The sequence below is a fragment of the Paenibacillus sp. FSL R7-269 genome, assembly GCF_000517865.1.
GTDB lineage: Bacteria > Bacillota > Bacilli > Paenibacillales > Paenibacillaceae > Paenibacillus_AQ.
On record NZ_ASPS01000099.1, the window covers coordinates 1 to 57,671 of the forward strand.

The 57,671-nt window shown below is 51.9% G+C and carries 58 protein-coding genes and 1 pseudogene (1 of these 59 running past the window's edge); 43 read left to right on the forward strand and 16 right to left on the reverse strand.

Annotation, left to right across the window (positions count from 1 at the left end; translation table 11 throughout):
• The 20 genes and pseudogenes from C162_RS36445 to C162_RS30050 all read left to right on the forward strand — a co-directional run.
• A pseudogene (locus tag C162_RS36445) lies at positions 1-312 on the forward strand (hypothetical protein); the annotation flags it as partial.
• 169 nt (positions 313-481) lie between these two features.
• Positions 482-2,863: an ATP-binding protein gene (locus C162_RS29965; RefSeq protein WP_036701043.1), complete on the forward strand. Its 2,382-nt coding sequence runs from the start codon at positions 482-484 to the stop codon at positions 2,861-2,863.
• A gap of 2 nt (positions 2,864-2,865) precedes the next feature.
• Complete coding sequence (locus tag C162_RS29970) at positions 2,866-3,438, forward strand: DUF4255 domain-containing protein (RefSeq protein WP_036701045.1); 573 nt, start codon at positions 2,866-2,868, stop codon at positions 3,436-3,438.
• 216 nt (positions 3,439-3,654) lie between these two features.
• Positions 3,655-5,193 (forward strand): phage tail sheath family protein, encoded by a 1,539-nt coding sequence (locus C162_RS29975; protein ID WP_036701046.1) that lies wholly within the window; start codon positions 3,655-3,657, stop codon positions 5,191-5,193.
• 23 nt (positions 5,194-5,216) lie between these two features.
• Positions 5,217-5,660, forward strand: coding sequence for a phage tail protein (locus C162_RS29980; protein WP_019910188.1), 444 nt, complete (start codon positions 5,217-5,219; stop codon positions 5,658-5,660).
• Positions 5,661-5,807: 147 nt separating this feature from the next.
• Complete coding sequence (locus tag C162_RS29985) at positions 5,808-6,176, forward strand: hypothetical protein (protein ID WP_036701224.1); 369 nt, start codon at positions 5,808-5,810, stop codon at positions 6,174-6,176.
• Complete coding sequence (locus C162_RS37510; protein WP_076083189.1) at positions 6,173-6,358, forward strand: DUF6760 family protein; 186 nt, start codon at positions 6,173-6,175, stop codon at positions 6,356-6,358. Before C162_RS29985 ends, C162_RS37510 begins: the two co-directional genes overlap by 4 nt.
• Positions 6,359-6,369: 11 nt before the next feature.
• Positions 6,370-6,846, forward strand: a complete 477-nt coding sequence (locus tag C162_RS29990; RefSeq protein WP_036701048.1) for a phage tail protein — start codon at positions 6,370-6,372, stop codon at positions 6,844-6,846.
• Positions 6,846-8,399 carry a hypothetical protein gene (locus C162_RS29995; RefSeq protein ID WP_156949743.1) on the forward strand — a complete coding sequence of 518 codons (1,554 nt, stop codon included), beginning with the start codon at positions 6,846-6,848 and terminating at the stop codon, positions 8,397-8,399. Before C162_RS29990 ends, C162_RS29995 begins: the two co-directional genes overlap by 1 nt.
• A complete protein-coding gene (locus tag C162_RS30000; protein ID WP_036701053.1) occupies positions 8,399-9,010 on the forward strand; it encodes a CIS tube protein in 612 nt (203 codons plus the stop codon). Before C162_RS29995 ends, C162_RS30000 begins: the two co-directional genes overlap by 1 nt.
• Before the next feature lie 12 nt (positions 9,011-9,022).
• Positions 9,023-10,066, forward strand: coding sequence for a phage late control D family protein (locus C162_RS30005; RefSeq protein ID WP_036701056.1), 1,044 nt, complete (start codon positions 9,023-9,025; stop codon positions 10,064-10,066).
• Positions 10,063-10,782, forward strand: coding sequence for a phage baseplate assembly protein V (locus tag C162_RS30010; protein WP_051494044.1), 720 nt, complete (start codon positions 10,063-10,065; stop codon positions 10,780-10,782). Before C162_RS30005 ends, C162_RS30010 begins: the two co-directional genes overlap by 4 nt.
• A 16-nt stretch (positions 10,783-10,798) precedes the next feature.
• Positions 10,799-11,194 carry a PAAR domain-containing protein gene (locus C162_RS30015; protein ID WP_036701058.1) on the forward strand — a complete coding sequence of 132 codons (396 nt, stop codon included), beginning with the start codon at positions 10,799-10,801 and terminating at the stop codon, positions 11,192-11,194.
• Positions 11,195-11,197: 3 nt separating this feature from the next.
• Positions 11,198-11,593 (forward strand): GPW/gp25 family protein, encoded by a 396-nt coding sequence (locus C162_RS30020; protein WP_036701060.1) that lies wholly within the window; start codon positions 11,198-11,200, stop codon positions 11,591-11,593.
• A complete protein-coding gene (locus C162_RS30025) occupies positions 11,593-15,246 on the forward strand; it encodes a putative baseplate assembly protein (RefSeq protein ID WP_036701062.1) in 3,654 nt (1,217 codons plus the stop codon). The genes C162_RS30020 and C162_RS30025 overlap by 1 nt, the downstream gene beginning before the upstream one ends.
• Positions 15,247-15,268: 22 nt before the next feature.
• On the forward strand, positions 15,269-16,141 hold the full coding sequence (locus C162_RS30030) for a hypothetical protein (protein ID WP_036701064.1): 873 nt from the start codon (positions 15,269-15,271) through the stop codon (positions 16,139-16,141).
• Entirely contained in the window at positions 16,138-16,887 is a 750-nt protein-coding gene (locus tag C162_RS30035; protein WP_036701066.1) for a phage tail protein, read from the forward strand. The genes C162_RS30030 and C162_RS30035 overlap by 4 nt, the downstream gene beginning before the upstream one ends.
• 28 nt (positions 16,888-16,915) lie before the next feature.
• Complete coding sequence (locus C162_RS30040; protein WP_036701068.1) at positions 16,916-19,756, forward strand: tail fiber domain-containing protein; 2,841 nt, start codon at positions 16,916-16,918, stop codon at positions 19,754-19,756.
• Between the two features lie 19 nt (positions 19,757-19,775).
• Positions 19,776-19,958, forward strand: coding sequence for a hypothetical protein (locus C162_RS30045; protein ID WP_036701070.1), 183 nt, complete (start codon positions 19,776-19,778; stop codon positions 19,956-19,958).
• Positions 19,959-19,996: 38 nt separating this feature from the next.
• Positions 19,997-25,783, forward strand: a complete 5,787-nt coding sequence (locus C162_RS30050) for a tail fiber domain-containing protein (protein ID WP_036701072.1) — start codon at positions 19,997-19,999, stop codon at positions 25,781-25,783.
• Between the two features lie 185 nt (positions 25,784-25,968).
• Here the strand turns inward: C162_RS30050 and C162_RS30055 are convergent, their stop codons facing one another.
• On the reverse strand, positions 25,969-26,940 hold the full coding sequence (locus C162_RS30055; protein ID WP_036701074.1) for a helix-turn-helix transcriptional regulator: 972 nt from the start codon (positions 26,938-26,940) through the stop codon (positions 25,969-25,971).
• Between the two features lie 200 nt (positions 26,941-27,140).
• Here C162_RS30055 and C162_RS30060 point away from each other — a divergent pair, with 200 nt between their 5' ends.
• A complete protein-coding gene (locus tag C162_RS30060; protein ID WP_036701075.1) occupies positions 27,141-28,301 on the forward strand; it encodes a copper amine oxidase N-terminal domain-containing protein in 1,161 nt (386 codons plus the stop codon).
• On the opposite strand, the gene C162_RS30065 is transcribed toward C162_RS30060, so the two are convergent.
• Positions 28,279-29,220: a LysR family transcriptional regulator gene (locus C162_RS30065; RefSeq protein WP_327196400.1), complete on the reverse strand. Its 942-nt coding sequence runs from the start codon at positions 29,218-29,220 to the stop codon at positions 28,279-28,281. The two genes, C162_RS30060 and C162_RS30065, sit on opposite strands and share 23 nt — an antisense overlap.
• A 132-nt stretch (positions 29,221-29,352) precedes the next feature.
• Here C162_RS30065 and C162_RS30070 point away from each other — a divergent pair, with 132 nt between their 5' ends.
• Positions 29,353-30,522 (forward strand): MFS transporter, encoded by a 1,170-nt coding sequence (locus C162_RS30070; RefSeq protein WP_036701076.1) that lies wholly within the window; start codon positions 29,353-29,355, stop codon positions 30,520-30,522.
• A 44-nt stretch (positions 30,523-30,566) separates the two neighbouring features.
• Here the strand turns inward: C162_RS30070 and C162_RS30075 are convergent, their stop codons facing one another.
• Positions 30,567-31,424 carry an ATP-binding protein gene (locus tag C162_RS30075; RefSeq protein WP_036701078.1) on the reverse strand — a complete coding sequence of 286 codons (858 nt, stop codon included), beginning with the start codon at positions 31,422-31,424 and terminating at the stop codon, positions 30,567-30,569.
• A gap of 5 nt (positions 31,425-31,429) precedes the next feature.
• Between C162_RS30075 and C162_RS36450 the strand changes: the two genes are divergently transcribed.
• The 7 genes from C162_RS36450 to C162_RS30110 all read left to right on the forward strand — a co-directional run bounded on the left by C162_RS36450 (position 31,430) and on the right by C162_RS30110 (position 40,160).
• Positions 31,430-31,627, forward strand: coding sequence for a hypothetical protein (locus C162_RS36450; RefSeq protein ID WP_036701080.1), 198 nt, complete (start codon positions 31,430-31,432; stop codon positions 31,625-31,627).
• A 20-nt stretch (positions 31,628-31,647) separates the two neighbouring features.
• The gene (locus tag C162_RS30085; protein ID WP_036701081.1) at positions 31,648-33,189 is read left to right on the forward strand and encodes an ABC transporter ATP-binding protein; all 1,542 of its coding nucleotides are present in this window, start codon (positions 31,648-31,650) and stop codon (positions 33,187-33,189) included.
• A gap of 107 nt (positions 33,190-33,296) precedes the next feature.
• Positions 33,297-33,656 carry a BlaI/MecI/CopY family transcriptional regulator gene (locus C162_RS30090; RefSeq protein WP_036701083.1) on the forward strand — a complete coding sequence of 120 codons (360 nt, stop codon included), beginning with the start codon at positions 33,297-33,299 and terminating at the stop codon, positions 33,654-33,656.
• Between the two features lie 8 nt (positions 33,657-33,664).
• Positions 33,665-35,083 carry a M56 family metallopeptidase gene (locus C162_RS30095; protein ID WP_084649094.1) on the forward strand — a complete coding sequence of 473 codons (1,419 nt, stop codon included), beginning with the start codon at positions 33,665-33,667 and terminating at the stop codon, positions 35,081-35,083.
• 117 nt (positions 35,084-35,200) lie between these two features.
• A complete protein-coding gene (locus tag C162_RS30100) occupies positions 35,201-35,755 on the forward strand; it encodes a hypothetical protein (RefSeq protein ID WP_036701085.1) in 555 nt (184 codons plus the stop codon).
• Positions 35,756-36,117: 362 nt separating this feature from the next.
• The gene (locus tag C162_RS30105) at positions 36,118-38,697 is read left to right on the forward strand and encodes a glycosyl hydrolase (protein ID WP_036701088.1); all 2,580 of its coding nucleotides are present in this window, start codon (positions 36,118-36,120) and stop codon (positions 38,695-38,697) included.
• A gap of 236 nt (positions 38,698-38,933) precedes the next feature.
• Complete coding sequence (locus C162_RS30110) at positions 38,934-40,160, forward strand: glycoside hydrolase family 5 protein (RefSeq protein ID WP_051494046.1); 1,227 nt, start codon at positions 38,934-38,936, stop codon at positions 40,158-40,160.
• Positions 40,161-40,265: 105 nt separating this feature from the next.
• Here C162_RS30110 and C162_RS30115 read toward each other — a convergent pair whose 3' ends face one another.
• On the reverse strand, positions 40,266-40,943 hold the full coding sequence (locus C162_RS30115; protein ID WP_156949745.1) for a nitroreductase family protein: 678 nt from the start codon (positions 40,941-40,943) through the stop codon (positions 40,266-40,268).
• Complete coding sequence (locus tag C162_RS30120) at positions 40,927-41,352, reverse strand: MarR family winged helix-turn-helix transcriptional regulator (protein ID WP_036701092.1); 426 nt, start codon at positions 41,350-41,352, stop codon at positions 40,927-40,929. The genes C162_RS30115 and C162_RS30120 overlap by 17 nt, the downstream gene beginning before the upstream one ends.
• Before the next feature lie 320 nt (positions 41,353-41,672).
• Between C162_RS30120 and C162_RS30125 the strand changes: the two genes are divergently transcribed.
• The 3 genes from C162_RS30125 to C162_RS30135 are packed head-to-tail and all read left to right on the forward strand — an operon-like array spanning position 41,673 to position 43,177.
• A complete protein-coding gene (locus tag C162_RS30125) occupies positions 41,673-42,296 on the forward strand; it encodes a CPBP family intramembrane glutamic endopeptidase (RefSeq protein ID WP_036701094.1) in 624 nt (207 codons plus the stop codon).
• A complete protein-coding gene (locus C162_RS30130) occupies positions 42,289-42,699 on the forward strand; it encodes a hypothetical protein (protein ID WP_036701095.1) in 411 nt (136 codons plus the stop codon). The genes C162_RS30125 and C162_RS30130 overlap by 8 nt, the downstream gene beginning before the upstream one ends.
• Before the next feature lies 1 nt (position 42,700).
• Complete coding sequence (locus C162_RS30135) at positions 42,701-43,177, forward strand: DUF6756 family protein (protein WP_036701097.1); 477 nt, start codon at positions 42,701-42,703, stop codon at positions 43,175-43,177.
• A gap of 55 nt (positions 43,178-43,232) precedes the next feature.
• Here C162_RS30135 and C162_RS30140 read toward each other — a convergent pair whose 3' ends face one another.
• Positions 43,233-44,219 carry an NADP-dependent oxidoreductase gene (locus tag C162_RS30140; RefSeq protein ID WP_036701100.1) on the reverse strand — a complete coding sequence of 329 codons (987 nt, stop codon included), beginning with the start codon at positions 44,217-44,219 and terminating at the stop codon, positions 43,233-43,235.
• A gap of 171 nt (positions 44,220-44,390) precedes the next feature.
• Between C162_RS30140 and C162_RS30145 the strand changes: the two genes are divergently transcribed.
• The 3 genes from C162_RS30145 (at position 44,391) to C162_RS30155 (ending at position 46,219) form a co-directional block, all read left to right on the forward strand.
• Positions 44,391-44,975, forward strand: coding sequence for a TetR/AcrR family transcriptional regulator (locus C162_RS30145; protein WP_036701102.1), 585 nt, complete (start codon positions 44,391-44,393; stop codon positions 44,973-44,975).
• Between the two features lie 8 nt (positions 44,976-44,983).
• Positions 44,984-45,592 (forward strand): ankyrin repeat domain-containing protein, encoded by a 609-nt coding sequence (locus tag C162_RS30150; RefSeq protein WP_036701104.1) that lies wholly within the window; start codon positions 44,984-44,986, stop codon positions 45,590-45,592.
• Between the two features lie 258 nt (positions 45,593-45,850).
• On the forward strand, positions 45,851-46,219 hold the full coding sequence (locus tag C162_RS30155) for a hypothetical protein (RefSeq protein ID WP_036701106.1): 369 nt from the start codon (positions 45,851-45,853) through the stop codon (positions 46,217-46,219).
• Positions 46,220-46,321: 102 nt separating this feature from the next.
• On the opposite strand, the gene C162_RS30160 is transcribed toward C162_RS30155, so the two are convergent.
• Positions 46,322-47,221, reverse strand: coding sequence for a S1 family peptidase (locus C162_RS30160; RefSeq protein ID WP_036701108.1), 900 nt, complete (start codon positions 47,219-47,221; stop codon positions 46,322-46,324).
• Between the two features lie 195 nt (positions 47,222-47,416).
• Here C162_RS30160 and C162_RS30165 point away from each other — a divergent pair, with 195 nt between their 5' ends.
• Positions 47,417-48,130, forward strand: coding sequence for a response regulator transcription factor (locus C162_RS30165; RefSeq protein WP_036701110.1), 714 nt, complete (start codon positions 47,417-47,419; stop codon positions 48,128-48,130).
• Positions 48,131-48,132: 2 nt separating this feature from the next.
• Positions 48,133-49,455, forward strand: coding sequence for a sensor histidine kinase (locus tag C162_RS30170; RefSeq protein WP_036701112.1), 1,323 nt, complete (start codon positions 48,133-48,135; stop codon positions 49,453-49,455).
• Between the two features lie 152 nt (positions 49,456-49,607).
• Here C162_RS30170 and C162_RS30175 read toward each other — a convergent pair whose 3' ends face one another.
• The 5 genes from C162_RS30175 to C162_RS30195 form a co-directional block, all read right to left on the reverse strand.
• Positions 49,608-50,483, reverse strand: coding sequence for a GNAT family N-acetyltransferase (locus C162_RS30175; protein ID WP_156949746.1), 876 nt, complete (start codon positions 50,481-50,483; stop codon positions 49,608-49,610).
• Positions 50,467-51,066 (reverse strand): SMI1/KNR4 family protein, encoded by a 600-nt coding sequence (locus C162_RS30180; protein WP_235218579.1) that lies wholly within the window; start codon positions 51,064-51,066, stop codon positions 50,467-50,469. The genes C162_RS30175 and C162_RS30180 overlap by 17 nt, the downstream gene beginning before the upstream one ends.
• A gap of 26 nt (positions 51,067-51,092) precedes the next feature.
• Positions 51,093-51,446 (reverse strand): hypothetical protein, encoded by a 354-nt coding sequence (locus C162_RS30185; RefSeq protein WP_036701114.1) that lies wholly within the window; start codon positions 51,444-51,446, stop codon positions 51,093-51,095.
• Positions 51,447-51,556: 110 nt separating this feature from the next.
• On the reverse strand, positions 51,557-52,369 hold the full coding sequence (locus C162_RS30190) for an inositol monophosphatase family protein (protein ID WP_036701117.1): 813 nt from the start codon (positions 52,367-52,369) through the stop codon (positions 51,557-51,559).
• A gap of 223 nt (positions 52,370-52,592) precedes the next feature.
• Positions 52,593-52,817, reverse strand: a complete 225-nt coding sequence (locus C162_RS30195; RefSeq protein WP_036701120.1) for a helix-turn-helix domain-containing protein — start codon at positions 52,815-52,817, stop codon at positions 52,593-52,595.
• 112 nt (positions 52,818-52,929) lie between these two features.
• On the opposite strand from C162_RS30195, the gene C162_RS30200 reads away from it, so the two are divergent.
• The 4 genes from C162_RS30200 to C162_RS30215 all read left to right on the forward strand — a co-directional run bounded on the left by C162_RS30200 (position 52,930) and on the right by C162_RS30215 (position 54,618).
• On the forward strand, positions 52,930-53,169 hold the full coding sequence (locus tag C162_RS30200) for a DUF6809 family protein (RefSeq protein WP_327196401.1): 240 nt from the start codon (positions 52,930-52,932) through the stop codon (positions 53,167-53,169).
• 402 nt (positions 53,170-53,571) lie between these two features.
• Positions 53,572-53,775, forward strand: a complete 204-nt coding sequence (locus tag C162_RS30205) for a hypothetical protein (RefSeq protein WP_036701122.1) — start codon at positions 53,572-53,574, stop codon at positions 53,773-53,775.
• A 175-nt stretch (positions 53,776-53,950) separates the two neighbouring features.
• Entirely contained in the window at positions 53,951-54,184 is a 234-nt protein-coding gene (locus C162_RS30210) for a hypothetical protein (RefSeq protein WP_036701124.1), read from the forward strand.
• A gap of 41 nt (positions 54,185-54,225) precedes the next feature.
• On the forward strand, positions 54,226-54,618 hold the full coding sequence (locus C162_RS30215) for a VOC family protein (protein WP_036701126.1): 393 nt from the start codon (positions 54,226-54,228) through the stop codon (positions 54,616-54,618).
• Between the two features lie 2 nt (positions 54,619-54,620).
• Here the strand turns inward: C162_RS30215 and C162_RS30220 are convergent, their stop codons facing one another.
• From C162_RS30220 to C162_RS30230, 3 genes are read right to left on the reverse strand one after another with little or no spacing between them, the layout of a single operon-like run.
• Positions 54,621-54,917 (reverse strand): VOC family protein, encoded by a 297-nt coding sequence (locus C162_RS30220; protein WP_051494047.1) that lies wholly within the window; start codon positions 54,915-54,917, stop codon positions 54,621-54,623.
• Between the two features lie 4 nt (positions 54,918-54,921).
• Positions 54,922-55,983 carry an alpha/beta fold hydrolase gene (locus tag C162_RS30225; protein WP_235218577.1) on the reverse strand — a complete coding sequence of 354 codons (1,062 nt, stop codon included), beginning with the start codon at positions 55,981-55,983 and terminating at the stop codon, positions 54,922-54,924.
• Between the two features lie 38 nt (positions 55,984-56,021).
• Entirely contained in the window at positions 56,022-56,552 is a 531-nt protein-coding gene (locus C162_RS30230) for an AAA family ATPase (protein ID WP_036701128.1), read from the reverse strand.
• A gap of 132 nt (positions 56,553-56,684) precedes the next feature.
• Here C162_RS30230 and C162_RS35705 point away from each other — a divergent pair, with 132 nt between their 5' ends.
• On the forward strand, positions 56,685-57,068 hold the full coding sequence (locus C162_RS35705; RefSeq protein WP_327196402.1) for a VOC family protein: 384 nt from the start codon (positions 56,685-56,687) through the stop codon (positions 57,066-57,068).
• Here C162_RS35705 and C162_RS34785 read toward each other — a convergent pair.
• The gene (locus C162_RS34785; RefSeq protein WP_051494048.1) at positions 57,043-57,393 is read right to left on the reverse strand and encodes a VOC family protein; all 351 of its coding nucleotides are present in this window, start codon (positions 57,391-57,393) and stop codon (positions 57,043-57,045) included. The two genes, C162_RS35705 and C162_RS34785, sit on opposite strands and share 26 nt — an antisense overlap.
• 245 nt (positions 57,394-57,638) lie before the next feature.
• On the opposite strand from C162_RS34785, the gene C162_RS30240 reads away from it, so the two are divergent.
• Positions 57,639-57,671, forward strand: the 5' portion of a protein-coding gene (locus C162_RS30240) for a serine hydrolase domain-containing protein (RefSeq protein WP_051494049.1). The gene runs 1,449 nt beyond the window's last position; only the first 33 of its 1,482 coding nucleotides appear in the window; it begins with the start codon at positions 57,639-57,641; its stop codon lies off the right edge, out of view.

The window sequence follows — 57,671 nt, forward strand, 5'->3', positions numbered from 1 at the left end:
GACAATGAAATTGTAAATTATATTTTGGATTATGAGTTTGAGCGTGGAATAGAGCTTGCAACACAAGATGAACTGGAAGCGCTCGGTGAACTGGAGTATGAATTCTTGCCTGATAAGATCCGGGAAACGAACAGCCTATTAAAAAATAGAAATTACGGTTTATTTGTCTTCCCATCATTAGGAGATTATTATGTATTGTTCATATCCCGATTAGAGAATAAAGTGCTATTAACCGGAACAGAACTGCTGGATAATGAGTTAATTCCGTCTAAAGAAAGATATATTCAATATTATTCCAGTGCAGAGGCATAGCTCACATTTGCTTCTAAGAACAATAGAACAACTTAATCAGGACAGGTTAATCAAATGGATCAAGTATCCGGTGATTAACCTGTTTTTTATTTTCCCCCAGTTGTAATCCCCCTCCCAAAACTTACTTTATATATGAACAAGAAAATATAGAGTGAGGACAGAACTGCCGATGAAATTTATTAAATGGGCTAGAAGCTATCGAAAGGAAACAGCGGAGGCTTCTGATGATGTGGAACGGGTGGAAGCTGCCGAGCTTGGCACAGGCGCTGCTTATGTTGCTGCTCTTGCTTCCGCTCATGAACCAGCAGTTCCTGAAGCAAATTCCGAAGCAGCAGCTCCCCGAGAGGAGAGCGGCGAACCCGCTCCGCCCTACAGCTCGAACCAAGAGCATCTCGCAGAAGAGCTGCAACTGCTGGAGCTCCGGCTTAAGCTCAGGTACCTTGAAGGACCGCAGCCGCACGCAGAGCTGGAGCTTGTGGACGAGGAGATCCGCAGTCTGCTGGATGTCCAGCCGGAAGATGAGCGTTACATCAATCTCTTAACAGCGGAAATAGCTCATCTGGAACGGAAGATCGCTGCCAGACTGAGGACTAATTTCCACCCATCAGCAGAGCAGTCACCCAGTCCCGCTCCCCGGCTCATGCTCCCGGAGGTGGCTTCTGCACTTAACCTGTCAGGGCTGGAGGTAAGCATCCTGGTCGCTTGTCTGGCGCCTGAGCTGGACGGCAAGTACGGGCGAATCTATGCCTACCTGCAGAATGATATGTCGGACAAGCGCCCTTCGGTGGGGTGGGTCCTGGAGGTATTCGCCGGGGCAGAGGAGGAGCGGCAGGCGGCCCGCCTGCTGTTCGATGTCCGTGCGCCGCTGATGAAGCTGCTGCTGGAACGAAGAGGGGAGTACGGCGACAGCCGCATTCCGTTAATCGCCCGGCCGCTGAAGCTGGAGGATTGGGCGGTGAATCTGCTGCTCGGCTATGAGGTGCTGGATGAGCGTCTGACGAAGGCGGCGAAGCTTAGCACGGTGCCTCTTCCGCAGCAGATCCATTTTCCGGCTGAGCTGGAGCAGAAGCTGCTGCGGTTCGTGAAGCATTACAGCTGCTGCGGAGCCGGCAGCCCCGGTAGCTCCAGCAGCCTGCTATACGTCAGCGGTCCGGATGAGGCTCTGAAGCTGGGAGGTATCCGCGAGGTCTGCGGCACCCTGGGACTCTCTGTCCTGGTTGCCGATCTGGAGAAGCTGCTGCGCCCTGAGGCTGACTTCAGCGAAATGCTGAGACTGCTTGGCCGGCATGCGCTGCTGATGAAGACGGCCCTCTGCTTCACCGGTTTCGACAGCCTGGTGACAGAGGATGACCGATACAGTCTGCAGAGCCGGCTCCTTATGGAGATGCTGGCAGACTGTGCACCGCTGACGTTCATCCTTGGAGAAGCGCAGTGGGGAATCAGCTTCACCGGAATTCCGCTGAACTTCATGCAGATCGACTTGCCCTTTCCGGATGCGGCGGCCCGCAAGGCTGCGTGGACTGTCTTGGGTCAGGAGTATAAGCTGTCTCCGCAGATGGAACTGGATGAAGTCAGCGGCAGCTTCCGCTTCACGGCAAGCCAGATCCGGGCCGCTCTGAACGGCGGTGAGAACATCGCCGTCTGGAACGGCTTCAGGGAGAACGGGATCAGCACGAAGGATCTCTACGAAGCCTGTTACTTCCAGTCCAGCCGAAGAATCCAGGCACTGGCCTCGAAGGTCCAGGCCATGTATACCTGGGACATGCTGGTGCTTCCCGAAGAGCAGCTGAATCAGCTGGAGGAAATCTGCCGTCAGGTGAAATACCGCGCACTCGTCTATGGAGAGTGGGGCTTTGCAGGACGGCTGTCGCTCGGAAGAGGGCTGAACATCCTGTTCTCGGGGCCGCCAGGCTCCGGGAAGACGATGGCCGCTGAGGTGATTGCAACTGAGCTGAGTCTGGAACTCTACAAGATCGATGTCTCACAGATTGTGAGCAAGTACATCGGGGAGACCGAGAAGAATCTGTCGCGGATTTTTGATGAGGCGGAGACCTCGAATGCCATTCTCTTCTTCGACGAAGCGGATGCCTTGTTCGGCAAGCGCTCTGAGGTCAAGGATGCGCATGACCGGTATGCGAATGTGGAGATCAGCTACCTGCTGCAGAAGATGGAGGAGTATACGGGAATTGTGATTCTGGCGACCAACTTGAATCAGAACCTGGACGATGCCTTCGCCCGCAGGCTGCACTTCAAGCTGGAATTCCCGTTCCCGGAGCAGCAGCAGCGCGGCCGGATCTGGCGGGGAATGTTCCCGGCGGGAGCGCCGCTTGATCCTGATCTGGATTATGGCTTCATGGCGGAGAAGTTCATTCTGGCCGGAGGCAACATCAAGAACATTGCCTTGAATGCAGCCTTTTATGCGGCGCATGAAGGCTGTTCCATCGGGATGAAGCAGATCATGCTGGCAGCCAAGCGGGAGTATCTGAAGCTGGGCAGAACCTTTTTGCAATCGGATTATGCGCCCTATCACACACTGATCGAGGTGAAATAAGCATGGCCGTGGATACAGGTACGGTAATAAGAGATGTCAGCACCAGCCTGAAGGCACTATTGAAAGCACATGTACCTGAGTTGAACGATGACAGCTTCATCAGCTTCGGCTCTCCGAGTGACATTGACAGCTCAACGATGAAGCTTTCAATGTGTTTGTATTATTTGAGCCATAGCCCCAGTATGCGCAACAGTGAGAAGGAAGAGACCGGCAGCAAGAATGAGTTCATGTATCCGCCGGCTTATCTGGATTTGTACTATCTGCTCACGCCATACGCCAAGGACAGGGAGACCGAGCAGCTGATCCTGGGCCGGATCTTTCAGCTGTTCCATGAGCATCCGGTGCTTAGCGGCAGCGATCTGCGGGGGAACCTGGCCGAATGCGGCAATGAGAAGATCCGGATCTCCTATAACAACCTGACGATTCAGGATATCAAGCAGCTGTGGGAGGTGTTCCCCGGGAAGCCGGCTAAGGTGAGCCTGTCCTATCTGGTGTCGCCGGTGCGGCTGCCTGCGGATAAGACGATCCTGATCCCACGGGTTGAGGTGAAAGAGCTGGGCGTTCATCCCATGTAGACCAAGCTGGCAGAGACTGCTTCTGTGAAGGGAGTGATTCATGGAGGGAATGACATGCAAGGCACCCGTACTAGCGGATATTCCGCAGACAAAGGCAGCTGTGCCTAACCGGATTGTGTAAGCTGATCAAACTTTAGTTTATGCTTTCTCAGCCAGTTATGCCGAAGGTTTCTCTCAGAAGCAGAAGCTAATTAAACTTTTTTAGGAGGGTAAGAGATGGCAAATTATTTATCGCCAGGCGTATATGTGGAGGAAGTCTCAAGCGGGGTCAAGCCGATTGCCGGTGTGGGCACCTCAGTCGGGGCCTTCGTCGGAATCGCAGAAAAAGGGGTCATCGGCAAAGCGGTACTGGTCACCAACTGGAGCCAGTTCGTCAATGAGTTCGGTCAGTTTATCCCTAATGGCTATCTGGCTTATGCCGTGTATAACTTTTTTGCGGAAGGAGGCACCTCCTGCTACGTAGTGAGAGCGGCATCCACCGATATCCGGCCGGCTTCGCTTGCGGTTCGTGATACCGATAATCTGGATTTGTTCAAGGTAGTTGCACGTTCGGAAGGGGAGTGGGGCAACCGGATTTCGGTCAAGATCAGCCCGTCCTCCAACAAGCAGCAATTTGGCTTCAAGATGATTGTGCAGTATTTGCTGGACAGTGATTTCAATAATGAATACAGCGGAGAAGACGAAGAGGGCAAAATCGTCGAAATCTTCGACAACATGCTGCTGATCAATTTTGAAGAAAAGGTGAATCAGGTATCCGCCTTTGTCAGTGTGAAGCCGCTGGTGGACCTGACCATTCTGGAGAATATGGAGAAAACGCCGGCGTTCAATGAAGCAGCCCTGTCCCTCAGCGGCGGTGTGAACGGGATGTCCCCGATTGACTTCCTGGGGGATGCGGTCAAGCGGGCCGGTATCCACGCATTCGATACGATTGACGGCATCAACATTGTAGCGGCTCCAGACCTTGCAGATATGGCGTACAGCCGGGGCACCATCCTGGATATGCTGAATTACTGCAAGCTGAGAAAAGACTGCATCTTCATCGTAGATCCTCCGCATGGCTTAAGCCCGCTGGAGGTCAAGGATTTCAAGGAGGGGGCGGGCGATTATTCGGGCAATTCATTCAATACGTCGTACGGTGCCCTGTACTATCCTTGGGTCTACATTAATGATCCGCTGACCGGGAAGCAGAAGCTTGTGCCGCCGTCCGGGGCGATTGCCGGTACGTACGCTTATGTCGATGCTGTTCGCGGTGTCCACAAAGCACCGGCTGGCACCACCGACGGCTATCTGGATTCCGTAGTAGGGATTGAGAAGATCATCACGAAGGCGGAGCAGGAGCTGCTGAATCCCGGCGGCATCAACGTGATCCGCTCCTTGCCGGAAGGCATCTGTGTCTGGGGGGCCAGAACGTTGTCCGCCGATTCGGAGTGGAGTTACGTCAACGTCCGGCGGCTGATGATGTACATTGAAGAGTCGCTGGATGAGGGCAGCCAGTGGGTCGTGTTTGAACCGAATGATCCGAGCCTGTGGGGCAAGGTCAAACGCAATCTCACCGCCTTCCTGACCCGCGTATGGAGAGATGGTGCGCTCTACGGAACCACGCAGGAAGAGGCCTTTTTCGTCAAAGTGGACGAGGAGAACAATCCGCCTGCTGTAAGGGATGCCGGCCAGCTGATTATCGAAGTGGGCGTAGCCCCGGTCAAACCTGCTGAATTCGTAGTCATCCGGGTCAGCCAGAAGACCTTATCCAAATAAGAGATTGAGAGGAGATTTATGCTATGGCAACCGGCAAAAGATTGGATCCCTACCGCAATTACCGCTTCCGCGTTGTAATTGACGGCATTCAGACCGCAGCCTTTGCGGACGCAACGATTCCGGATACATCCACAGAGGCTGTAGATTACCGGGAGGGCATCGATGCCCCGCATGCGCGCAAGCTGTCGGGCTTGACCAAATTCGGGAACATTACCTTGAAAAAGGGACTGACAGACTCCCTGGAACTCTACAACTGGCGCAAGTCGATTGAGGACAAAGGCGCGCTGAAAAACCGCAAGAGCTTGTCCATCATCCTGGTGGATGAAGAAGGCAATGACAAGGCGCAGTGGGATATCCTCGAAGCCTGGCCGATCAAGTATGATGTCAGCGCCCTTAGCGCTAAAGGCAACGAGGTCTCTGTCGAGTCGATGGAGCTGGTGCATGAAGGGGTTCGCAGAGTGAAATAGCCTTCCCGCTTATCGTCATCGTCACTGTGGATGTGATGCAATACGCCAAAACATAAGCTGGACGGTATGGACATCATATTCACGGCCGGGGACGCCGGAAGGAAGCGAAGGCATGAGGATGGTCTTGATGAGGAAGTGAGGGAGAACATGGAACTATTACAAACTGAATTCAGCTTCACCCTGCCCAAAGGGTACGTGGATGAAGCGGGCACGCTGCATAAGCAGGGCACCATGCGTCTGGCTACCGCAGCCGATGAGATTACACCGCTCCGGGATTCCCGGGTTCAGCAGAACCCCGCGTATCTGACAGTCATTCTGCTCTCCAGAGTGGTCACCGGACTAGGTGGACTGGGCATGATTACGCCGAGAGTCATCGAAGAATTGTATACGTCGGATTTTGCTTATCTGCAGGATCTGTACAACCGGATTAACCAGAACGGGAGCAATGCGGTTCATGCGCAGTGTCCCAAGTGTGAGCAGCGCTTCGAGCTTGAACTGGAACCGCCGGGGGAATAGTCGGCTACCCCCTTGACCGCCTCTACGAGGAGGTAGCCTTTCTGACCTACTATCTGCACTGGGACTATACGGCGGTGCTGAACCTGGAGCATGCTGAACGGGACCGCTGGTGCAGTGAAGTCAGCCGGATCAACCAGAAGCTGAGTGGCGGGGAAGAGAAGAAGAACTTCTTTGAGGCTTAGGAGAGGATAACATGAAGGCAAATATGCTAAATATCGGCGCCAAAAGAAGCTGGGTGCCCGGGTACCGGGAAGATCCCTTTCTTGCTTATAACTTCATCGTGGAAATTGACGGGATCTCCGTGGCGGGATTCTCAGAGGTCTCAGGCCTTAGCGTGGAGACACAGGTGGAGCGCAAAACCTTCGGCGGTGAGAATCATAAGGAATTTGTGTTCCTGGGACCGACCAAATACTCGGATCTGACGCTGAAAAACGGGGTCACGAATGATGAGTATCTGTGGAACTGGTATCAGAATGTGGTGAACGGGGTCATCCGGCGGCGCAGCGGGTCCATCTGTCTCTTGGATCATTCCGGCACGCCCAAGGTGTGGTGGAACTTCATCGAAGCCTGCCCCATCAAGTGGGAAGGACCGGCGTTCAACGCCAGCAGCAGCGCGGTAGCCGTTGAGAGCCTGGTTCTGACTCACAACGGGCTGTACAGGTACCGGTAATGAGCCGGAGTATTCGGATGGCGGCAGCTCCTGCGAATCAGAAGCAGACTGAGTTCATTCAATCGATTCTGGCAAAATACGGCTTGACCCGCTGGCGGAGCAAGCTGAAGAGTCTGATCCTGCGGCACGATCCGCTATATGCTGCGCAGCCGGAGACATTGCAGCGTACGGACCTGGTGACCAACCATATCCATCAGACATTCTATTATAAGGTAGTGCCAGAGAAGGTACAGCCGGGACCGGCAAGCCGCATCCTGTTGGTGACTCAAAGCGGCATCAGGCCTGGACTAAGCGCTCCATCTGCTTCTCCTGGTCAAGCTGAGGATCTGCGGAGCGGGCTTCATTCAGCAGCCGGACGACTTAACTCCGTACAGGTGCTGCAAGAGAGAGTCTGGCAGCATAGAAGTAATAAACATCAGGTAACAACGGAGTATCGCATACAGAATGCAGCACTTCATCCGGCTGAACCTGTAACTGTTCAGCCTGCCGGATCAAGACCGGCGCAAGTCTCTGCACCGTCCGGGTTGTCTGTTCTGAAGCCACTGCCTTCAGGCGCTACTGGCGAAAGAAGCCAGAGAGACCGTCAGACCAGAGGCGATCTGCGGACTGCTTCTGTCCTTCCAGGGCAGCAAGACAGGATAACAGGCAGACCGGCACATGCAATTAATCATCATCATCAGCTGGTTCAGGTAATGCAGCTGCTGCGGAGCTATGGCCTTAAGCAAGAACGGGATACCGGAGCGGAAGCACAGCCCTTGAGGCAGCAGCCAGGGCATCCGGTACGGGCACAAGCATTGAAGCATGAACGGGAGACCGTCCCAGGCTCAGCCGGGACCGCTGTGGAAGCACAGCTTAAGACTCCCACGCTAAGCTTCAAGCCCGGTAATCTGTCGCTTCCGCATTCAAGCGTAAGTACCAGCCTTCAGCTCGGCTTAGGTCAGCAGCTGACGGCAACGCTTGAGCAGCTGGAGAGCAGGCAGGAGCTTCTGAGCCCGCTGCCCGCTGCCGTTAGTACGGTTCATCAGAGGCAGCCGATGAAGTCATTTCAGCTGGCGCAGCCGCAGATCCTGCTGCCGCTTGGGGGCGCGTCAGGTGCACCAGCTGCGGCCGGGCAGGCGGCTTCTGCGCGAACGGCTGGAGCCGCAGGACGGGCAGCTCCAAGAGGGCCGGGACCTGCGGCTCCGGTGGAGGCCAGCCTGATCTACGCTGCGGACCGGACAGTGCTTCCGTCCGCCCCGCAGCGAAGAAGGCCGGCCAGTCCGCTTAGGGCGGATGGCCCTGCTTATGAACCGGACCTTCAGCCTGCCGCCAGTCTTAGCCGCCTGGTATTGCGGAAGCCTGAAGCACCGCGCGCGGCTCTGCCGGAGCCCATGCAACAGCAGCTGGAGCGGGTGCTGCAGGAACATGCGGCAGAGCCTCCGGCGCAGACCTTCACCAAGGCCGTTCCGCCGCCGGTCATGAATGCAGCAGAGCTGAATCAGCTGGCTGAGCGGGTCTATCAGGTGCTGGAGAAGAGAATGGCCATACGCAAGGATCGGAGGGGGCTAAGATAATGGCGGAGAAAGCGAAGATCATTCCTCTGGATATGCCCGTCGGAGCCATTGAGGTGATGTTTAACCCCAATGAGTACACCGTTTCTTTTGAAGGCAAATATACCGGGGAGAAGAATAACAAGCAATTCCAGATTACAGAGACACCGGAGTTCAAGGTCTCCTTGTTCTACGATACCTATGAGCAGCGCAAGGATGTCCGCAAGAAGACCCGGCAGCTGACCTCGCTGCTTGATCCTAAGGTCAGCGGCAAAAGCACGAAAAAACCGCCGGTGTGCATGTTCGTCTGGGGCGGCTTCACCTACCGCGGCTTGCTGAGCAAGATCGAGCAGAAGTTCACGATGTTCATGGATAACGGCACGCCTGTCCGCTCGCTGCTGGATGTGACCTTCATTACAGATGAGCCGGATAAGTCGGTGGAGGACAGCCAGGGCTTGAATGCCTGCCGGAAGCTGTGGGTGGTCAAAAGCGGGGACCGGCTCGACCTCATTGCGAATGAGGCGCTGAAGGAGCCGCTGGCCTGGCGCAGAATTGCCGAGCTGAACAGGATCGCCAATCCGGTTGGCTTTCCTGGCAAAAATGATATCGGGAGAACTCTGGTTATCCCGGATTAAGGCGGGGATTGCATGGGCACCAGTGTAGCGAATTACAAAATTGAGCTGAACGGAAGCAAGCTGTCCGCTGAACTGACAGCGGCAGTGGAAGGCGTCACGCTGGAGGATGAGCTTAATCTGCCGGCGGTATTCTCTATCCAGATGAATATGGTGAATGCCGGAAGCGGCATGTGGCGGGGAACAGATCTGACGAGCCTGAAGCCGGGCGACCAGCTGAAGCTCTCCCTTGGACTCGACCAGCCGGAGCCGATGATCAGCGGGGAGATTACCTCGCTGGATCTGAACTTTGCGGAGCACTCGGTGCTGGATATCCGCGGATATGATCTGCTGCACCGGCTGCGTATGGGGACGAGAAGCAAAGCTTTTCTGAAGAAGAAGGATAGTGATATTGCGGGGGAAATCGCCAAGGAGCATGGATTGACCCCTGTGGTGGAGGATACCGGAACGGTGTATCCCTACCTCTACCAGAATAATCAGAGCAACTATGAATTTCTGCTGGAGCGGGCAGCCCTGCTTGATTATGAGCTGTTCGCGGCAGATAAGAAGCTGCATTTCGTCAAGTCGCGGTCCGTGAAGGCCCCGGTGCTGCCGGAGATGAGCTTCAAGAAGGATTTTGAACGGCTGAACCTGGAGCTGAGGGCCCTTACCCGGGGGAGTAAGGTGACGCTTAAGGGCTGGGATGTGAAGGAGAAGAAGGAGCTTGAGGCTATCGCTAAGAGCGGGGAAGAGACGACCAGAATGGGCGGGAAGGAAGGCGGCTTCACCATCAGCACAGCAGCGGTCGGGGAATCACCGATTGTCATTATGGCCGAGAATCTGCTGGATATGAACGAAGCCAAGGTGCTGGCCGCCGCTGCTTACAACAGCCGCCTGCGCGAGTTCATTGCCGGGGAAGGCATGTGCTGGGGGAACCCGAAGCTCCGGGCAGGACAGACGGTGAAGCTGATGGGTCTGGGCGAGCGCTTCAGCGGAATTTATTACATTGTTGCCACGGTTCACAAGATCGACAGCAAGGGCTATACCACGACGTTCAAGGTGAAGAGGACTGGCCTATGAGTGAAGGACCCGGAATTAGTAATTTTATGGACAGCATCATGAACGAGGGACGGATCTTCGGCGTAATGGTGGGGATTGTCATCAATAATGACTCTACGAACCATGCGGACAAGCCCGGCCCCGGATTGGTGAAGGTGAAGATCCCGCTGATGGGGATGCCGGAATCCAACTGGGCGCGCATGGCGTCCTGGATGGCCGGGAAGGAGCGGGGAGCGTTTTGCCTGCCGGAGGTGGAGGATGAGGTGCTGGTAGCTTTTGAGAACGGGGATGTCAACCGCCCCTATATCATTGGCTCCTTGTGGAATGGCAAAGACATACCGCCGGAGACCAACAAGGATGGCAAGAATAATATCCGCCTGTTCAAATCCCGCAGCGGGCATGTTCTGCAGTTCGCCGATACCAAGGGGGAAGAGAGCATCACGCTTACCTCCGCCAAGGGCCACGTAATCAAGCTGGATGACAAGGGCGGCGCGGAGCAGATCCATATTAGCGACAAGTCAGGCAAGAACCGGATCATCCTGGATACGAAGGCGAATAAGGTATCGGTATCCGCTGGTGCAGATATTGAAATCTCGGCGGGAGGCAAGCTGTCCCTGTCCGCCAAATCCATTGCAATGAAATCATCGGCGGGTACCGCTATCGAAGCTTCGGCCGGGATGGAGGTCAAAGCCGCCGCCAGTATGACGATCAAAGGATCTGTGGTCAACATTAATTAGAGAGGGGGTGCCCTCTATGGGCCAGCCAGCAGCGAAGCAAGGGGACCGGATTCTGGCGACCGATACGCATATCGTCATGCTTCCGGCCGGTGGAGGCCTGGTTCCCACCCCGTTGCCGCATCCCTTCACGGGGATTCTGGACGGTGCGCTGAGCACAAATGTCAAGATTATGGGGCAGCCGGCAGCCACTGTGGATTCTACGGCTACGAATACGCCGGCTCATGTTCCGCAGGGAGGCCCGTTTCAGAAGCCGCCGACCAATAAGGGGACCATCAGCGCCGGAAGCACAACAGTATTCATCAACGGGAAAAAGGCTGCCAGAAACGGTGATCCGGCGGTGACATGCAATGATCCGGCCGACCTTCCGGCAGGGAAAGTGTCTGCTGCGGGGACGGTCTTACTAGGAGGCTGAGAGATGGAAGTTGTAGATTTTTTGGGACGGGGCTGGACGTATCCGCTTGCTGTCCAGCGGGGCAGCGTCCGATCCTCCGGTGGAGAAGACTCCATCCGGGAATCCATTATTCTGATTCTGTCAACGGCCCGCGGCGAGCGGGTCATGCGGCCGGATTTCGGCTGCAGACTGAACGAGCTGGTGTTCTCACCCAATACCATGAGCACTGCAACCTTGCTGCGAAGCTTCATTGAAGAAGCCTTGCAGAACTGGGAGCCGCGCATTGAAGTGGACGACATTACGGTCACCCCGCGCTCAGACCGCTCCGAGCTTGAGGTGTCCATTGACTATTCAATCAGGGCCAGCAACAGCAAATATAATCTGGTCTATCCATTCTTCCTTGAAAGCGTGGGGAAATAATGCCAAACCAAATGCCTATTATTGATAAACGGGAACAGGAACAGCTGGTTCCCGAGCTACGACGCTTAATCTACCAATACTGCAGCCGGGAATGGACGGATGTGACGGAGCTTGAGGCAGACAAGAAGGCAGATGCCCTGGTCCATATCTTCACCGGGATGATGGGCAAAGTAATCAGCCGACTGAATCAGGCGCCTGCGAAGAATTTCACCTCCTTCCTGAATCTGATCGGCATTCATCCTACTCCGCCCCGTGCTGCCAAAGTTCCGCTGCTCTTCCGGCTGAAGCCGGATTCGGGCAGCTATAACACGGTTCCGGCCGGAACCCGGGTATCCGCCCAGCCGGAGCAGGGGGCGGAGGTAGTTTTTGAGACGGATAAGGATTTGACCGTCATTATGGCGCAGCCTGTCCGGGCGGTGAGTCTCGATCCGCAGGAGGACCAGTGGAGCAATCAGGATCATCTGCTAGCCGGGGGAGCTGCCGGCAGACCTGCCCGGCTGTTCAGGGGGGATTCGACAGTTGTCCACAGATTGTATCTGGGACATACAGAGTTGCTCGGATTCCAGGAAGCGGGCAGCAGCTTATCGGTCTATTTCAACAAGCCGGATGCAGCCGCGTTGAGCAAGGCCGCGCCGGAGCAGGATAGAACCGGAGATCTGCTGAACCATATCGACTGGTTCTGTTTCGATGATGAAGGGAATTCTGTGCAGCTGTATCCTTCCTCGATAGCCGAAGCACAAGAGGACGAAGATGCTCTGTGGAGGGCGGTGGTCCGGTTCGACCGGCTGACTGGCGTGCATACGAAGACGCTGGCCGGGTACGAACCGTCCGGGGTGCTGCGGGAATGGCCGGGCAAATGGATTTTCGCTGAGCTGAAGAGGCCCATAACTGCCGGTACGCAAATGCCGGATATCGAAGATATCCGCCTGGAGCTTAACGTGGTGAGTCCGCAGCCGCTCCCGCCGGATGTGACGGTGAATAATGGGAACCTGCTGGATATGGGCAAGGATTATTATCCGCTGGGGGACAAGCCCAGAATCAATGATACGTTCTATATCGCCTGCGGGGAGGCCTTCTCGAAGCCGGGTGCCCGAATTACGCTGAGGGTGGAGCTGTCAGAGCCGGAGATCAGCAAGCTGCCGGACACACCGTATGTGAGAATCGGCTGGGAATATTGGAACGGGCAGGAATGGCTTGCGATCACCGGTCTTGAGGAGAGAACGGACGAAGGCGGTGCAGCTTATGGCGGCGCTGCCCTCCGTGCGGTCAGCAGCCTTACTGCCAGCGGAACGCTGAGCTTCGTCTGTCCGGGTATCCAGAAGCTGACGCTGGGCGGTGAAGAGCAGTACTGGGTCCGGGCCCGCATCACCGGCGGGAATTACGGCGAGGATGCGAAATACGAATATCAGGATGAAGAGGTCAAGCTGGGAGAAGGCAGCATCAATGTAGCCAAGCTCAAGGTGACCCAGGCCACATACGCGCCGCCTTCCATCCGTAAGCTCAGTATAGCCTACAGCTACACACTGGAGGCGCACCCGCAGACCGTGCTTACAGAGAATAACTTCAGCTTCGCTGACAAGTCGGCGGCCTGCCGCAACGAAGGCGAATATTTCAAGCCCTTCTATCCGTGCACCGAGACGGAGCCGACCTTCTACCTGGGCTTTGACCGTGATATCAGCGATCTGCCCGTGTCGCTCTTCTTTCCGCTAACCGGTGAACAGCTGGGACGTCCGGTAGTGGCGTGGGAGTATTGGGACAGCAGAAGATGGCTGACGCTCAGCGTGAATGATGAGATCAGAGGCTTCACCCGCAGGGAGATTCTGCAGTTTGCCGTGCCGGGAGATATTGCGAGACGGCCGCTGTTCGGCACGGAGCAATACTGGATACGTGCCCGGCTGGATGAAGGCCGGTTCGAGATAGTCCCGCAGGTGGACGCTATTCTCGCTAACGCGGTCTGGGCCCGCAATTCCAATACCGCTGCGGGAGAGCTTCTGGGCTCCAGCAACGGTGAGGAGAATCAGACCGTTCAGTTGTCCAAAATACCCGTGCTGCCCGGCCAGCTTCTCAAGGTCCGGGAAGCCACAGGTCAGGGGACATGGATACCGTGGGAGGAAGTCAATACGTTCTCCGTATCCGGTTCAGATTCAAGGCACTATATGCTGGACAGAAGCACCGGAATGATCATGTTCGGGGATGGACGGAGCGGAATGATTCCGCCTATGGGCACAGACAACATCGTGTGTGACTACAAGCATGGCGGCGGAGCGTCCGGGAATGTAGCTGCAGGCTCGGTATCCCGGATATGGGACAGCTACAGCTGGCTGGATTCCGTAACTAATCCGGTGGCGGCGGACGGCGGCTTCGATCAGGAGGAAGCAGAGCAGGCTGAGCTTCGCGGGCCGCATACGCTGAAGAGCTGGAACAGGGGCGTAACTGCTGAGGACATGGAATGGCTGGTGCGCGAGGCGATGCCTCAGATCGCCAAGGTGAAATGTCTTAGTGCTATGAACCGGGAGCTGGATTTCACCCCGGGTAGAGCTACCCTGATCGTGGTGCCGGAGACGGATGATCCGAGGCCGGTCCCGAGCCAGGAATTGCGCAGTGAGATTGAAGCCTATCTGTGTGAACGGATCTCAGCCCCTCTAAACACCGCCGAGCCGCGGATTGAAGTCATTGGCCCGGACTATGTCCGTACTGCTGTGGAGGCAACCGTAGTCTTTACCTCTCTGGACCAGCGGAAGGTAGCTGAGGGACGGATCATTGACAACCTGAAGCAGTTTTTTCATCCGCTGAAGGGCGCAGACGGGAACAAGGGCTGGGAGCTGGGACAGAACCTGTATGTCTCCGAGGTCTATGCCGTGATTAAGAATACGCCGGGTGTTGACTATGTATCGGATGTGCTCGTCAAAGCTTCAGTGCAATGCTTCACGCTGAAGCTGGAGCCGCTTGAGAACGGGCCGTATAAGCCACAGGCCGCTTATCCGAAATACAGTCTGGTCCGTTCTGAGGACAACGCGCTTCAATTTGCTCTTGCCGAGGCGGTGGATGCCGGGGATGAAGTGAAATCGCTGGTGCTCAGAGGGTTCAAGGAGAACGGAATCATCAGGCTCCGCTACAGATCCCGGAAGCCGGTAGAGCTGATTGTCCTCACCATCGACGGTGACATGCTCGAATGCCAGACCCTTGACGAAGAACCGCTTGCAGAGAGCTATCCCGAGGGCAGCGATCTGGAATTTGATCTTACGGATGATCTGACGGTCCGGACGTATATCCTGAGTAGGCTGGATTCGGGAGCGGTAACCTTTGTTGTGAAGACCGCTGTATTCGAGGAGAAGGATATTGTCTTCCTGAGCCGGACGGATGAATACATCAACACCACACCGCTCAAGATCCGTACCCTCACCAGCGGCAATATTCATCTGGAAGAGGATGAGCTGATCTGCGGCGGGCTGCATCTGGTGAACAAGCCGGAGGAACATCCCTTTCCGTATCTTATGGATAAGCGGGCGGGCCTGCTGCATGATTTGACCGCAACCACGGCAGCGTGCGGGCTGGAGACTATCCGCAGGGAAGAGCGGAGGTATCTGACGGGGCTGTCCGGTATTCCGGACACAGTGGTGCGGTGTCCGCATTGTAATCCTTTGGAGCCGTAACTACAGAAAGGAGGAAGAACTTATGCCGCTTCCAGTATTGAAGCTGGATGATCTTAGCTTTGACCAGCTTGTGGCCGATGCCACTGCGCTGATTCCGCTCTACGATCCGGATTGGACGAACTATAATCCCTCCGATCCCGGCATTACCCTGGTGGAGCTGTTCGCCTATTTCACGGAGATGGTTCTCTACAGACTTGACCAGGTGACCGATGAGAGCAGGCAACAGTTCCTCAAGCTGCTTGGTATCACCCTGGAGGACGGGGAGGAGCTCGCCAGCGGAATATCACGCGGGGCGAAGCAGTTCTCCGAATGCTATAGGGCTGTGACGGCAGAAGATTACCAGCTGCTGGCGAGGCAGAGCCTGCTGGATATCCCGGGGATTCGGACCACGTATCCAGACCTTGCGGTCCGTACGCTCTGTCTGATTAATACGGATATGGAGAACGGCACCGGGCGGGATAAAGAAGCCTTCGGGCATGTGTCCGTAGTTCTGGTGCTCCAGACCGCGAATCAGCAGGATCTGCGCAGAGACATGACGGAGATCAAGCAACAGGTTAAAGCCATCCTGGAGCAGAGCAAGCTGCTGACGACTCGAGTCCATGTTGTTGAGCCAGATTATCGGGATGTTGTGATTGAGATGACGGTTGCCGCCGGGAATCAGAGCATCGGAAGCATCGTCCATGGCAGCATTGCACAGTTTCTGGACCCGGTTAACGGGGGGGAGCACGGACAGGGCTGGCTTCCGGGGAGGAAGCTGTACGCCTCGGATCTGTATCATCTGGTAGAGGGAATCGCCGGCATTGATCATGTGACCAGCGTGAACCTGGACTCGCCTGACCTGCTGCCGTTCCAGTTATTTAAGCTGAAGGACCTGAAGATTGAGGTGGAAGCATGAGCAAGACAGACGGATACAGTTATGTGGAGTATCTCCCCCGGGTGTTCCAGCAGAAATCGGGGGAGCCGGATGAACAGTTTTTTCTGGGACGGTTCCTGAAGGCCTTCGAAGCCATGCTCTCGGGCAATACGGGGACGGCAGGCGCGGAATCTGCGGGAATGGAGGCTTTGCTGGACAGATTGCATCAATACTTCGATCCGCAGACGGCTCCCTCGCAGTTTCTGCCCTGGCTTGCAGGCTGGGTAGGCCTCCAGTTGGCGGAAGGTGTGGAGTATGACGGTGAGGAGGATAACCAGGAGCGCACGCTTGCCCCTACGCAGATTCTTCCACTTGCGGACACCCGCAGCACCGTTAACCGCAAGCTGATCGGCAGCATCGTCCAGCTCTATAAGAAACGCGGAACCCTGGGCGGTCTGGCCGAATATTTGCAGGTTCACGCCGGTGAAGAGGCGGCCATCCATATCTATAGCTACGAGGAGCCTGTCCGTCTCGGTAATGCCCGGCGTATAGGCATCAATACTATGGTTGGGGCGGCCGAGCCGAGCTACTTCTCCGTCCATATCATTCTCCCGGCGTACAGCCGGAGCCTGCTGCAGCAGAAGGTGCGGAATCTGCAGGAGGTGATCCGGAAGGAGCGGCCCTTTTACACCAATTCCAGCTTGAATATTGAAGTTCCGTCTATGCGTCTGGGGGTCTATGGGCGTGTGGGGATGGAGACCTTAGTCGGGGGTATGACAGAGCAATAGAGATTATAGACCGGGAGGCAAGCGAATCATGGGAAAAGAATTAAGAAGAATGCGCTACTTTGACGGGCTCTTCCTGAACGCTGAGGATTACATGCTCGATCAGGAGTTTCACCTGCGCCTGCAGCGGCTGCATAACCGCTATCTGCATACCTGGGGGATTGTCTGCGGGCTCAAGGTACTGCCCTCTGCGAAGCCGGGGGAATCCATGAAGGTGAACATTGCGGAGGGGCTGGCCCTGAATCTGGTGCTGGTCAAGAATGGTGAGAAGTATGAGAGCATCAGCCAGGAAATCCTGATCTATGAGGGGCATCCGGATAATCCGGTCAACCTCTCCGAGTATAACGCCAATGAGAATATCTACATCTGGGTCAGCTATGAAGAGGTGAAGGCCGACTACAGCATCGAGCGTGGACAAGGGGAACAGATCCATATCTGGGAGCGGGGGAAAATCAGGTATGGGACCACCAAGCCTGAGGGGACGGACACGATCCTTCTGGCCCGGGTGGTTCCCCGTACCGATGGGGCGGGAGTGACCATCGACAGTACATGTATATACGATTACGACAGCGATGCGGCCCGGACGCCCTTAAGAACCTATGCCGGTGCCGCCGGCAAGAAGCTGGTCACGGAGAAGCTGGTAATCCCGGTTCAGAGTGAAGACAGCATGGACAGCGCGGGGCTGAGTGAAGCCGTTCTGGCAGCGATGCCGTCCATGTCTACACTGCAGGCTGGCAAAGTGCTGGAGATCAGAGCTCCCGAGACACGCTTCACCGGGGCTATGAGCGTAGCCGGAGCGCTAACGATTGAGGGCGAGCTGATTCTGAAGAGCAAGGACAAGGCCCAGAGCGAGATGCGGATTATGAACAGCTTCGTCGAGGTGAATAGCCCCAACACGGATGATCCGAACTATGTATTTCCCGGTGCGCGTGATGGCGGTCTGGAGGTATACCGGGGCGACGAGGGCAAGCATGATGCGCGGATTGTCTGGGTGGAGGAGGATAAATGCTTCAAGGCCGGGCTTGGCAACGATCTAAAGACCATTGCCTACGGCAACGAGTGGGACAGCCTGATCAAGTCTGAATTCGCTGATCTGCTGCACCGGCACAGTAAGCTGTCTTCGCCATCAGGCCTGAGCTTAGGCTTCACTGGAGCGGGCAAGCTGTACAGTGATGCTGATCTTGCCCTTCAGGATGACAGAATCCTGCTGCTGAAGGGGACGAACCCGGACACGGTTGACCATTCGCATGGCCTGGGCTGGTTCGGCGCCGGGAAGCCCTTCGCTGCGGCAGAGGTAGAGGGTCCGGTGTTATTCGGCGGCAGCGGCGGGGCACTCGGTACTCGGACGGTTAATGCTGATGGCTCCCGCACAGACAAGCAGGCATTATCCTGGAATAAGAACGGCTATGTCGGCATCGGCCCGCAGAAGGTACTGGAGGATTCGCTGGATGTCGAGGGCAGCGTACGCCTGCTCAGCGGCCGGAACCCGCTCCGCTTCACCTCAGCTTGGACGGGCTTTCCCGACAAACAGACGAACGGTGCGGAGATCTGTAACGATACTACAGACTACAAGGCCCTGATGATAGTCGGCAATAACTCTGCCGGGCAGAAGAGAAAGGTCGCTATCTGGGACCGGCTGGATGTGAACGGATTTCTGTATGTGAACGGGACAATGCAGGCCTCCCAGGAGATTATTCCTAGCGCGGGGAACGGGGAGCACAGCGGCATTATATTCCCGGCCAATCCGGGCGGAGGCGGGTATGATCAGGCTTGGATCAAGTACTATCCCCGTACAGGCGAGGATTGCACACTGGAGATCGGTACCTCCAATGACAGGAGTGACCATATCTCTCTGATAGCTTCCGGTAATGTGGGCATCGGCACACTGGAGCCTGCGGACAAGCTGGACGTGGCAGGGGAAATGCGTATTCTGAGCGGGCAGAATCCGGTTCGCTTCACCTCTGGATGGACAGGCTTCACGGGTCAATCACCCAAGAATGCCGAGATCAGTAACGATACCACGAACTACAATTCATTGATGATCGCGGGTAACGGGATGTCGGGAGTCCGCAGAGTCTCCATCTGGGACAATCTCGATGTCAATGGCTCCCTGCAGGTGAAGGGGGGCGCCTATATTGGCGGTGATCTTGAGATCAAAGGCAGTATCAAGACAGACGTATTTAACTTCGCCGGCAAATTCAAAAAGCTGGATGTGGCTGAGGAATTCGCCGCCACTGTACGCTGCGCTGATTTCTGCATCGGTTATCCCGGACGCCGGGGGGCTCCCGGCCGGGCGCTAGTTGATAATGGCAGCCATCTGGTGCTCAATTACGGCAACGACTGGTCTTATGCTTCTGTCCACAGTAGCCTGGAAGTGAGAAATGCCCTGATCCCGAGCGCGGGCAGCGGCAACAACGGGATTATCTTCCCGTCCGATCCCGGCGGAGGCAGCGGCGACTCGGCCTGGATCAAGTACTATCCGACCAGCGGGGAGAACTGCGTGCTGGACATCGGAGTCTCTAATGATGCCGGCGACCGCATCTATCTTCATGCCAGCGGCGGGGTCTATGCCAACGGCAGCATGTACTGGTGGTCCTCGCGCGAGCTGAAGGACAATATTGCGGATATTCCGGTCAAGGAAGCGAAGCAGCTGCTGGACGGGCTAAATCCGGTCTCTTTTAAATACAAAGGAGGCACCAAGCAAAAGACCCTCGGCTTCATTGCGGAAGAAGTACCTGCTGTTCTGGCCGATCCGGATCAGCGGGCGATCAGCGGGATGGATATCATTGCCGTTCTGACCAGCGTCATGAAGGATCAGCAGAAGGCAATTACAAGAATGCAAAAACAAATCGACACCCTGCAGGGTGCCTAAACCTTAGGAGGATGAACTTATGAAAGAACAATTGGAAGCACGTATGAATGAACTGAAGGCAGAGCTGGAATCCGGGCGGCAGATGATCCAGGAGCTGGACGAGAAGCGTACCAATCTGGGATATACCCTGACACGCATCAGCGGGGCCATACAGGTGCTGGAGGAGCTGGCTGCCGCTGAAGAGGAGTCCGTTCAGGCCTAAGCAAGCTGTAACTATGAAGAGCCGGGAGGAGTGGGATTGTGCCAAAGGATATGAAACGCATGAATTATTTCAACGGGCTGCTGCTGAAGGAAGAGGATCTGACGCTGGATCAGAATTACCATAAGCGTGTGCGGCAGCTGCATAACCGTCATTTCCATGATTGGGGAGTCGTGGATGGGCTTAAGGTCACCATGCGGGACGGGATAACCATTGAGATTGCTCCGGGCTTTGCTCTCAACCGTGTCACCGACCCGGAGCACAATGAGGAGATCAGCCAGGAAATTATGGTCAGTGACGCTCACCCTAATCGGGTGATTAACCTCTCGGGGTACAGCACTTCGGATCAGATCTATATTTACATCAGCTATCAGGAAGAGCTGACGGATAAAGATCTGCTCAAGGGAGGAAATAATCCCATCCATGTGCTGGAGCAGGCCAAAATAGAAGTAAGCTCCCGGAAGCCCGCAGATGTACACCAGAATATCCTGCTGGCCCGGGTGAATCTGAAGCATTCCCAGGACGGGTCCTTAACAATCGGCGGGATCTATGAGACGGATGTTGACGGGTCTCAGCTGGTGACGAAGGCCGCAGGCGGGACGGTGCTTAAGGCGGATCAGATCATTATCGGCAAAGAGAAGAAGCCTGAGACGCCTTTCCTCAGCAATTCGAAGGACCTCGATGGCGAGGAAGGGAGCCGGCTTAATGTTCACGCTGTGCTGACAGAGTTCACGGGTGACATCAAGGCGGGGGCCATCAGCACTTATGGATCAGTGGATATAGATGGCACGTTATCTGTAACCTCGGGCAGCGCAGCGGTGTTCAAGGTGAATGAGTCCGGCGATCTGGAGGTCTCCGGCGCATCGACCATGGAGGGGCCCTTCTCCGCGAAGCAAGGGATTGAAGTCAGCGGTGGGATGGCGATGCTGGATGTTCCCCAGGTTATCATTGGCGGCAGCAAAGTCACCCTGAATCAGAATGTGGCTGAAGATGACCGGATGGGCATCGAGATCCTGCGCAAGGATCATTCCAGCGCCAAGCTGCAATGGGATGAGAAGAATAAGAGCTGGATGATTGGAACCGAAGTGCAGGCAGGTGACGACGCCAGCGGAATGTCCAAGGTGGCTTATGGCGCAGACTGGGAGCAGCTGCATCACGGTGCGAATGCGGATAGTCTGCATAGCCACAGCCAGCTGAAGGCTGCGGATGGCAAGCCGTCACTTCGCACGGACAACGAGGGGACGGTCCTAGTTGACCGGGGGATGAGCGTATCCGGGACGCTGGTATCCCAGAAGGATGGCCTGGAGGTCTTCCGGGGAGCCACGCTGCCCAATGCCAAGATAGCCTGGAATGAAGCTGTGAAATCCTGGCAGACCGGCACCGCTAACGGGGATATGACCAATATTCCTGACGGGAAGCAGTGGGAGGAGCTGACTGGCGGCAACAGGAATGCAGATGCTCTGCATACCCACAGGCAGTTCCATAATGAAGACAAGAGCCTGCTTGCGCTGGAGATCGGTGCGGACGGCAATGTGAATATCCCCCATGAGCTGATGGTCGGCGAGACTCTGACCGTGAACAAGCTGATCGTCCGGGAAGAAGAGGTGGTCATCCGGAAGGTTGAGCAGGAGGTAGCAGACAGCTTCCTTACGGTCAATAAGGCGGAAGACCACTCAGTTCTGGGTAACAAGGGAGGGCTGGATGTCTACCGGGGCAGTCAGCTTCCGGCAGCACGCATGGAGTGGAACGAAGCAGACCGCAAGTGGAGAATCGGGCTTGAAGGCAGCATGTCCGACATTCCCTACGGGAACAAATGGGACACGCTGACCAGCGGGTCCGTGGCGGATGCTTCCCACAAGCACAGCACACTGAGTACACCGTCCGGCGGAACGATTCTCTCGGCAGACGGACAGGGACGGCTGTCGGCATCCGGGAATATGGAGCTCGGCGGTACGCTGCTGGCCAAGGGCAGTACAACGCTGAAGTCGGACCTGAGTGTCGGAGGATCGGCCACGATTGAAGGTAATCTGACGGTCAAGGGCACCACTACTTTCGTCAAAAAGGAAGATCTGGTGGTGGTCAGCAACCGGATTGAACTTAATAAATTCGAGGGGAACAGTTCCTCCCTGAAACAGAGCAGTATTGAGGTCTACCGGGGCAAGCTGAACCCGAGCGCCAAGCTGCTCTGGGACGAGACGGATGGCAGATGGAAGCTGGGACTCGGCGATGAACTGTCCAATATAGCCTACGGAAGTAATTGGGATGCGTTGACCGGAGGGGTCAGCTCGGATGCCGATGGATTGCACCGGCACAATTCCCTGAGCGATAGCGCGGGCAATACGGCTGTCCAGGTTACAGCAGATGGTGATTTTGAAATGATCAATGATGCTGAGGTACAGGGCTCCCTGACCGTCAATAACGGGGTGGAAGTCAGCGGCGGTCTGGCGGTTCAGGGTCTGGTTAAGGTAGACGGCAACCTGATCGTCAAAGGCACCACGACCACGCTTAACCGTGAGGATCTGGTCGTCACCAATAACGTCATTGAGATCAACAAATTCGCAGGGGATACCCCGCCAGCCGCCGAGAGCGGCATCGAAGTGTTCCGGGGCGAATCGCAGCCGCCTGCCCGGATGTTCTGGAACGAAAGCGAGCGGAAGTGGAAGGTGGGTATCGGAAATTCGCTGGAGAATGTCGCCAGCGGCAGCTCCTGGGACAAGCTGACACAGATGGCGAGTGCGGATGCTCTTCATCTTCATAGCCAGCTGTACAATCCGAAGAGTGACATTCTGGCACTGAGCGCCAGCGCCGAAGGGGATGTGGATATTCACCATGACTTGACGGTGGGCAGCAATCTGACGGTAGCCGGAGAGCTGGAGATCCGGGGGACCTCGGCCAAAATTGCCACGGATGAGCTAGATATCGGCAGTCCCTGGATTACCCTTAATAAGGATGCTGGAACAGTCAAGTCTCTTGCAGGCGGCGGACTGGAGATCTATCGCGGCCCGGATCAGAATCCGGTCAAGCTTGCCTGGGATGAGGTCAAGGACCAGTGGCAGCTGGCAACACCTGCGGATAGTGCGGCGGTTGTAGTCGATTCATCCGGCAATATCCAAGCCTCCGGTGCAGTGAAGGCTGCGGGTGCTGCAATTACAGGAGCAGTCACTGCCGCCAGCGCGGCAATTGCAGGAACAGTGACGGTCGGAGACGGCATTGAGGTGCTGCAAGGCACCGAGACTAACGCGCAGATCAAGTGGGCCAAGGACCGCTGGAAGCTGGGCACTGCCGGCAGAACGGTACTCAGCCTGACCCGCAGCGGCAAAATGGGTGTGGGCACGGATAATCCGACTGAAGTGCTGGATGTGGCAGGCAAGGCGGTCTTCCGGACGGAGACAGAGGTCTCTGGCGCGGCATCCTTCTCAGGTAAGCTGACTGCTCATAGTGATGCTGTATTCGAAGGCACGGCTTCTTTTAACAAAGGGATAAATGCGGCGGGTGCCGTGATTAGCAATCATGCGGTGGTGTCCGGGAATGTGACTGCCGGAGGGTTCGAAGCTCCTCGCGGTCTGAATAAAGATGGAATTCTCCTACCGAATGCCCGGATCTACTGGAATAATGAGCTGAATTCCTGGTTCTATGGCGATGGGGAGAAGTTCGCTGAGTTCGGCACCGGGAAGGGCGGCCAGCATCAGCTGTTCAATCCGCTAGGCAATGCGGTTACCTTGTCTTCGGATGCAAAGGGTTATATCGGCATCGGAACTACGGCCCCGCTGGCCCTGTTAGATGTTAGAGCAACTGGCGGAGACAGCTTGTTCAGTGTTACCAAAAACGGAGAGGTCGGCATCGGAACCTTAAGCCCTGACCCTAAGTCCAAGCTTGATGTTCAAGGCAATACAGTAATCCGTGGGGAGCTTAGTGCAGTCAGCGCCTCCATCTCCAAGGATCTGACCGTGAACGGGAATCTGACGGTGAATGGCGATGTTGTGACGATCAATGCGGCTCAGCTTGAGGTTGAGGACAACATTATAAGAGTTAACAAATATGACCCTAAGAGTGATCACATTGTCCAAAATGCCGGTCTGGAGGTATTCCGCGGCGGCAGCGCTCTTCCAGCCCAGCTGCTATGGGATGAGACTGCAGATGAATGGCTGGCCGGAGTTTCAGATACCCTGAAGACCATAGAATTCAAGGGACATATCCACCCCGAGTATGCTGCTCTGGCGGAGGCGATCACTGTTGATGGAGGCAATGTCGGGATTGGTACGGATGCCCGGGCCGCTAAGCTGGAGGTCAAAGGGAATGCCGTGGTCAGCGGATCATTGACGGTCACAGAGGCTTCATTAAGCGGTGGCTTGGCAGCAGCAAGTGCAAAGATCAGCGGCCTGGCTGCACTTAAGGAGGTCACCGTCAGCGGAGGTTTCACCGCTCAGGATGCTGCCATCACTGGCGATCTTACGCTCAGTAAGGGAATTGCAGTGGACAGAGGAACGGATCAGAAGGCACAGCTACTCTGGGATGAAGCCCAGGATGTCTGGACGGCGGGAATTGCAGGAAGCATGAAGCAGCTCTCCTACAGCGGCCATACACACCAAGAGCTGTCCGAACTGACAGGGGTGCTGAAGATCGCCTCCGGGAATGTCGGAATCGGCACCGCAGCGCCAACGTCCAAGCTTGAGGTGAACGGCAATGCGGCGGTATCCGGCCGTATGACCGTTACAGACGCAGCAGTCAGCGGCATGTTAACGGCTGCGGATACCGAATTTAGCGGAATGCTCCGCACGAAGGATGCTGATGTTACGGGCAGCCTTACGCTTAGCCGGGGGATTGATGTGGGTAGGGGTACAGGTGCCAAGGCACAGATTGTATGGAACGAAGCGATGGCTGAATGGCAACTGGGACTTGCAGGCAGCCTGAAACAGCTCTCGTACAGCGGTCATACGCATAAGGAGCTTACAGATCTGAACGCTGTGCTTAAGGTGGCTTCCGGCAATATCGGAATCGGCACCGCTGCACCGGCCGCCAAGCTGGATGTGAACGGTAATGCGGCGGTATCCGGGAAGTTAACCGTCACTGATGCTGTTGTGAACGGATCGTTATCCGTGAAGAACGCAGTGATCGATACATTACTAAAGGCAGCGGATACCGAAATTACAGGAATGTTCACGGCGAAGGACGCCGCCTTCACAGGCACATTGTCAGCAAAGGAACTGAAGCTCAGTGATACACTGACAGTGAAGGATGCCAAGATCAGCGGCAGCCTGACGGTTACCCGGGGGATCGAGCTTGACCGGGGCAAGGATAAGAAGGCACAGATTCTCTGGGATACTACGGCAAACGCATGGCAGGCGGGCATTGAGGGAAGTATGCAGAAGCTGGTCTGCCAGGATTCCGTCTATGATCAACTTGTCCAGGTGGCGGGCGCATTAACGCTAGATTCCAGCAGCAATGTCGGGATTGGCAAAGCGCCAGCAGATAACTACAAGCTGGATGTGAACGGCAACCTGCGGGCAACGAACTTCGCGCAGACCTCCTCCCGGACCTACAAGGAGAACATTGCCAGCCTGCCGGTGAAGAAGGCGCTGGAGCTGCTGAACAAGCTGAAGCCGGTGACCTTCAACTACAAGACGGAGAACGGCAAGCAGCAGAATATCGGCTTCATCGCCGAGGATGTGCCACAGATTTTCTCTACTGCGGATCACAAGTCTGTAGTATTGATGGACATTATCGGCGTACTGACTACGGTGGTTCAGAAGCAGCAGAAGGAAGCTCAAGACATGCGTAAGCAGGTAAATGAGCTCAAGGTTCAGGTTACGGCCTTGGCCGGCGCTTAATGGCAACAACTCCTCAGCACATAAGGTAACAAAACAGCTCCTGCCGCAAATATGCAGCAGGAGCTGTTTTGTTAGGCAGAGTACCATAGTCATTTCTTGCTGCATGCCATCCACCGGAATGTCTTTCGCTTCTGCAGTCCAGACGGCAATTTGCGGGCAAATCTGACAGAGGCTGTCAGTGAAGTTCATTCACCATCGTTCCTATAATGTCTGCTAATCTCACAGGCCAATTCCTGTATCTGTTCCTTGAGCTCCAGAGGCTCATGAATACGTATGGAAGTGCCGAAGCTCAACAGATATTTGGGAAGGTATTTATTCATAGAGGGTACATCCAGCAGGAACCTCGCCTCCCGGTCCGTCCGCTCCGTCAGGTAGTGCCGCAGATGCCAGTTGCCGCATAGCTTGTTCAGCGCATCCGGCGCTCCTTCGATACGGATCACGAGCAGAGGGGCGTTATCTTCCGGCTCCGGCTCCAGCTGGCTGCGGAAATAGTCAGATACCAAGAAGGGCTCCGGCTTAGGGAAGCTGGCTTCCGTTAACGCAAGCTTGACAATGCGGTCCACACGATAGGTCCGCATGGCCTGTGACCGGTGACAGAACCCAACCATATACCATTCCGAACGGTCGTAAGCCAGACCATACGGATCGACTACGCGCTCCTCGTTCTGTGCTGCATTCACTTTCCGGTAGGTGAGGTGAACCGTCTGGCCCGCCTTCACAGCCTGCTCCAGCTCCCGCAGCAAAGGGACGACTGAAGGGGAACGGGACGGAGCGATCACATCGAGAATGCCTGTGTGCAGCGACAGGTCTTGTCGCTGTTCATCGTGCAGTCCGTTCTCTACCTTTTTGAGTGCGTTTTCCAGCTCCAGGGCGAAGGGATAGCCAGCGCTTTGCGCGAATTTATAGGCATCGAGCAGCGCTCTCAGCTCCATGGAGCTGAAGAACAGGGGCGTCTCACTGAAGCTCTCCAGAATATGTACCCCGCCGTCATGCCCCGATTCGGCGACTACCGGCACCCCACTGGCACATAAGGCATCGATATACCGGTACACCGTGCGGACACTGATCTCTAGCTGATCTGCAATCTGAGCGGCAGTAAGCTTCTTGCCGGACCTCAGCATCCACAGCATTGCGAGCATATTATCCCATTTGGCCATCGGGTTATTCTCTCCTAAGTTCTCAATTCGTTAACGGTTGAGTCGTGTATTTTCCTTATATTTCTCGCTGAAACGGTGCCGTCCCTAAAAGGACAGTAAAGCCGTTTCTGCTTAGTCTACCATTTAGTATTCGGCTGTACCATCTGTAATATGCTATGATAGGAAATATGGTATTTTCTGAGAAATGAAGGGGGTACGTTATGATTACATTTAAAAAGCTCATGCAGATCATTGGAATTAGTATTCTTGTCACGAGCGTGGCTCATTCTCCTGCCCCCGCTGTTGCTGCCTCCGGTACAACTCAGTCCGCCACTGCTGGGGCACCCGCGATCCAGGTCTATCTGAACAAAGAGCAGATTACTTCAACCGCTGGGGGCGCTACGCTAATCAACAATACAGTCATGCTCTCGCTGGATAAGCTGTATGTGAGAGGGGCGACTATTACATATGACGAGCATTCCAGAATGCTCACCATTCAGAATCTGCTCACGCAGGGCAGCATGAAGATCGGCAGCACTCACGCTTCTGTCAACGGGAAGCAGATCACCTATTCCGCTGCCTTCCAGCAGGTGAATAAGCAGCTCTATATCCCTCTACGCTTCGTGAATGATGCGATTGGCGGGTCACTGGAGTGGGATGCCGTCCACCGTGAAGCGTACATCAGCTATCCTGAATTCGCCGGTGAAGGCCTGACTAACAAGAACGCATATTTCTTGAATGGGGTAGACGGCACCTTGTACAAAAGAGATATCACGGGTAAGGTTCATACGGTGGGAGCTTCTACAGCAAAGCTTGATCCATATTATATTGCAGGCACCCGGATTACTGCCGAGAAGATATCTGATGATGCCGACTTGGTGACCATTCAATATAGCAGCGGGGAGCCATCCATAAACCTGACCGTATACAATCTGTTCGTGAGAAAAGGGGTTATCCTGCGCCAATCTAAAGCGAATTACTGGCAGTTCTCCCCTGAGGATATCAAGATCTATGAAGGAAATGCCGTGATGAATGACGGTCATTCTGTTCGCTTAATCGCCCCGGATGGTTCCGTCAAGCAGATCTGGAATCACTCCAAGCTGGCAGGGACACCAGAAGCAACCTATACTATCGAAGGGATAAGCGGCAATATTCTGATTGTCCGTTCTTCACAAGACGGCATACTTACTCTAATTGATACAGTAGCTAAGCAGGCGGTTGTTCTTTATGAGGAATTCGGTATCGATCCTACAGAGCTGGCCGGGTTCACATATGACGGAATTCAGTTCACCGGAGTAAGTGCAGATCGGTCTGAATTACAGTTTATGTTCACCAATAACAAGAAGGCGAGCAGCGTATTTACGTATCGGTTGGAGACTTAGTGCTTATATTATCGGTACGGGAAGATTCCAAGTGATCCATCCAGAACTCCTTCAGATAGCCGATAAAAGTATGGGTTGCTTTGGTGATGTAACGGTCTGCCCGGTAGATTAAGCTGAGCTTGCGGATGGGCGGCGAATCCAGGATGGGAATGGAGCGGAGACCGCTGTTCTTTATTGCGTCCATGAGACTGCCCGGCTGCACGGTACCGCCAATTCCGGCCTGCACCAGCTGGATCAGCGAGGTGGCCGATCCGGTCTCCATAATCGGTTCCAGCGCGAAGCCGGCTTCCCGGCAGGTGTTCTCGACCAGCTCTCTGCCGATAAAAGTCCGCGGGTACATCACAAGCTGGATACTCTGAAGCTCAGACAGCTCGATATGGCTCTTGGCAGCGTAAGGGTGATCCCCCCGGACAATCAGATGATACGGCTCCCAGCCCAGATCCACCTTGGTTAACAGTTCATCGCGCGGCCCCTGGAGACAGATCCCGATGTCCAGCTTGTTATCCAGCACCTCCTGTTGAATGACCGTCGAGGCGAATACCTGAAGCCGTATATTTGGATAATCCTCGTGGAATTTAACCAGCAGCGGTGTTAACTGGTAATCAAGGTCGGAAGGCAGCAGCCCGAGCCGGATGGTGCCGCGGTTGTCTAGACGCAGTTCATCCATGGCCGCCTTGGCGTTGTGTTCATTCTGTACCATCTGGACTGCGTACTCCTTCAGGAGTGCACCAGCCTCGGTAAGGGCAATTCTTTTGCCGATCCGGTCGAAGAGGGGGAGCCCCAGCTCACCTTCCAGCACCTTGATCTGCTGGCTTAACGTGGGTTGGCTGATTCCCAGCTTCTCAGCGGCCCGTGTGAAATGCAGTTCTTGACACACAGCCAGAAAATAATGCAAATGGCGGGTTTCCAAATGAATCACTCCGTTCAGAGAATAATCATAGTTATATACTATTATAATAATAGAAATAATAGTATTGAACAATGTATGGCGCATATTTATACTCGAGCTATACAAGAATGACACAAATTATACTACTTGGAGTTGATATCGTTGCCTTTCCTGTTATTATTCATCGCCCTACTGGCTGCCTCATTAAATATGCGTCCGGTTATTACGTCCGTCTCTCCGCTGCTTAGCAATATTCAGGGGGACCTGGCAATGAGCAGCCTGCAGGCGAGTCTGCTGACTACGCTGCCTGTTCTGTGTATGGGCCTGTTCGCACCGGTTGCAGTGAGCATCAGCCGCCGTTTCGGAATGGAACGTACAATCTTTGCATCCATGGTGCTCATCGGGGCGGCAACTGCCGCGCGGGGCGTGTTATCCTCGGCCTCTGGGCTCATTCTGACCGCACTCGCAGCAGGTGTGGGAATCGGAATCGCCGGTCCGCTGTTGTCAGGCTTCATTAAGCGTTATTTCCCAGGGCATACTGCTATGGTAAGTGTGTATTCTGCCGCGTTGGTGCTGGGCGCATCGCTGGCGGCAGGGCTGTCTGTTCCCTTGTTCACCTGGTTGGACAGTTCCTGGCAGCTGTCGCTGGCAGTATGGGCGGTACTCTCCCTGGCAGCTCTCCCGGCTTGGTGGAGAATTACAGCAAAGTCGCTGCAGCCGGAGGCTCAGAGTGTGCACGCCAAGCTGCCCGTGGCGAACAAGCGGGCCTGGCTGCTGACCGTATTTTTCGGCCTGATGGCCAGTGTCTTCTATTCGCTGACAGCTTGGCTGGCCCCGATATCCATGTCTATGGGCTACAGCCGTCATGATGCGGGTAACCTGCTCACATTGTTCACCCTGATTCAGATTCCGGTAAGTATTCTGGTGCCAATCCTTACGTCCAGATTCCAGCGGCGCACCTTATGGCTGGTGCTGTGCAGTCTGTTCGAGCTAAGCGGACTGCTGTTGCTCCTCGGATCAGGCTCTCCATTCCTGAGTGCAGTCCTGCTCGGGATCGGTGCCGGAGGATTGTTCCCGCTGGCGCTCATGCTGCCGCTGCTCATGACGCAGCGGGCGGAAGAGGCCAGCGCCTGGTCCTCACTGAGCCAGGGCGGCGGCTATATTCTCGGAGCCTTGGGTCCCCTTGCAGTAGGCCGCATCCTGGATGCTTCGGGTTCATTCCGGCTTGCCCTGACCGGCCTGGCTGTGGTCACTGTGCTTATGATCGCGGTACAGCTCATGATCGGCAGAAGCTCCCGTGAAGGGCAACGCGCTAAGGAACAGTTAAATTGAGGGTGTGGACTTCCTGATCCATATGCCTGCACGGCAACCTGTATTTAGCTTCCGGTCTTCGCATAAGGCAGAACAACAACCGTTTCGTACTTCCCGGGCTTGACCGTCGTTCTCAGATGCCCGCCGTATTTGCCCGTAACCTGCTGAATAGTACTTAAGCCGATTCCGTGCAGCTCCGGATGGGCCCGGCGGCATGGCGCTGCTGTGCTGGCGGGGGCGGCCATGGAGTTGCCGATATAGATAACGAGGGCATTGTTGTTCGCATGGATATGAAGCTGAATGGATCTGTTCTCAGCCGGCCGGACCTGTCTCGCAGCATCTATGGCATTATCCAGAAGGTTGCCAAGTAATATACACAGATCATAGCGTTCAATGTTAACAGGTGCACCGGTGAGCTGTACCTTATGCTGCATGGCAATATCCAGGCAAGAGGCGTGGTGAAGCGCATGGCTGACCAAGGCATCCACCGCCAGGTTGCCGGTAGTGATGGTGTTGCAGGAAGCCTCGATCTGGTGCAGAATTCCGTTAATATGATCTGCGCCTTTTGCCGCATGGCCTGCTTCAATACAGGTGCGTATGTATACCAATTGCTTATTCATATCAAGAATGATTCGCTTGATGTCCATGAAGGAATGTAAGGTATCCTGATAGCTGAGCTCCTGGGCTTCGAGCTGTCTGTGCAGACGGCTCAGCAGTTCCGCAATATCGGCAAATATTTTCGCGGCAAAAGTGTTGTGCTCATCTCGCACCGGATCGGAATTGCCAAGCTCGCCGACCGGATCATATTTATGAAGCAGGGGGAGATCGTGGAAACGGGCACCCATGCCGAGCTGATGCAGCAACAGGGTGAATATTGCAGCTTCTTCAGGGGTCAGGCCAAATGGTATGATACGGGAGATCAAGTCATATGACTACGAAAATACTGGTTCATGTCCGCAACCTCAAGATGATCGTAAAGCTGTTCTGCACCAAAGATTTGTACCTGTCACTGGTGCTCATGGCGCTCAGTGCACTGCTGGCCCCGCTGGGAGCCTGGCTCTACAAGCTCCTGATCGATGGCCTCGCCTTCGTCCAGTCTGCCTCCGCCGTAACACACAACTGTTAATCCTTGTCGCCGGATATACCGTGCTGAAGATTGTCCTGGAAGGGATAGAGCATATTACGGCGCATGTTAACAATCGTCTGAAATATAACATTAACCGTGAATTCATCAGACAGGTGAACAAGAAGCTGTCTGTTATTGATATGGAAGAGCTGGAGAATCCGGCTGTCTATGATCTGTTGGAGCGGGTCCAGTCCAAAGTGAACAAGGGGATTCTGGCCTACGTCAACAACTCCTTGTCTGTCGTACTTCCTATGTTCTCCATGTTCTCCTTTATCGTGCTGCTGTTGAAGATCAATCTGTATTTTCCCGTTATTGCGGTGCTTGCCACCATACCGTATTTGCTGCTGATGAATGCACAGGGCAAGCGGAGCTACTTCCAGGCGGTTGAACAGAGCAAGCCGCTGCGCCGGTTGAACTATATGTACGATGTGCTGACAAGCCGAAGATATGCCAAGGAGATCCGCATGTTCGGATTAATTGATTATTTCAATGACCGCACGGAAGAGATCCGCAGCGAGGTATGGAGAGAGAAGTTCGGGCTGCTGCTGCATTATACGCTGGGCGGAGCGCTCGTTGATCTCTTGCGGAATATTGCGCTGGGAATCTGTCTGCTCATCACCTGCTTAGGCGTCTTAGAGAATAGAATGAGTATAGGCGATGTTATGCTGGTGATCACAGCGATGCAGGCCATAACGGGCGCACTGAGCAGTATGGTGAATAAAATCAGTTCCATGAACAATTACACACTGTATATGGAAGATATGCAGAATTTCCTGGATCTCCCCGAGAATGCCGGCGGCGGGCATAAGACGCTTGCGGATGCTTCCACCCTTCAGTTCAAGCATGTGGATTTCAAATACCCGGGCAGCGGGAGCCTTACACTTAAGAATATTGAATTAACGATCAACAAAGGCGAGAAAATTGCCTTAGTGGGCGAGAACGGCAGCGGTAAAACGACCTTCATTCATGTGCTGCTCGGCCTGTACAAGCCGACTTCAGGGGAGGTGCTGATCGGTGGAGACCCGTTAGCGGATGTCATTGATTCGTTCAGAAGGAAGACGGTCTGTGTATTTCAGAATTTCATTAAATACCAGTTCTCGGTCGCGGATAATATCCGGGCGGGAAATTTCGGACAAGAGTTCCAGAAGGAGTCGCTGCGGATCTTCCATATGGAGGACTTCATCGATCAGCTGCCGCAAGGCCTGGATACCCAGCTAGGCCAGCTGGAGAACAATGATACAGAGCTGTCGGGCGGACAGTGGCAGCGGCTGGCGATTGCCAGAGCGCTCGGCCGGGCGGACAGCGAGATTCTGATTATGGACGAGCCGACAGCCAGCCTGGACCCCAAGGTGGAGACGCAGATCTATGAAGAATTCTCCGCGCTGTGTGAGAACAAGACGACAATCATGATCTCGCACCGGCTCGGAGTGACCCGGCTCTGCGATATCATCTATGTATTCGACCAGGGGGAGATCTGTGAAGCGGGCTCGCACACAGAATTGATGAACCGGCGCGGGAAATATTATCAGATGTATACGGCCCAGAGCTATTTGTATGCTTAATGACATGGAATAAATAAGGAGTAAAAGGATATAATTGACATCAGATGACTACTGGAGTAGTATTGGAGTATGACTACTACAGTAGTCAAACGAAGGGAGGCTGGTGCATGGAGATTAAGCTGTATGATTCCGAGCTTAAGGTCATGGAGATTCTATGGAGGGAAGGCAAGCTGCCCGCAGGGGATCTGGCCGCAATTCTGAATCAGGAGACAGGCTGGAACAGGAATACGACCTATACAGTGATTAAGAAGCTGATTGCCAAGGATGCTATAGAGCGGACAGACCCCGGCTTTGTCTGCACAGCCCTGATTGCCAAAGAGCAGGTGCAGACGTATGAGACCAAAGAGCTGATTAACAAAATGTATGGCGGTTCGGCGGAGATGTTCTTCTCTGCATTTCTTAATGAGAAGAACCTCAGCAAAGCCGATATCGACAAGCTCAGGCAAATCGTGGAAAGCTTGCGCTGAGGCGAGGGATGATGGATATCTTACAGATAAGTATCTCAGCAAGCGTGCTGATCGTTCTAGTGATCGCGCTGCGCTCTGTGACCCTGCACAAATTACCCAGACAGCTCTTTCTGGTCCTGTGGGGCATTGTCATCGCCAGACTGCTAATTCCGGGTTCTGTGCCGATTCTTCCGCAGCTGTCACCTCAGGCAGAGGTTGCTGCTGCGATTGATCAGGTTAGCACGCACACAGCAGCCGTAGTGCAGTTGCCGGAACGCTCAGCCCTGCACACAGGGATGTTCGCCCGGGATATAGCATTCACGGCCTTTGCGGGCGGGGAGCCGGAGCAGCCGTTCCTAAAGCCGGAGCAGCTGGGTGTCATATGGCTTGGCGGCGCTGCACTGCTGCTTATGATCCTTGCGGTGATCTTCTACAGAAGCAAGAGAGAGCTGCGGACAGCACTGCCTCTGCAGAGACAGGAGCCTGTAATTGAGGCCTGGCGTGCCCGGCATCCCTTGCGGCGTAAGCTTACCATCCTGACATTTGACCGGATGGATACACCGGTTACGTGCGGAACCTGGCGTCCGAAGATTATCCTGCCTGCGAACCTGAATACCGGGAACGCACAGGCTATGGATTATATTCTCACCCATGAATATATGCATATCCGGTATTTCGATACAGTATGGAAGCTAGCTGCGTCCGTGGCTCTATGCCTGCACTGGTTCAATCCGCTGGTCTGGCTGATGGTTTTCTATCTAAACCGGGAGCTGGAGATGGTCTGTGATGCCAGAGTCATCCGTAAGCTGGGTGCAGAGCACAAGGCGGATTATGCGTTATGTCTCTTGGAGGTGGCGGAGCAACAGAGGGGGTTCATGCCCCTGTATATAGGCTTCAGTACAAATGCGACCAAGGAAAGGATCGTGTCGATCATGAAACTTCAGAAAATGACGGTATTGACAGCAGCCATATCAGTCATTCTGGTGGCCGGAGCGGTATCGGCGTTCGCAGAGCAGTCCAGCGGGGCCGTGAGCGGAGTGCAACCAGACAGCGGCGCTGCGCAAATGAGCGCAATGGAGACTGGTGACAGCAGCGGGCCGGATGCGGCCGCAGCATCGTCGGATGGAAGCGGAGCTCTCACCGATTTCAATTACGATGCATTGAAGGATTATGTAGCCTACGGCTTAACGTATGACAAGGCCCAGGACCGCTTCCTTTACAACAGCAAGCATATCCGCCTGTTCATGGACCCTGACCTTCAGCATGAAGGCAAGTTCAACAAATTCTACTATGACGGGAACGGCTCGGCTGATTTCCGGGTCATCAGAGACAAGGACAACGCTGTTAAGGAGATTAAGCTGCTGGAAGACAGTGAGCTTCAGGCTTTGGCCAAGGCGTATGGCTTTGAACTGGGCAAGGAGGGCCTGAAATTCAGCAACGCCAACTAAGCTTTCGTTAGGATGGCACCTGCAAGTGAGCGCGCTTCCTTGAGCTTCATCTGGGAGTGCGCTTTTGCTATAATAAGAGCGGATTACAGAAGAACAAGTGAAGAGGAGAGGAAACACATGACCACGAAGCAACCCTCCGAGCAACTGGTGGAAATGCTGGGCCAGCCGTATGATCCCAAGCGTATCCAGGCCCTGCTGAAGCCTTACGGTGTCCGGAGACTGCCCACACCAAAAAGCTATTTCAACGACGAAATCGTCTGGACAGCGAAATCATCACTACGCATGGATCTGTACCGCGGACCCAAGCTGGAGAATCTGACCGGACTCCGGCATCCAGACCCGCAAGAATGGATTATCGGTGCTGTTCAATTCCTCGCACCCGGAGCGGATGACCGGGTCAAGACTCCTTATCCCGGGCTGCTTCCCGGGAGCCTTGCAATGAGCTCCTCTCCGGTACAAGCGATGGCGGCATACGGCCAGCCCGCGATGGATGAGGAATGTGAGTGGCCCGGCTTCTCCGGCCGGATTCTCGCTTGGCGGGGGCAGGGCATCAATATCGTCTTAGAGTATGAGGACAGCCTGAGCGGGCGGGTGCTGAAAAGCTGCACAGCCTGCCTGATCGGCTGCATCGGTGCTTGGACGAGCGACAACCCGGAGGTTTTTGCTCCGTGAATAGCATAAGAGGCTCTTAATGCGGACAAGCTCCTGCGAAATCGCAGGGGCCTGCAGGATAGGGGCACAGAAGCCAATCAACAAGGAAACCTAGCTTCGAAAAAAGGCACTTGTTCCTGCCGAATTATACCCCTTTCAAGCACCCCGTTAGTGCTCGAATAGTTGTACTTTTTCCACTAGATTCCCTCCGTGCGCAATAAACAGAACATTCCTTCCACTCTGCAATTCATACCACTGGGCATACTTGCTAATTTGTATTTACAAATTATGGAATACATGCTATCTTTGCTATGAAAGCGCAACCATGATCTGATAGTTTAACCAAGGTTTTACCATTTTGTTCATGGGGAGGAAAGAAGAAAATGAAGAAATGGCTCAAAAGAACAGGAACAATGCTGCTAGCGTGTACGCTGCTGCTTGGAGGGCTTACTGCACCGCCTGCGGCCCGCGCTGACCCTGCACTGATCACCATCGAAAGCGAGAATGCCCAGCTCACCCCGGATCTGCAAGTGACGACCCAGATTTACGGAACGCCGAAGCCCGGATATTCGGGAAGCGGTTTTGTCTGGATGCAGAACTCCGGTACGCTAACCTACACTGTAACTGTCCCGGCAACCGGGATGTATACGATCTCGACCCGTTATATGCAGGAGCTGAGCCCGGATGGCAGACAGCAGGCATTAATCGTTAACGGTGCTGCGAAGGGTTCGTATATGCTGCCCTACACCACTACGTGGAAGGAGTTCAACTTCGGCTATCACAAGCTGAATCAAGGCAGCAATACTATTCAGGTAAAAGCAGGCTGGGGATTCGCTTATTTCGACGCCTTAACGGTGGATCATGCGAACCTGGACCCCCTGATTGTACAGCCCGTTCTCTCTGATGCTCAGGCCACGCCCGAAACCCAGCTCCTGATGAATTATTTGACGGAGGTATACGGGAAGCATATGCTATCGGGCCAGCAGGAGATTTACGGCGGAGGGAATGACGGCAACTCCGAGCTGGAGTTCGACTGGATTCACAATCTGACCGGGAAATATCCGGCAGTCCGCGGGTTCGACCTTATGAACTATAATCCGCTGTATGGCTGGGAGGATGGCACTACCGCCCGCATGATCGACTGGGTGAATACCAAGGGCGGGATTGCGACCAATAGCTGGCATCTTACGGTTCCCCGTGACTTCACCTCCTATCAGCTAGGGGAATTTGTGGATTGGAAGCAGGCGACCTACAAACCAACCGAGACCAATTTCAATACCGCTAATGCTGTGATTCCAGGGACCAAGGAGTACAAATACTTGAAGCAGGCGATCAAGGACTTGGCGGAGCAGCTGCAGATTCTGCAGGACAACAACGTGCCCGTGATCTTCCGTCCTTACCATGAGGCAGAAGGCAACGGCGGGCTGAATGGAGAAGGGGCGTGGTTCTGGTGGGCTTCGGCAGGTGCGGAGGTGTACAAGCAGCTCTGGGATCAGCTTTATACTGAACTTACAGAGACTTACGGCCTGCACAACCTGATCTGGACCTATAACAGCTATGTGTACAGCACTTCTCCGGCCTGGTATCCAGGGGATAATCAGGTGGATATTGTCGGCTACGATAAATACAACACCATCTACAACCGCTATGATGGACTGTCCGGCGTGCCGAATGAGGATGCGATTAGCTCGACCTTTTATCAGCTGGTGGATCTGACTGGCGGCAAGAAGATGGTAGCCATGACCGAGAACGACACCGTTCCAAGCGTGCAGAATCTGACCGATGAAAAAGCAGGCTGGCTCTACTTCCTGCCATGGTACGGAGAGCATCTGATGAGCACGGCGTTCAATTTCCCGGCTACGCTGACCACTCTGTATCAGAGTGATTATGTCATTACGCTAGACGAGCTGCCTGATCTGAAGGGGAATAACCCTCATCCGAGTGCGTCTATTACGCCATCCATGGTGGAATTTGACAAAGCTCAGGCGCATCAGGCCGACCAGACCGTCACTATGAATCTGAACGGCAACACGTTAACGGCCCTTCGTTCCGGCACTACCGTGTTGACTGAGAACGAGGACTATACCTTAAGCGGGAACACACTGCTGCTCACTAAGGCGTTCCTGGCAACGCTGCCGGTTGGCGAGCATTCGATCGTCCTGGATTTCAATCAGGGCCAAGATCCCGTGTTAAAAGTAAAAGTCATCGATACAACGCCAGGTGCTGCCATCTCACCAGACCATGCGGTGTTTGACCGGGCGGCGAATCTTGCACAGGATATTTCCGTAGCGCTTACCTTACAGGGGCATCAGCTGACAAGCCTGAAGAGCGGCAATTACACCCTTATCTCCGGTCAGGACTATACGGCCACAGACACTGCGGTTGTTCTGAGAAAGGCTTATCTTGCCACGCTGCCGCTCGGCCAGCATGCGGTCACTTTTCATTTTAGCGGCGGAGCAGAGGTTGTGCTTACTGTGAACGTAGAGGATAGCAGCGTTCCGCTGCCTTCAGGTGACTTGACCATTCAGGCCTACAACGGCAGCACCGGTGCTTCAACCAATGGAATCGCACCCAAGTTCAAAGTAATCAACACCGGGAATGCACCGGTCCAGCTCAGCGATGTGAAGCTCCGCTATTACTATACAATCGACGGCGAGCAACAGCAGAGCTTCTGGACCGACTGGGCCAGCATCGGAAATGCGAACGTCACCGGGACCTTCGTGAAGCTGGACACCCCGGCCGCCGGTGCGGATTATGCTCTGGAGATTGGCTTCACCAGTGCTGCGGGCACCCTGAACCCCGGCCAGAGCGCCGAGATCCAGACCCGCTTCGCTAAGATCAACTGGTCGGGCTACAATCAGGCCAACGACTATTCCTTCAATGCCACCAGCACCCAGTTCGCCGATCATGAGCAGGTTACGGGTTATGTGAACGGACAGTTGGTGTGGGGGATTGAGCCTTAACTTTAACTGCGCGCAAACGTAGATGTTGACCCATTCTCCGGGTTTCGTTTCGGCTGGATTAACCAATATACCAATACTCTGTTTTATAATGGATATATTTTGATGTTCGGAATGTCTATAGCGATGCTTGTGTCTTGCCTGATAATAAGAATGCAATCCAAGCAATTTCGTCGTCCATAAATAAGCTTGTAACCGTTTTCGTGTGACGCAATTACTATAAGAACGGAGGTTCTAATATGTTAGCCAAAATCAAAAAGTACGGAGTATACAGCGTAGCTCTAGTATTACTGGCTTCCACCTTGCTCGGCAGCACGGGTTCCCGCGCCTCTGCGGAAGAAACGTCAGCTGCGCTGACTTCAGACTTCAGATCGCTGCAGGCTTCACAGATTGTCAGCGAGATGGGGGCCGGATGGAACCTGGGCAACTCGCTCGAAGCTTCGGTGAACGGGATTCCCAGCGAGACCGCCTGGAATAACCCGGCCATTACGCCGCAGCTGATCCAAAAGGTCAAAGCAGCAGGCTTCAAAACCATCCGCATCCCGGTCTCCTACCTGAATTATATCGGGAGCGCCCCCGGCTATACGATCAACTCAGCGTGGCTGGATCGTGTGAAAGCAGTCGTGGATTACGCCTATAATGAAGGCCTGTATGTCGTCATTAATATTCACGGGGACGGCTTCAATTCTGTTCAGGGCAGCTGGCTTCTGGTGAATAGCGGCAACCAGACAGCCATTAAGCAGAAGTATCAGAAGGTGTGGCAACAGATCGCGAATAAGTTCGCTAATTATGGCGAGCGGCTGATTTTGGAGTCGATGAACGAGGTGTTCGACGGCAGCTACAACAATCCGAATCCGGCGTACTACGCCAACCTGAATGCTTACAATCAGATCTTTGTGGATACGGTCAGACAGACAGGCGGCAACAATAACGCCAGATGGCTGTTGATTCCGGGGTGGAACACAAATATCGACTACACGGCGGGCAATTACGGGTTCGTGCTCCCAACTGACAATTACAGATCATCCACCATACCCGGCCCGGAAAAAAGAATCATGATCTCCGCCCACTACTATTCCCCTTGGGATTTTGCCGGTGAGGAATCGGGGAATATCACGCAGTGGGGAGCGTCAGCGACGAACCCTGCCAAAAAATCCACCTGGGGACAGGAGGATTACCTGAACTCGCAGCTCCAATCCATGTACAATAAATTCACGACTCAAGGTTACCCTGTAGTGATCGGTGAATTCGGTTCGATTGACAAATCATCCTACGATTCAAGCAATAATAACTACCGTGCCGCCTATGCCAAAGCCGTAACCGCAACCGCCAAGAAGTACAAGGCCGTACCGGTCTATTGGGACAATGGCTATAACGGCCAGCATGGCTTCGCCCTGTTCAACCGTTATAACAACACCGTCACCCAGCAAGGCATTATCAATGCTATTATGCAGGGGATGCAATAAAGAGGACTCCGCCGGTATACAAGCAAGAAGCTCTTGGGATCATCCCAAGAGCTTTTTGCTGCGCGCTGAACACAAGCTTCCGGCTATGCCGATGCTGTGTACAGCTTAGTGCCATACTGTCGTGCGGTCAACCGCCAGGCGGGTGGAAGGGTGGCCGGCGGCCGCGGCTTTGCCAATGGAGATTAACATAACCGGCACATAACGCTGTGCATCCAGTCCGAAGGCACCGGCAATCTGGTTTTTATCGTATCCGCCTATGGGATTGGTGTCGTAGCCGTGCGCACGCGCAACCAGCATGAACTGCATGGACACCAGACCGGCGTCAATTAATACGGTATCGCGTTTTTGTTCCAACGACAAGCTTTGCAGGAGGGGCAAGTAGGCAGCCATGAACTGCTCCTTCACCTCTTGTGGCATGTAGCCAGATGCAACCGTGTCGCTGAAGATTTCGTCCATATACTCGGGGAAATTCAGGTCACCGAATACAGCCACTACCGCGGAAGATGTCTCCACCTGTTTGCTGTTGGAGCTGGCCAACGGAAGTAGCTTGGCTTTGGCTTCAGGACTTTCGATCACGACAAAACGCCAAGGCTGCAAGTTGACGGAGGAGGGGGCCAGCGAAGCTTCTTCCAGCATTTGCGACATTTCCTCCCGGCTGATGGTAACGGAGGAATCATAAAGCTTGACCGACCGGCGGCTTTTAACCACTTCCATGAAATCTTGAACTTTTTGTATACTGCTCATATTAGACAGCTCCTTCGAGGGATTAGAGGTTCTGGGCATTATGGTGCATCCGTTCCAGCATGTCTGCCAAAGCCTGGCGTTCTTCGGGATCGAAGCCGGCAAACAGTCCTTCCACTACTTCTGAATTAGCCTGCAAAAAATGATTAACATGCTGCCGGCCATTCTCATTGAGACTTACGAGAGTCATGCGGTTATCGTCCGGGCAGGTACGCCGATTGACAAATTGGAGTAACTCTAGCTGCTTTAAATGGCGGGTCACCGCGGCACCGTCAATGCCAAGGGATTTCTGCAGGGCGCTCTGGCTTACTTCCTCGGTAGCAAGAAGTTCTTGCAGCAAACGGAAGCGGGAGGCACTAAGGCCGGTACAGCCGGAAAAAGCGCTGCTGATCCGGGTATTCAAAGACTGCATCCTTTGCAAAATACACTTTTCAGTTAAGCCCTCATTCATCGGTTCCCTCCTTTTGAAATTTAGTTGACTCCTCAATGATTGATGGGTCAATGATTGATACATCAAATAATATAAGGGATGAGATATAAAAAAGCAAGCGCTAATTATCCGTGATTTTGTGCAAGAACCTCCCAGATAGCTCAATCATATACCATTCATGCAATCTTTCGGGTTGTGCCATTGCGGGCTATACAGGTTGTTGGGAAAGTACAGGATATGTTATCGTAGCAGGGGAATTGCTGATTGCTGAAGTGATGAACTATATGAATCTGTTGTCCGTGGAGAAATAGAACCTGGAAGACAAGGAGAGAAGCTATGCTATGAATCGTGCTACTGGGACCCCGCCACCAGGCAAAAAAGAATTCAATCCGAAAGACGCTGTACTGGTTTTCCTCGCCTTCGCCCTGATCAGCGCAGCCGTTATCTTTGCCCTTGTTATCTACGAAGTCCTGAACCTGAAGGACCTGTTATCCTTTGGAAATCCGCTGCAACTGGCAATGTATGTTGTCCTTCCCCCAATCAGCTTGCTGCTGTTCGGAATCATCCTGACTCTAATTACGCCTGCCAGCTATATTGATGAAACGAATAAGAGCTATCAGAATTACTCGCTCACGGCAATCCTTGCCTTCACTTTTGCCGGTGCGTTATTTGAGGAGCTGCTCTTCCGGGGAATTATACAAAATGTACTCACCCTCTACCTTCCCAACCTCCGGGTCGCTATCGTAATCACTACGGTGCTGTTTGTGGGAATGCATGTCCAGTACTACACGAAGCCGCTAATGCTACTGAACATCACTATCCCGAGCCTGGTCTTCGGGTGGGTCTATGGGCAGACGGATAATTTGCTGGTCCCGATCCTTGTGCATTTTCTGATGAATCTCGGGATTACGCTGCTGTTCAAATATAATATGATTCAGATGAGAGGGGAGAAAAATAGTGAATAAACTGACAGGAATTTGGTCGGTGGACTGTATGTACGGGCCTGGGGCGCAAGGGGATGAACGGATTATTTTTCAGGACAATGGGTTTGGTTGGATTGAGATCATGAATTGGGACTCGATATTGATTGAGACCTTCCATTGGACGGCGGAAGGGAACCAGTTACAACTTCGGGGGGAGCGGGTCTTGAGTAATTATGAGGCACCCCAATCTTCTGATCTTAATCTGGAGGGAGTGGGATTTGTAATTGAAGATGGGGATACACCCTCAGGTCGAACAATGCCGCTCTTACGCTTTTCCATACCTCTAATTGTGGATATTACGACATTGGGGTTAATGGAGAATAAGGTTGCAGAGGACTACTATTCACAGCGGTTGAAATTCGTAGAGAACAAGGTGGGGGAGTAGAATGGATTCCCTATCTGTCCGCGCAGAGATCGAAGAATTAATCAAGTCGCTGAAGCTGGACCGGAGAGGGCTACATGAAGTTCGCAAAGACCAGTGGAGGCGCATTTTGAGTGAAATTGAGGAACGGTTTCTGGTAAAGACCCATCATACGCAGGGCTTACACTGGGGCTGGAACCGGCTGCAGGAACCCCAGTATAGCGCCAGCTTCGTAGACAAAGACTATGCCAAGCAAAGAGACATCATCCAAGATGAATCCATCTGGTTCATTGCCGAGGATCGGTATGATAAGCTGTGGCTTTATGAGGGGAAGACGGTGGCGATTCTCCAGGTGATCCCTGAGTTATGCCACCTGAATGAGTATTACCTGATCTCCAAAAAGCTTCAATGGCTCCTCTGCGAAGATCACCATGACATGCTCCACCTGAGCGGCCAGCCGGTCATTGACCGGTGTATGAGATATGAAAGCTCTAACCCTTAGGGGATAAAGCTTTCTTCATGCAGATTATAAATTCCAATCCCGCCAGGAATGGCATTTAACCAAGATTCTTCGATATGATGATTTTCCCCCGTTTGGTTGACTCTTCACTTTTGCGATACGCCTGAAGAAGGCCTTGGGCAGTGAAGGGATAGGCCTCATTTATATGGATATTCAGTTTATTCTCTTGCATTTGGCGGACAATGGATTCAAAATCGGTACGGTTAGCTCTTGCCTGGAAGAAGTAGGCGTGAATACCGCGGACCTTCGGTTGTTGATTGAGCGCGAATGCCACCAGTGAAATAAAGGTTCCGCCATCCTTGATGACCGAGTAGTTCTTCCTTCCGATGTCTCCCGGTAACCCGGTACCGAAAGTGGCGGGGTCCATAGCAGAATCCAATACAAAATCAACAGACTCTGTGATTTGGGTGGTGAAGTCGGTTTTCGAGTAATCGATCACCTCGTCAGCACCGAGTCCTTTGACGAAATCGTGATTATAGTCCCTCGCAGTTGCGATTACATATGCTCCATGTTGCTTCGCTAACTGGACTGCAGCATGTCCTACTCCTCCAGCGCCAGCTTGAATAAGGATGCGTTGTCCCGGTTGAAGATGGCCATGCTCAAACAGCGCTTGCCAGGCTGGCAAGGCAACGGCAGGCGCAGCGCCGGCCTCTTCGAAGGAAAGGCTCTCAGGAATAACGGCCAGGAGATCTTCCTCCACGGCAACATAGTCCATGTAGGAACCTCTCGGAATCATTCCCATGACACGATCCCCCGGCTTGAAATGCCGGACTTTCCCGCCAACCTCTTTAACAATGCCGGCTACTTCATTACCAAGAACAAGCGGTAATTGAAATAGATCCTGGAATTTATCGGCCATCGGACTCTCAAGAATTGCGCCGCTGCGAAATAGAACATCTGCGGGATTGATGGATGAGGCGCGCATTTCGACGAGAACCTGTGTGTCGGTGAGTGCGGGAACGGGTACTTCCAGTTCTTCTAGCGCTTCGGGAATTCCAAAGCTTGTCAAAGCAATAGCTTTCACGATTAAATCCTCCTCTTAAATTAAACATAAGAATGATTCACAGATTGTTTAAGCAACACCTGTTTGATATGATAATAATATTGCCTGCTTGAGAGTTCAACCGGCAGAGTTAGAGGAAAGTTGCATAGGCAACACATTAAGATAATTGATGTTTAACAAGGAGATATAGGGATGGTAAATCAGGAAGATCCGAGGGTATTGCGTACACGAGAGTTAATTAGAACAGCGTTCAGAGATTTGCTGCAGAGAAAAGGATTTGATGCAATCACCATCAAAGATATCGCTCAGGAAGCAACCATTAACCGCGCCACTTTTTATGCCCATTTTGAAGATAAATATGCTTTGCTGGACGAAGTCACAGAACAGGCTTTTCATGAGAGAATTCCTGAGCAAGTGGTGAATGCACAGGAGTTCACGGATGATATATGTGAACAGTTGATCATAATGACGCACCAATACATCGTGGATTTTTATCGGATCTGCAGAATAGATTCCAATCCGATGGCTAAGCTGGTCGATGACAAAATAAAAAAACTGCTGCAGCAAACCATAGAAAACATTTTTCTGCGAGGGGATGACCGTTATAGGGCGGACGTTCATCATATCAAAATGATGGCGGCCATGACAGGTTCAGCCATCTATGGCGCTGCACATTATTGGTTAAATGCCGGGGAGAAGAGCGGGACCGGTGTGCTTACAGACATTGCTCGTCCCTATGTAATGAACGGTCTGGGCAGGGAAATACTCAGGAGGTGAACCATGGAATGGATCAGTTAAATCAACAACTATGGGCTGCTGTTCAGCAAGGCGATATGGATCGTGTGACCCGTTTACTGGAAGAGGGGGCTGATATCGACGCTACAGATTCCTCAGGCAGAACACCTGCAATGATCGCTGTACACACGAATCAATTAGAGCTTTTCAAATTGTTGATTGAACAAGGGGCGGACATCGATATTCGCGATAACCGCTTAGACAATCCGCTTCTTTATGCGGGAGCAGAAGGGATGCTTGATTTCGTTAAGGTGGCTATTGCCGCAGGTGCGGATACATCCATCCTGAACCGGTTTGGGGGAACGGCACTGATTCCTGCTGCTGAACGCGGTCATGTGGACGTTGTGGAAGAGCTGCTGACCACTTCTGACGTCGATGTGAATCATATCAACAATCTTGGCTGGACGGCACTGCTGGAGGCGGTTCTTCTGGGTGATGGTGGAGAGGCACATCAGGCTATTGTACAACTGCTGATCGATCATGGGGCAGACGTGAATCTTGCCGATTCCGAAGGCGCTAGTCCGATTGAGCATGCCCGAAGAAGCGGTTATCTGGAAATCCTGGAAATGTTGACGAAAAGAGCAGGGAAGAGCGGTTGAATACTTCGTATATAAGACATTCTAAAGCTCTAATAACCTGGCATCGAGACCCCGGCAAATTTTCAAGAAATGAATGGATACGTGATATCGTTGTTGACTATGGGGAGATCAGACGGGGTCATGCAAGGGGGTACCTGGACCGTATTGGTCTGGATTACTCTATAACGCTATTTTCATATACTTTACTCATACTTGTTCCACAGAATTCCCGCAATCGCCTGCTAAGATGAAGATACTTTCAAAGAAGAGGTGATTGAAATGATCAAATGGACAAGAAGAGTAATCGCAGTGTTGGCAGTAGTGAGTGTAGTGGGCGGCTCAACAAGCGCATTCGCAGCAACGGCACCTGTTGTGAAATCAGTGAAAGAGGTGAAGGTGACTGCACCAGTGGTGAAATCTTCCACTCCAGCCAAGATAACTCCAGTGAAAGCTTCGACTCCTGCTAAAGCAGTAACCTCTGTGAAGAGTACAGCAGCCACTAAAAGTCCGGTCAAGTCTACAACGCCAACCAAGCACAAAGCAGCAGGAAAGACAGTAGCCTCACATGCCAAACACAAAACAGTATCCAAAGCTGTGACACCTTCCAAATCGGCCGGCAAGATCATCGTGACACCAAAGAAGAAATAATGCTAATGCATCCATTGCAGTCTTCCGCAGCAACATACTTATAAACACAGAAGGCGGGGCTCATGAAGAGTCCCGTCTTTTGATCTATACATCTAACTAACTCTAACCTCCGTCTACGGCGTGTCCAAAAATAGCTTCAGACAAATGGTTGTCCTCGATGAACTGTAAGATAAGCTTCGAACTGGTGGCAAAGGAACGGGGTTCACCAAGGATCGTGGAGGAGATTACGCCGACTATTTTATCGCTCGAATCTATGACAGCACTGCCGCTGTTTCCGGGCCAGGTCTGCACATTGAATTCCATGGAGTGCGTGTACACATCGGGTGTTGACGCATTTTTCGATTTGCGGATTACGGCCACATCATCGGCGGTGAATGTTCCGTAGAGCGGTGTCCAGGGGTACCTCTTGGTATTCCCAGTCTCCGAATTTCCTATTGGCTTAGTAGGGTGCCCGATGACCGTCACCTTTTCATTGGCTGTTGGCACAAGCTTGAACTCCTTGAAATAGCTGTCCTGATAGGTTTTTGGGATTTTGTTAGCGTCAATCTTCAGCAGGGAGAGGTCATCCTTAAGATTTGTTGCCACAAGTGTGCCTAGCAGATACCCGTCCGATTTTTGCGCATAAAAAGTGATTTGGAAGCGCAATTTCTTTCCATTATAGCTGGCGGGGGCCACGTGATTATTAGTGATAATGTATCCGCCGGGTAACATGAAGCCTGCACCAATACCAATCTTTGTCTTGCTCCCTTGACCGGACATTACATACTTGTCTATCATAACGACACGTGTCAGATTCTTATAATTACGATAGGCTTCGGCTTGCTCTTCTTTGGATAATGCGGCGTTGCTAGTGTAAGGCCCGACCTTGATCCCGGATTGGATGACCGTCGTGGATGTAATGGAGACTTTGCTGACAGCAGAAGCTGCGGCGATGTGGATGCCCAATGTTAGAACTGCAACAGCCAGTAGGCATGAGAGGAATCTGCTAACCCTGCGAGTCATAATCACTCCCCCTTTAGTTGTATACTATTGAGGAGTGAGACATGTTGTGACGGTCAGTCTGCGGATATGTAAGAACAGAGCTTCACATTTTTTTCGAAACAGGGGAAGGCGAGGATTAAGACGAGTCCTTTCTTTAATCTACCTATATAACCCTGTATGATAGAGCTAGATTAGGACGGTAAAGGGGTATACATAATGGCCAAAATAGTAGTCGTAGACGACGATCTTTTCATTTTACAGCTGCTCTCTGAATATTTGCGTAAGGAAGGGTATGACGTAACTTCGTTCTCTAGCGGCCGCACGCTGATCGAGCATGTCCGTGTAGAGCACCCGGATTGCCTGATTCTCGATATTATGATGCCCGGGATTGACGGTCTGGCGCTGCTCACCGAACTACGTACCTTCACCGAACTCCCTATTATTATGATCTCTGCACGCGGCGAAGAGAGTGACCGGATTCAGGGGCTGGAGCTGGGCTGTAGTGACTTCCTGAGTAAGCCGTTCAATCCGCGTGAGCTGGTGGGCCGGGTGAAGTCTATGCTGCGTCTGGCTAGAGCGGGCAATGCTGCTGCGGAGGAGATCTCCCAGGTGGTGACGGCGAAGCAAGTCTGCAAATCCGGGAATGTGGAGATTGATGCGGATTACCGGACAGTGAAGGTGAATACGGAGGATGTGAGTCTGACCTCCCGTGAATTCGATCTCCTGCTCTTCCTGGCCTCTCACCTGGAACGGCCTTTCGGGCGCGAGCATCTGATTCAGCAGGTGTGGGAATATGACTTTTTCGGGGATGTCCGGGTTGTAGATGATGTGGTCAAAAGAATCCGTAAAAAGCTCGCCGAGCACCACTCCACGCTTCTAATTGATACGGTGTGGGGCTTCGGATACCGTGCATCCGTGCGGAAGGTGTAGCCATGCGGACCATTCGCGGTAAAATGTTGTTCTCGCTCTGCATTGCCATGCTCGTCACTGTAGCGATTACGGTGATGCTGTTCGTGCATCTGATCGACGACATCCTGATGAATCAGGTGAAGGCTGAGCTGCATGGACAGGTAGGGAGGGCGCAGAAGCTGCTAAGCGATGGTGACCTCAACAATCTGAACAGCACGCAGTTCAAGTATGTCGTCAAGGGACTGATGATGAACGCGGACTATATGATTCTGGATGCGGATCAGAAGATTATTGACGCCAGCAATGAGAAAGAAGAAGGGAAGCAGCTGCATTACACGCCTACGGGGAAAAATGGAATAGCCCTCCTGCACGGCAGGAAGGTATTATATGCGCAAGAAAAGCTTAGAGGGCTGTCCGATGAAATCTTCATCTATTCGCCGCTATCTTCGCTTAGAGCCTTATACGGCTCACTAATGCGAACTACTTTGCTGTCTATCGGAGTCAGCTTTGTGGTGATTCTTGCGATCGGGTTGTTCGCCGTCTCACGGGTGGTGCGGCCGCTGAACCGGTTGAAGGAAGCCGTTGGGCGATATGAACCTTCCTATGCGCAGGGCAATCCATTTCCGCAGGGAGACCGGACCGAGATCGGGGAGCTGATGACCACCTTCCAGTCCATGTCGGGGCGTATCCAGCAGCATCAGCGCAACCAGCTTGAATTCCTGCAGAATATCTCACATGAGCTAAAAACCCCCCTGATGTCCATCCACGGCTTCGTGTTCGCCATTCAGGATCAGGTGGTCACGCAGGAGGAAGGCCTGGAGGTAATCACCACCCAGTCGCAGCGCTTGATTGATATGGTAGACAAGCTGCTCCAGCTCTCCCGGCTGGAAGCCGTAGACGAGCATTGGCCTGCCGCCACCGTTGACCTGCGAACCATGGCCGAAGAAGCCGCCATGCTGCTCATGCCGGAGGCCAGCCGGCGGGACCTGAAGCTCACCGTGGAAGGGGAGAGCCTGCAGGTTACGATTCCCGGTGAGCAGCTGTTCCGTATCCTGGTCAATCTATTGCAGAATGCGGTTAGGCATACAAAGGATCGGGTGGTTATCCGGGTAGAGCCGGAGGTTCCGGGAGCTGCGTGGGCGGTCCATATTGAAGATAACGGCCCGGGTCTGGCCGAGGAGGAGCGTGAAGCCGTTTTCGGGCGTTTCTATACCGGAGCTAATGGAGTAACTGGCCTCGGGCTAGCCATCTGCCGCCAGATTGCGGCACGGCTGAACGGGGAGCTGACCTATTCCCGCTCGGAGCTGGGCGGGGCGCGGTTTAGTTTTAGAAAGAAGGTTGGGTAATAAGTTGCCGCGTGTGTAAAGTAACAGCAGCAGAATTAGACTAAATAAGTCTTAGACTGCTGCTGTTGTCGTTCAACTAACCTTACCTGTTTGCGTAATGTTTCGTTTGTAAATTATGATACGGTTCACCGCGCTGTCTGTAACGGCAAGTTTTAATTCTTTTCAGGCAGATTGACTTTTATGTTCAAAAGTCTGGTTGTTGTTATCATACCCGCGTTTTCCAAAGTTCTTTTGGAAGCCTCGTTATAATACCAGCATCCGCAAATCGGCGAAAGGTCATGGCTATAACACCATTTTTTTAATTTAAGAATAATACTTTTTCCAATTCCTTGCTTGCGATACGCCTCGTTTGTAAACATGCCAATACTCGCCAGGCCATGAAGCATTTTGCTCTTTTCCAAAACCCCAATTCCCAGTAGGGCAGCGCCCCGGTAATACGTAAAGAGTTCCCCGTTAACTATCCTTTTTTCATATTGATCAAGGAATTCCCCGCACATAAGTTGAATGGGGAGGAGTTCGTCCAGTGTTGCCGGAGCAAAAACGTCGCTTTTATAAGATTCATTTTCCGGAATTTTTAGCTGGCTATCCTGAAAGAAGTAAGCCTGTTTGGTGAGTTGAAAGTCTTTATCCAAAGCCAAACTAAGAAACAACTCATCACAAGTGGGAACAAAGAGAGACTTCACCCTATACTGTTCAATCACTTGGCTGAATAACGTTTGGGCATCCTTAACATATGAGGGCTGAATGTAAAATTGCGTAAGCAGTTGGCCATCATGAATCGCAAAATAGCCAATCTCTCTTATTTCATCACAGATTACGTAAAAATCAGATGCAAGAATGTGTTCCTCCAAAAAAGAGTCAAATGGCGAGGATAAGGTATGAGTATAATCATGGATGAGATGCTGTACTTCGTGCAGCGGGCACACTGTAAATATCACGTTAATCACCTTCTCGAAAATTGATCGAGCTTTCTTCATTTTAGTTCCTTTTCGTTGGGTAACAGCATTATTTTCATCGGCACTCTTCATACCAACCATCTTCAAGATTTTGAATAGTATCCAATAAAAGATCTGAAAATGTTGGAGCTATAAAATAAACAAAATCAGGGTCATGTACATAAAAGATAACTTGCCCAACTGTACCATGTTCTGTTGGGTCAAAGTCTAACATTAAATACATTGCCCCACCTACAACCTGCGCAAAAGGAAACCAACGCTTGTTAAATAAATAGGGCTTAATACGAGAATCTAGCTTACTAATTTCCTCATCGCTGTAATATTCGCTCATTAAATTATCGCGATCGCAGAAAAACTTTTTCGTGTCTCTAATATCATCTAAGGAAAGCAAGGTGAATGGAATAACACTATCTCCATATGAAGTATATAAAAGATTAAGCGGATAACCGCTGCCATCCTTAATTGCATAAAACTCCTTAAAATCTGTTGGTAATAAAATGTTAAAATCTCTTTCAAAGTCGTCAATCTGTTTATCCATTACTCCAGTAATCTTCTTGTAATCTTCAAAGTACTCAATGTCTTCATCCACAACTTTTTCAGCTAATAAATCCTCTATTTTTGTGTATAATTCATCGATTTGAGAAATCTTACTCACCTCCAAATAGATTACACCTTAGAATACTAATCGCCGGGCATGTGCCAACCCGTTTCCTCATCCCAAATAACATCCGTATCATCTAGATGCACATGCCAATCCCCATTAGAAATACTTCTTCTAATATCCGTCAAACAGGTCAACCAATAAAACAGCGCATGCAATGTATCTTCAAAATTGTCTGATAGGGGCAGCTTTGTTGCACCTGCAAAGATTACTGTTGGTTCCTCCTGATCATAGTCATAAACAGAAAATGTTTCTCCAATATCCTTCATCTCAAAATCCACATTATATTTATCAATGATGGCCGTGATCTCTTGTTTCTCGCTGTTGGTAAGGTTATGATTTCTCGTACAAGTGTAATAAACAGAAATCCCCATGCTACATTCCTCCACTATAAAAAATAATCACTCAAGAACTTATATTCTCTTTATTATGCCATATTAATCCAATACAAGTAAATTCTCATTGCATTAAATAGCCCACTCTATCAAGTAGATTCCATTCGCAATAACATCAAGAGATCCTCGCAGATTCCAGGTGTCGTGAATACAACCTCTTCACCATAAAGTTCTACAGGGATGTTATCTGGCACCGCTTGTACATGGCAAGTCAATGCTCCCGCCTCCCGTGCAATCAAACCAGCAGCGGCTACGTCCCACGGTGAGAGACTTTCTGTATGAGCATCTAACTTTCCGGAAGCCACATAACATATGTCTATTGTTGGAGCGGCGAAACGCCTAATGTCACGACAGTTTTTTCTGAGCCGGTTCACTCTTTCAATTGCTGGCTGAACTTGAGCTGGATCATGCGGGAAACCTGTACCAATGACAGCATCTAGTAGTGAAGTGCATTCACGAATTCTTAAAAGCTCACCATTGCAATAGGAGCCTTCTCCTTTAATTCCTATATAGGTACTATTCAAATCGGGTGCATACACGGCTCCTGCCAGTACTACTCCATCAAGGGCAAAAGCCAATGATATGCCGTAATGCGGCAGGTTCCGGGCAAAATTAACGGTTCCATCTAAAGGGTCAACCACCCAAACCGGACCGTCAAAATTGAACTTATCCCAGTTATGCACTCCATCTTCTTCCGAAAGAATTCGATGACCTTGAAATGTCCCCTTTATGGCTTCTTGAATGACTCTTTCCGATAGCAGATCAGCTGATGTTACGAGCTCACCTGCATTCTTGTAATTCACTTCAATTTTTTCACGGCTGCGCAAATCGGAAATTCTGTCACCTGCTTTGGTTACGGTCTGTTCTGCAAACAACGCTAATTCTCGAAGGTCGAACTTCATTTCGTTCCCATTCCTTCTTATAGTGCGTATTCTTATTTTCAGACATAGATCATATTCTTCACCCGGTATCACATCCCTTCATTTCATTTTATTACTGTTTAGAATTAACACTACTCCAGATAAGTTTTGGGCTTTCGGCTGCTGGTATTCTAATCGGAAAGGGCAGTACAAAAATAAAAACAAGTTCATGTGCTTCTTAGCATGAACTTGTTTAGGTTGCGGATTATTCTTTTTTTGTAGGATAACGCTTAGGGCTATCAGTCTGCCCCAAGATATAATCGATACTAACATTGTGGAAAGTAGCCAGTGTAATCAAAACTGCGCTAGGAACATCCAAATTCCCATTCTCGTATCGGGAATAAGTGGCTTGTGTAATTTTAAAAAGTTCAGCCATTTGTTGTTGTGTCAGATCTTTGTCTTCGCGTAACCCGCGGATTCTTTCGTACATTGCTCATCACCCAAGCCAAGTTTACGTTATGCGTAAGTAGCATATTGTTATTTATGCGGTTTTCGCATTGAATTAATTCATGTTAGGAGGAAAGTCCACAGAAGGAGGTCTGATGATCATTATTTTGGAGGATTTGTATTATGGGAGTTTGCGTCCCAACGAGCGGATGAAGCCAAAAGATCCTGAATCTCGAAGGATTAATCAGCAGATTATTGATTCATTAGAGATGCTTAAAGAGAGACTACCCGAAGGGGATTTTGATCAGGTCGAGGAACTGATGGAGCTACAAAGTGAGTCTTGCTCGCTGCATTCAGCATTATCTTTTGTCCAAGGGTACAAAATAGGTGCTTAATGATGATTGAGGTGTTTGGTGGGTAGAGGGAGTCTAATCACTAAGACATAAATTAGCATTGAAGGAACCGGGGCATAGGGAGCTTCGGTTTTTTTATTGGGAAATATTAAGTTGAAATAATATTCGGCAATTAGAGAAATAGTTTGAACATTCTATTATATAATCTTTCACGAACTAACGCTCGGCATATGGTTTATTATGGTATTACAAGGTTTTACGTGTTATAATTACTCGACAATTATAGACAATTATAGACAATTATAGACAATCAAAGACAATCTTGAACAAGCATAGACAACTTCTTGTTGTGACAGGTTTCAAAACTATCATTTTAAGACAGTCAGAACAGACAGACTCTGCATTCGATTTCTTCTAATATGTATATATTAGGAGGTGGGGGATGTGGATAAAGAAGAAAAGGATAAGGAGGAAAAAGACATGGGTACAATTACTGGAGGTCAGTCAAAAGTGAATAAAACACCCGAAGGTATTAGTAAGTCTTTCCTTAAAACCGCTAAAAAATTGCCCAGAAAAGACGGAAAGATAGTATTGGATCGAAATAATCCTGAGCATGTATCATGGGCAGAGGGGTATAGAAAGAAATAATGCTTATACTACCTAAAGACATATACGAAATATATCGCGAATACGAACAAGATCCAACCGATGAATGTTTAGACCGAATCTTGTCGTATTCGTTGATGAAGATGATGTATACTGTTTGCCTATTACAGGCTCATCTCCGGATGATCCACCAAGACATAAGGGGGATTACTGGAAGGTGGGAATTGAAGAATGGAGAGAGATCCCTCTAAAGAAGAAATCCTGGATAATTATCAATCAAGCTAAAATTGTTGATAGAGAAGACATAGAAAATGCTAAATACATAGGTCCATTACAAGAAGACGATTGGATTAAAGTTATTGAGAAAACAGAAGAGTATGAGAAGTATTTGGAACAAATCAGAAATGCTCGCAGTGTTCGCTCTAAAAATAATCGCACTACGAATATTTAAAACCACTCTCTGATAAAGCTATTCATGAGGAGGCCTACAAGATGAAACTAGGAGCAACCTTATACATCAAAAATACCATTGAAGCTGTAGCATTTTATTCAGAAGCCTTCGGACTTACCTTGGGCTACCATGAGAAATTCCCGGATGGCACATTTATGCATGCGTCTTTACTTAGAGACGGACAAGAAATATTTGCTGTCAGCGAATCACACAATGATAACTTGGTTAGAATTATGCTCTCATCATCATTAGAGGGATTACGCCCAACGATGAGTTATGGGATTAATTTTGAGCGTGAAGAAGAAGTGAAGAGAGCTTATGAAATGCTAGCGAAGAGCGGTACGGTGTTATTTCCGTTAGGCTCCCTTCCATGGAGCTCCTGCTGTGCAGAAGTCGTAGATAAGTATGGTGTGTACTGGTATATCGCTGTATAGATCTAGCCTTCAAGCTCCCTCTGCTCAATGAAGCTCACCGTATTTCCATCCGGATCAAGGAACCAGAACGAATAGGCACCCCACGGTCTACGCTCAGGTGGAGAGGTAATCCCGATACCGGGGATGGCTTGCTTTAGTCGAGCATATTCAGCCAAGACATCATGGACGTAGAACATTAGAGACATATTCTTGTCATTGACTACGTTCACTTGGCCCGGATTATAGACCGCAAGCTGAGCACTGTCAAATCCGTAATGCTGTCCTTCAGCAACATTTTGGATGAAATGGGTTACGCTCATTATCCTAACGGGCCAGTTCTGTCCATGTCTCGTTCAACCACTGAGCAAACTTTTCTTTCTCTTCGAAATGCGGATAATGCGCCGATTCTTGGAACACTACAAATTCCTTTTGTGGTGCTTTCAGTTCATCCAGATATTTACGTGCCTCGTTCACCGAAGTTAATTGGTCATATTTCCCCATCACAAAATAGACAGGGATCTGAATAGTATCCACCAGTTCCGTGAGATCACGATGTGTTACTTCTGTCATAAGTATAGGTTCTGAAACCGAGATGCCTCTGAAAAAGCGGACGGCATCCAGTAAATTATATTCCGTCCCCCAAACCAAGCCTTTAAACAAATCCGCCTTATCGTCAATCTGCCTTACTGATCCTCCATATTTTCTAATGGTGTCACGGGGAGTGATCGAGTCTCCAGTCGTAATTGGCTCTCTCAATAGTTCCAGATTTTCCGCCTCAGTATTATTGCCGGCAAGCCTCGCTTGATCAATTGCAAACTTCAAACTCTCCAACTCGCTATTAACCCAATTCCCCATCTGCCCGATTCCAATGTAGGCATTGAACTTGTCAGGCGCCTTGTTTGCAGCCTGCGCCGCAATGTATGTTCCAAAGGAGTGACCGATCAGCAATACTTTCTTCTGCCCAAATTCCTTCTCAATATAATCCGTAAGAGCCAGCAGATCATTCACTAACGTATCAGATGATAGATTTGAATAATCCGCTGAGAAAAGATAAGATTTCCCGCTGCCCCTCTGGTCATACTGAACAACAGTGAAATTCTGCTCTAGTACATCCTGGTATTTCCTCACATACGGAGTCTCTGGTACCCCAGGCCCACCATGCACGAAAATCACTAGCGGATTTCTCCGATCCCTTCCCCGGATCATTACCTCCTGCCTCGTACCATTAATCTCAATCTGCTGTAAAGTACTTACACTGTTATTTCCATTAATGCTAGGAGTCCATGTTGGAAAAACCAGCCCCACTCCAACAAGCGCCACCATCAGAAGTAGACACAACATGAACACCCGCAAGGCTATCTTTACTTTTGATCTCTTCTTCTTCACTTTCGTACTCCTATCTACACTTATTTCAATTGTTTGTGTCATTCGATCTCATAAAACCGTTTCGCTATATTCGTCGCGTTCGTGTGCCAATCAATTGCACCATCAATATGTATTACAGGACACGTTAGAGTTTCCGCCCATTGTTCAATTCTTGACAGCGAACGCGAAGCCACGAAATCTGTAAATTTCAAATGTTGCTCGTACATATCACCGCCTTTGCGGATACGTTCTCCATGTTCGCTATACGCTCGTTGCTCTACACGTTCCATACGCAGTTCAATTGGTGCTGAGATAAATACAGCGAGGTCGTAATACTTAGGAATTGTGTCGCCAAAATCACCCGTGACAGCGGTGAGGACAAACGAACGATATTTCTCAATGTCGGAAAGTATTAAACTCAAACAGTCCTCATAAGGACGGACTACGGTATATGGAATTACTGATTTTTTAAAGTGGTAATCCTCGTGATCCATATGCTTAGAGTTCAATATGTGCGCCAGTTCACGTCCAAGTGTAGTCTTTCCGCTTCCATTTGCCCCGAACAAAATTATTCCATGAGTTTTATTCATTTTGCTGCCCTCCAACGCTAATCTAGTACTTTAGTTATAGGTGCGTTAATGATGATTGAGGTTTTTGGTGGGAGAGAAGTTAACTAAAATAAAAAGGAGGTCCACAGAATTAAACTAGGAGCAACCTTATACATTAAGGATACCATTGAAGCTGTAGCATTTTATTCAGAAGCCTTTGGTCTTACCCTGGGGTACCATGAGAAATTCCCGGATGGCACATTTATGCATGCGTCTTCACTTAGAGACGGACAAGAAATATTTGCTGTCAGCGAATCACACAATGAAACCTTGGTTAATCTCATGCGCTCATCATCATTAGAGGGATCACGCCCAACTATGAATTATGGGATTAGCTTTGAGCGTGAAGAAGAAGTGAAAAAGGCATACGAAATGCTAGCGAAGGGCGGCACGGCGCTGTTTCCGTTAGGCGCCCTTCCATGGAGTTCCTGCTGTGCTGAAGTTGTCGATAAGTACGGCGTGTACTGGTATATTACAGTAGATCCTTCTTCTCAATGAAGCTTACCGTATTGCCATCGGGATCAAGGAACCAGAAAGAATAAGCGCCCCACGGTCTGCGTTCAGGTGGAGAGGTAATCCCGATGCCGGGGATGGCTTGCCTTAGACGGTCATATTCAGCCAAGACATCATGGACATAGAACATTAGAGACATATTTTTGTCATTGACCACGTTCACTTGGCCCGGATTGTAGACTGCAAGCTGAGCGCTGTCGAATCCGTAATGCTGTCCTTCAACAACTGGAGACTCCTTGAGCACGATTTTATAAAAAGCAGCCAGGCGCGGCGCATTGTCAGTGAGGATACAGACACCACAAAGTTTCATATGTATACCTTCTTCCTTATTTTGGACGACATAGGTTACGCTCATTATCCCAAATCCTGTTAAGCATCACAAGTTATTCATGCGTTGCTCTTACTAATAACATAGTTACAGCAAATAACCGGGGGATAGTCAACTTCGGTTCTTTGTTGTTGAAATCACTAATCGTGCAGGGAAGGGCTGCTGCAAGCCGTCATACTAGATAAGTGTAAATTGATCCAGATGACCCAACTTGAAGGAGCATAACGATGAAGAGAACAACACGGAGAAAAGAAATACTG

What these genes read in the sequence shown, in the direction of transcription:
- C162_RS30000 (WP_036701053.1), top strand. Translation starts at nt 8,399, where the DNA reads ATGGCGGAGAAAGCGAAGATCATTCCTCTGGATATGCCCGTCGGAGCC.
- C162_RS29965 (WP_036701043.1), top strand. Translation starts at nt 482, where the DNA reads ATGAAATTTATTAAATGGGCTAGAAGCTATCGAAAGGAAACAGCGGAG.
- C162_RS30230 (WP_036701128.1), bottom strand. Translation starts at nt 56,552, where the DNA reads ATGAATAAAACTCATGGAATAATTTTGTTCGGGGCAAATGGAAGCGGA.
- C162_RS30045 (WP_036701070.1), top strand. Translation starts at nt 19,776, where the DNA reads ATGAAAGAACAATTGGAAGCACGTATGAATGAACTGAAGGCAGAGCTG.
- C162_RS30110 (WP_051494046.1), top strand. Translation starts at nt 38,934, where the DNA reads ATGTTAGCCAAAATCAAAAAGTACGGAGTATACAGCGTAGCTCTAGTA.
- C162_RS30010 (WP_051494044.1), top strand. Translation starts at nt 10,063, where the DNA reads ATGAGTGAAGGACCCGGAATTAGTAATTTTATGGACAGCATCATGAAC.
- C162_RS30035 (WP_036701066.1), top strand. Translation starts at nt 16,138, where the DNA reads ATGAGCAAGACAGACGGATACAGTTATGTGGAGTATCTCCCCCGGGTG.
- C162_RS29980 (WP_019910188.1), top strand. Translation starts at nt 5,217, where the DNA reads ATGGCAACCGGCAAAAGATTGGATCCCTACCGCAATTACCGCTTCCGC.
- C162_RS30125 (WP_036701094.1), top strand. Translation starts at nt 41,673, where the DNA reads ATGAATCGTGCTACTGGGACCCCGCCACCAGGCAAAAAAGAATTCAAT.
- C162_RS34785 (WP_051494048.1), bottom strand. Translation starts at nt 57,393, where the DNA reads ATGAAACTTTGTGGTGTCTGTATCCTCACTGACAATGCGCCGCGCCTG.
- C162_RS30175 (WP_156949746.1), bottom strand. Translation starts at nt 50,483, where the DNA reads ATGAAGAGTGCCGATGAAAATAATGCTGTTACCCAACGAAAAGGAACT.
- C162_RS30030 (WP_036701064.1), top strand. Translation starts at nt 15,269, where the DNA reads ATGCCGCTTCCAGTATTGAAGCTGGATGATCTTAGCTTTGACCAGCTT.
- C162_RS29995 (WP_156949743.1), top strand. Translation starts at nt 6,846, where the DNA reads ATGAGCCGGAGTATTCGGATGGCGGCAGCTCCTGCGAATCAGAAGCAG.
- C162_RS29975 (WP_036701046.1), top strand. Translation starts at nt 3,655, where the DNA reads ATGGCAAATTATTTATCGCCAGGCGTATATGTGGAGGAAGTCTCAAGC.
- C162_RS29970 (WP_036701045.1), top strand. Translation starts at nt 2,866, where the DNA reads ATGGCCGTGGATACAGGTACGGTAATAAGAGATGTCAGCACCAGCCTG.
- C162_RS30185 (WP_036701114.1), bottom strand. Translation starts at nt 51,446, where the DNA reads ATGGGGATTTCTGTTTATTACACTTGTACGAGAAATCATAACCTTACC.
- C162_RS30090 (WP_036701083.1), top strand. Translation starts at nt 33,297, where the DNA reads ATGGAGATTAAGCTGTATGATTCCGAGCTTAAGGTCATGGAGATTCTA.
- C162_RS30020 (WP_036701060.1), top strand. Translation starts at nt 11,198, where the DNA reads ATGGAAGTTGTAGATTTTTTGGGACGGGGCTGGACGTATCCGCTTGCT.
- C162_RS30155 (WP_036701106.1), top strand. Translation starts at nt 45,851, where the DNA reads ATGATCAAATGGACAAGAAGAGTAATCGCAGTGTTGGCAGTAGTGAGT.
- C162_RS30145 (WP_036701102.1), top strand. Translation starts at nt 44,391, where the DNA reads ATGGTAAATCAGGAAGATCCGAGGGTATTGCGTACACGAGAGTTAATT.
- C162_RS29990 (WP_036701048.1), top strand. Translation starts at nt 6,370, where the DNA reads ATGAAGGCAAATATGCTAAATATCGGCGCCAAAAGAAGCTGGGTGCCC.
- C162_RS30060 (WP_036701075.1), top strand. Translation starts at nt 27,141, where the DNA reads ATGATTACATTTAAAAAGCTCATGCAGATCATTGGAATTAGTATTCTT.
- C162_RS30220 (WP_051494047.1), bottom strand. Translation starts at nt 54,917, where the DNA reads ATGAGCGTAACCCATTTCATCCAAAATGTTGCTGAAGGACAGCATTAC.
- C162_RS30165 (WP_036701110.1), top strand. Translation starts at nt 47,417, where the DNA reads ATGGCCAAAATAGTAGTCGTAGACGACGATCTTTTCATTTTACAGCTG.
- C162_RS30095 (WP_084649094.1), top strand. Translation starts at nt 33,665, where the DNA reads ATGATGGATATCTTACAGATAAGTATCTCAGCAAGCGTGCTGATCGTT.
- C162_RS30170 (WP_036701112.1), top strand. Translation starts at nt 48,133, where the DNA reads ATGCGGACCATTCGCGGTAAAATGTTGTTCTCGCTCTGCATTGCCATG.
- C162_RS30120 (WP_036701092.1), bottom strand. Translation starts at nt 41,352, where the DNA reads ATGAATGAGGGCTTAACTGAAAAGTGTATTTTGCAAAGGATGCAGTCT.
- C162_RS29985 (WP_036701224.1), top strand. Translation starts at nt 5,808, where the DNA reads ATGGAACTATTACAAACTGAATTCAGCTTCACCCTGCCCAAAGGGTAC.
- C162_RS30115 (WP_156949745.1), bottom strand. Translation starts at nt 40,943, where the DNA reads ATGCCCAGAACCTCTAATCCCTCGAAGGAGCTGTCTAATATGAGCAGT.
- C162_RS30100 (WP_036701085.1), top strand. Translation starts at nt 35,201, where the DNA reads ATGACCACGAAGCAACCCTCCGAGCAACTGGTGGAAATGCTGGGCCAG.
- C162_RS30005 (WP_036701056.1), top strand. Translation starts at nt 9,023, where the DNA reads ATGGGCACCAGTGTAGCGAATTACAAAATTGAGCTGAACGGAAGCAAG.
- C162_RS30195 (WP_036701120.1), bottom strand. Translation starts at nt 52,817, where the DNA reads ATGTACGAAAGAATCCGCGGGTTACGCGAAGACAAAGATCTGACACAA.
- C162_RS30040 (WP_036701068.1), top strand. Translation starts at nt 16,916, where the DNA reads ATGGGAAAAGAATTAAGAAGAATGCGCTACTTTGACGGGCTCTTCCTG.
- C162_RS30150 (WP_036701104.1), top strand. Translation starts at nt 44,984, where the DNA reads ATGGATCAGTTAAATCAACAACTATGGGCTGCTGTTCAGCAAGGCGAT.
- C162_RS30025 (WP_036701062.1), top strand. Translation starts at nt 11,593, where the DNA reads ATGCCAAACCAAATGCCTATTATTGATAAACGGGAACAGGAACAGCTG.
- C162_RS36450 (WP_036701080.1), top strand. Translation starts at nt 31,430, where the DNA reads ATGACTACGAAAATACTGGTTCATGTCCGCAACCTCAAGATGATCGTA.
- C162_RS30055 (WP_036701074.1), bottom strand. Translation starts at nt 26,940, where the DNA reads ATGGCCAAATGGGATAATATGCTCGCAATGCTGTGGATGCTGAGGTCC.
- C162_RS30215 (WP_036701126.1), top strand. Translation starts at nt 54,226, where the DNA reads ATGAAACTAGGAGCAACCTTATACATCAAAAATACCATTGAAGCTGTA.
- C162_RS30200 (WP_327196401.1), top strand. Translation starts at nt 52,930, where the DNA reads ATGATCATTATTTTGGAGGATTTGTATTATGGGAGTTTGCGTCCCAAC.
- C162_RS30135 (WP_036701097.1), top strand. Translation starts at nt 42,701, where the DNA reads ATGGATTCCCTATCTGTCCGCGCAGAGATCGAAGAATTAATCAAGTCG.
- C162_RS30105 (WP_036701088.1), top strand. Translation starts at nt 36,118, where the DNA reads ATGAAGAAATGGCTCAAAAGAACAGGAACAATGCTGCTAGCGTGTACG.
- C162_RS30160 (WP_036701108.1), bottom strand. Translation starts at nt 47,221, where the DNA reads ATGACTCGCAGGGTTAGCAGATTCCTCTCATGCCTACTGGCTGTTGCA.
- C162_RS30190 (WP_036701117.1), bottom strand. Translation starts at nt 52,369, where the DNA reads ATGAAGTTCGACCTTCGAGAATTAGCGTTGTTTGCAGAACAGACCGTA.
- C162_RS30015 (WP_036701058.1), top strand. Translation starts at nt 10,799, where the DNA reads ATGGGCCAGCCAGCAGCGAAGCAAGGGGACCGGATTCTGGCGACCGAT.